The organism is Amycolatopsis ultiminotia (assembly GCF_039536925.1).
GTDB lineage: Bacteria > Actinomycetota > Actinomycetes > Mycobacteriales > Pseudonocardiaceae > Amycolatopsis > Amycolatopsis ultiminotia.
The window spans coordinates 1-55,566 of the sequence record NZ_BAAAZN010000012.1 but is presented as its reverse complement, the minus strand read 5'-3'; the positions used below and the strand labels follow the sequence as shown (position 1 = coordinate 55,566).

At 70.4% G+C, this 55,566-nt stretch carries 55 protein-coding genes, 1 tRNA gene and 3 pseudogenes (1 of these 59 only partly in view); 25 read left to right on the top strand and 34 right to left on the bottom strand.

The features are described from left to right. Window positions 1–121: the 3' end of a hypothetical protein gene (locus ABD793_RS25740; RefSeq protein WP_344864385.1), read on the top strand. 134 nt of this gene lie to the left of the window's left edge; only the last 121 of its 255 coding nucleotides appear in the window; its start codon lies off the left edge, out of view; the stop codon is at window positions 119–121. A gap of 21 nt (window positions 122–142) precedes the next feature. Here the strand turns inward: ABD793_RS25740 and ABD793_RS25735 are convergent, their stop codons facing one another. Both ABD793_RS25735 and ABD793_RS25730 read right to left on the bottom strand, forming a co-directional pair. Then, on the bottom strand, window positions 143–1,849 hold the full coding sequence (locus ABD793_RS25735; RefSeq protein WP_344864383.1) for an AMP-binding protein: 1,707 nt from the start codon (window positions 1,847–1,849) through the stop codon (window positions 143–145). A gap of 46 nt (window positions 1,850–1,895) precedes the next feature. After that, window positions 1,896–2,762 carry a crotonase/enoyl-CoA hydratase family protein gene (locus ABD793_RS25730; protein WP_425548774.1) on the bottom strand — a complete coding sequence of 289 codons (867 nt, stop codon included), beginning with the start codon at window positions 2,760–2,762 and terminating at the stop codon, window positions 1,896–1,898. Window positions 2,763–2,857: 95 nt separating this feature from the next. On the opposite strand from ABD793_RS25730, the gene ABD793_RS25725 reads away from it, so the two are divergent. Then, entirely contained in the window at window positions 2,858–3,742 is an 885-nt protein-coding gene (locus tag ABD793_RS25725) for an alpha/beta fold hydrolase (protein ID WP_344864379.1), read from the top strand. On the opposite strand, the gene cobA is transcribed toward ABD793_RS25725, so the two are convergent. From cobA to rpmB, 5 genes are all read right to left on the bottom strand, one after another. Further along, on the bottom strand, window positions 3,730–4,959 hold the full coding sequence (gene cobA, locus ABD793_RS25720) for a uroporphyrinogen-III C-methyltransferase (protein ID WP_344864377.1): 1,230 nt from the start codon (window positions 4,957–4,959) through the stop codon (window positions 3,730–3,732). The two genes, ABD793_RS25725 and cobA, sit on opposite strands and share 13 nt — an antisense overlap. Window positions 4,960–5,109: 150 nt before the next feature. Then, complete coding sequence (rpsR, locus tag ABD793_RS25715; protein WP_344864375.1) at window positions 5,110–5,361, bottom strand: 30S ribosomal protein S18; 252 nt, start codon at window positions 5,359–5,361, stop codon at window positions 5,110–5,112. Next, window positions 5,358–5,663, bottom strand: a complete 306-nt coding sequence (gene rpsN, locus ABD793_RS25710) for a 30S ribosomal protein S14 (protein WP_344864373.1) — start codon at window positions 5,661–5,663, stop codon at window positions 5,358–5,360. The genes rpsR and rpsN overlap by 4 nt, the downstream gene beginning before the upstream one ends. Then, window positions 5,663–5,830, bottom strand: a complete 168-nt coding sequence (gene rpmG / locus ABD793_RS25705) for a 50S ribosomal protein L33 (RefSeq protein WP_344864371.1) — start codon at window positions 5,828–5,830, stop codon at window positions 5,663–5,665. The genes rpsN and rpmG overlap by 1 nt, the downstream gene beginning before the upstream one ends. Then, the gene (rpmB, locus tag ABD793_RS25700) at window positions 5,831–6,067 is read right to left on the bottom strand and encodes a 50S ribosomal protein L28 (RefSeq protein ID WP_344864369.1); all 237 of its coding nucleotides are present in this window, start codon (window positions 6,065–6,067) and stop codon (window positions 5,831–5,833) included. A 77-nt stretch (window positions 6,068–6,144) separates the two neighbouring features. On the opposite strand from rpmB, the gene mrf reads away from it, so the two are divergent. The 4 genes and pseudogenes from mrf to ABD793_RS42820 all read left to right on the top strand — a co-directional run. After that, entirely contained in the window at window positions 6,145–7,404 is a 1,260-nt protein-coding gene (gene mrf, locus ABD793_RS25695; RefSeq protein ID WP_344864367.1) for a ribosome hibernation factor-recruiting GTPase MRF, read from the top strand. After that, complete coding sequence (locus ABD793_RS25690) at window positions 7,401–7,664, top strand: type B 50S ribosomal protein L31 (RefSeq protein WP_344864365.1); 264 nt, start codon at window positions 7,401–7,403, stop codon at window positions 7,662–7,664. The genes mrf and ABD793_RS25690 overlap by 4 nt, the downstream gene beginning before the upstream one ends. Then, complete coding sequence (gene rpmF / locus ABD793_RS25685) at window positions 7,664–7,819, top strand: 50S ribosomal protein L32 (RefSeq protein ID WP_344864363.1); 156 nt, start codon at window positions 7,664–7,666, stop codon at window positions 7,817–7,819. The genes ABD793_RS25690 and rpmF overlap by 1 nt, the downstream gene beginning before the upstream one ends. Next, window positions 7,816–8,036 (top strand): annotated as a pseudogene (locus ABD793_RS42820) (GTP-binding protein); the annotation flags it as partial. The gene rpmF and the pseudogene ABD793_RS42820, both read left to right, overlap by 4 nt. Window positions 8,037–8,247: 211 nt before the next feature. Here ABD793_RS42820 and ABD793_RS25670 read toward each other — a convergent pair. Continuing rightward, a complete protein-coding gene (locus tag ABD793_RS25670; RefSeq protein WP_344864357.1) occupies window positions 8,248–9,327 on the bottom strand; it encodes an alcohol dehydrogenase catalytic domain-containing protein in 1,080 nt (359 codons plus the stop codon). A 103-nt stretch (window positions 9,328–9,430) separates the two neighbouring features. Here ABD793_RS25670 and ABD793_RS25665 point away from each other — a divergent pair, with 103 nt between their 5' ends. The 4 genes and pseudogenes from ABD793_RS25665 to ABD793_RS42815 all read left to right on the top strand — a co-directional run bounded on the left by ABD793_RS25665 (window position 9,431) and on the right by ABD793_RS42815 (window position 13,353). Beyond that, the gene (locus ABD793_RS25665; RefSeq protein WP_344864355.1) at window positions 9,431–10,192 is read left to right on the top strand and encodes a helix-turn-helix transcriptional regulator; all 762 of its coding nucleotides are present in this window, start codon (window positions 9,431–9,433) and stop codon (window positions 10,190–10,192) included. A gap of 133 nt (window positions 10,193–10,325) precedes the next feature. Beyond that, window positions 10,326–12,011, top strand: a complete 1,686-nt coding sequence (locus ABD793_RS25660) for an MFS transporter (protein WP_344864828.1) — start codon at window positions 10,326–10,328, stop codon at window positions 12,009–12,011. A gap of 121 nt (window positions 12,012–12,132) precedes the next feature. Beyond that, window positions 12,133–12,315 carry a hypothetical protein gene (locus ABD793_RS25655; protein ID WP_344864353.1) on the top strand — a complete coding sequence of 61 codons (183 nt, stop codon included), beginning with the start codon at window positions 12,133–12,135 and terminating at the stop codon, window positions 12,313–12,315. Window position 12,316: 1 nt separating this feature from the next. Beyond that, window positions 12,317–13,353: pseudogene (locus ABD793_RS42815) on the top strand (methyltransferase). Here ABD793_RS42815 and ABD793_RS25640 read toward each other — a convergent pair. From ABD793_RS25640 to ABD793_RS25610, 7 genes are all read right to left on the bottom strand, one after another. Further along, window positions 13,341–14,519, bottom strand: coding sequence for a 4-hydroxybenzoate 3-monooxygenase (locus tag ABD793_RS25640; RefSeq protein ID WP_344864349.1), 1,179 nt, complete (start codon window positions 14,517–14,519; stop codon window positions 13,341–13,343). The pseudogene ABD793_RS42815 and the gene ABD793_RS25640 sit on opposite strands and share 13 nt — an antisense overlap. A gap of 2 nt (window positions 14,520–14,521) precedes the next feature. After that, entirely contained in the window at window positions 14,522–15,625 is a 1,104-nt protein-coding gene (locus ABD793_RS25635) for a 3-dehydroquinate synthase II family protein (protein WP_344864347.1), read from the bottom strand. Further along, window positions 15,625–16,500, bottom strand: coding sequence for a class I fructose-bisphosphate aldolase (locus ABD793_RS25630; RefSeq protein ID WP_344864345.1), 876 nt, complete (start codon window positions 16,498–16,500; stop codon window positions 15,625–15,627). The genes ABD793_RS25635 and ABD793_RS25630 overlap by 1 nt, the downstream gene beginning before the upstream one ends. A 136-nt stretch (window positions 16,501–16,636) precedes the next feature. After that, window positions 16,637–18,046: a pyridoxal phosphate-dependent decarboxylase family protein gene (locus ABD793_RS25625; RefSeq protein WP_344864343.1), complete on the bottom strand. Its 1,410-nt coding sequence runs from the start codon at window positions 18,044–18,046 to the stop codon at window positions 16,637–16,639. Then, a complete protein-coding gene (locus ABD793_RS25620) occupies window positions 18,043–19,347 on the bottom strand; it encodes an MFS transporter (RefSeq protein ID WP_344864341.1) in 1,305 nt (434 codons plus the stop codon). The genes ABD793_RS25625 and ABD793_RS25620 overlap by 4 nt, the downstream gene beginning before the upstream one ends. A gap of 124 nt (window positions 19,348–19,471) precedes the next feature. After that, window positions 19,472–20,497 (bottom strand): LLM class F420-dependent oxidoreductase, encoded by a 1,026-nt coding sequence (locus tag ABD793_RS25615; protein ID WP_344864339.1) that lies wholly within the window; start codon window positions 20,495–20,497, stop codon window positions 19,472–19,474. A 12-nt stretch (window positions 20,498–20,509) separates the two neighbouring features. Then, a complete protein-coding gene (locus ABD793_RS25610; RefSeq protein WP_344864337.1) occupies window positions 20,510–21,436 on the bottom strand; it encodes an oxygenase MpaB family protein in 927 nt (308 codons plus the stop codon). Window positions 21,437–21,539: 103 nt separating this feature from the next. Between ABD793_RS25610 and ABD793_RS25605 the strand changes: the two genes are divergently transcribed. Further along, window positions 21,540–22,163, top strand: a complete 624-nt coding sequence (locus tag ABD793_RS25605; protein WP_344864335.1) for a TetR/AcrR family transcriptional regulator — start codon at window positions 21,540–21,542, stop codon at window positions 22,161–22,163. On the opposite strand, the gene dmpG is transcribed toward ABD793_RS25605, so the two are convergent. Both dmpG and ABD793_RS25595 read right to left on the bottom strand, forming a co-directional pair. Beyond that, window positions 22,157–23,179, bottom strand: a complete 1,023-nt coding sequence (dmpG, locus tag ABD793_RS25600; RefSeq protein ID WP_344864332.1) for a 4-hydroxy-2-oxovalerate aldolase — start codon at window positions 23,177–23,179, stop codon at window positions 22,157–22,159. The two genes, ABD793_RS25605 and dmpG, sit on opposite strands and share 7 nt — an antisense overlap. Then, entirely contained in the window at window positions 23,176–24,078 is a 903-nt protein-coding gene (locus ABD793_RS25595; protein WP_344864330.1) for an acetaldehyde dehydrogenase (acetylating), read from the bottom strand. The genes dmpG and ABD793_RS25595 overlap by 4 nt, the downstream gene beginning before the upstream one ends. A 39-nt stretch (window positions 24,079–24,117) precedes the next feature. On the opposite strand from ABD793_RS25595, the gene ABD793_RS25590 reads away from it, so the two are divergent. Next, the gene (locus tag ABD793_RS25590; protein ID WP_344864327.1) at window positions 24,118–24,882 is read left to right on the top strand and encodes an IclR family transcriptional regulator; all 765 of its coding nucleotides are present in this window, start codon (window positions 24,118–24,120) and stop codon (window positions 24,880–24,882) included. A gap of 256 nt (window positions 24,883–25,138) precedes the next feature. Here ABD793_RS25590 and ABD793_RS25585 read toward each other — a convergent pair whose 3' ends face one another. The 6 genes from ABD793_RS25585 to ABD793_RS25560 all read right to left on the bottom strand — a co-directional run bounded on the left by ABD793_RS25585 (window position 25,139) and on the right by ABD793_RS25560 (window position 30,363). Then, window positions 25,139–26,299, bottom strand: a complete 1,161-nt coding sequence (locus ABD793_RS25585) for an LLM class flavin-dependent oxidoreductase (RefSeq protein WP_344864325.1) — start codon at window positions 26,297–26,299, stop codon at window positions 25,139–25,141. Then, window positions 26,296–27,333, bottom strand: coding sequence for an ABC transporter substrate-binding protein (locus ABD793_RS25580; protein ID WP_344864323.1), 1,038 nt, complete (start codon window positions 27,331–27,333; stop codon window positions 26,296–26,298). The genes ABD793_RS25585 and ABD793_RS25580 overlap by 4 nt, the downstream gene beginning before the upstream one ends. Further along, complete coding sequence (locus ABD793_RS25575; protein WP_344864321.1) at window positions 27,320–28,048, bottom strand: ABC transporter ATP-binding protein; 729 nt, start codon at window positions 28,046–28,048, stop codon at window positions 27,320–27,322. The genes ABD793_RS25580 and ABD793_RS25575 overlap by 14 nt, the downstream gene beginning before the upstream one ends. After that, entirely contained in the window at window positions 28,033–28,857 is an 825-nt protein-coding gene (locus ABD793_RS25570; protein WP_344864319.1) for an ABC transporter permease, read from the bottom strand. The genes ABD793_RS25575 and ABD793_RS25570 overlap by 16 nt, the downstream gene beginning before the upstream one ends. A 271-nt stretch (window positions 28,858–29,128) precedes the next feature. Next, window positions 29,129–29,839 carry an MBL fold metallo-hydrolase gene (locus ABD793_RS25565; protein ID WP_344864317.1) on the bottom strand — a complete coding sequence of 237 codons (711 nt, stop codon included), beginning with the start codon at window positions 29,837–29,839 and terminating at the stop codon, window positions 29,129–29,131. 23 nt (window positions 29,840–29,862) lie between these two features. Further along, complete coding sequence (locus tag ABD793_RS25560) at window positions 29,863–30,363, bottom strand: mycothiol transferase (RefSeq protein ID WP_344864315.1); 501 nt, start codon at window positions 30,361–30,363, stop codon at window positions 29,863–29,865. A 41-nt stretch (window positions 30,364–30,404) separates the two neighbouring features. Here ABD793_RS25560 and ABD793_RS25555 point away from each other — a divergent pair, with 41 nt between their 5' ends. Beyond that, window positions 30,405–31,250 carry a DMT family protein gene (locus ABD793_RS25555; protein ID WP_344864313.1) on the top strand — a complete coding sequence of 282 codons (846 nt, stop codon included), beginning with the start codon at window positions 30,405–30,407 and terminating at the stop codon, window positions 31,248–31,250. A 1-nt stretch (window position 31,251) separates the two neighbouring features. Here ABD793_RS25555 and ABD793_RS25550 read toward each other — a convergent pair whose 3' ends face one another. Both ABD793_RS25550 and ABD793_RS25545 read right to left on the bottom strand, forming a co-directional pair. Next, on the bottom strand, window positions 31,252–32,277 hold the full coding sequence (locus ABD793_RS25550) for a FecCD family ABC transporter permease (protein WP_344864311.1): 1,026 nt from the start codon (window positions 32,275–32,277) through the stop codon (window positions 31,252–31,254). Beyond that, window positions 32,274–33,314 carry a FecCD family ABC transporter permease gene (locus ABD793_RS25545; RefSeq protein WP_425548773.1) on the bottom strand — a complete coding sequence of 347 codons (1,041 nt, stop codon included), beginning with the start codon at window positions 33,312–33,314 and terminating at the stop codon, window positions 32,274–32,276. The genes ABD793_RS25550 and ABD793_RS25545 overlap by 4 nt, the downstream gene beginning before the upstream one ends. A gap of 86 nt (window positions 33,315–33,400) precedes the next feature. On the opposite strand from ABD793_RS25545, the gene ABD793_RS25540 reads away from it, so the two are divergent. Then, window positions 33,401–35,092, top strand: coding sequence for an ABC transporter ATP-binding protein (locus tag ABD793_RS25540; RefSeq protein ID WP_344864307.1), 1,692 nt, complete (start codon window positions 33,401–33,403; stop codon window positions 35,090–35,092). After that, window positions 35,089–36,858 carry an ABC transporter ATP-binding protein gene (locus ABD793_RS25535; RefSeq protein ID WP_344864305.1) on the top strand — a complete coding sequence of 590 codons (1,770 nt, stop codon included), beginning with the start codon at window positions 35,089–35,091 and terminating at the stop codon, window positions 36,856–36,858. The genes ABD793_RS25540 and ABD793_RS25535 overlap by 4 nt, the downstream gene beginning before the upstream one ends. Before the next feature lie 362 nt (window positions 36,859–37,220). On the opposite strand, the gene ABD793_RS25530 is transcribed toward ABD793_RS25535, so the two are convergent. Further along, window positions 37,221–38,558 carry a lysine N(6)-hydroxylase/L-ornithine N(5)-oxygenase family protein gene (locus tag ABD793_RS25530; RefSeq protein WP_344864303.1) on the bottom strand — a complete coding sequence of 446 codons (1,338 nt, stop codon included), beginning with the start codon at window positions 38,556–38,558 and terminating at the stop codon, window positions 37,221–37,223. A gap of 147 nt (window positions 38,559–38,705) precedes the next feature. Here ABD793_RS25530 and ABD793_RS25525 point away from each other — a divergent pair, with 147 nt between their 5' ends. Beyond that, window positions 38,706–39,653 carry a methionyl-tRNA formyltransferase gene (locus tag ABD793_RS25525; RefSeq protein ID WP_344864826.1) on the top strand — a complete coding sequence of 316 codons (948 nt, stop codon included), beginning with the start codon at window positions 38,706–38,708 and terminating at the stop codon, window positions 39,651–39,653. 72 nt (window positions 39,654–39,725) lie between these two features. Here ABD793_RS25525 and ABD793_RS25520 read toward each other — a convergent pair whose 3' ends face one another. Then, a complete protein-coding gene (locus ABD793_RS25520; RefSeq protein WP_344864301.1) occupies window positions 39,726–41,363 on the bottom strand; it encodes an ABC-F family ATP-binding cassette domain-containing protein in 1,638 nt (545 codons plus the stop codon). A 133-nt stretch (window positions 41,364–41,496) separates the two neighbouring features. On the opposite strand from ABD793_RS25520, the gene ABD793_RS25515 reads away from it, so the two are divergent. The 5 genes from ABD793_RS25515 to ABD793_RS25495 all read left to right on the top strand — a co-directional run bounded on the left by ABD793_RS25515 (window position 41,497) and on the right by ABD793_RS25495 (window position 44,476). Beyond that, entirely contained in the window at window positions 41,497–42,399 is a 903-nt protein-coding gene (locus tag ABD793_RS25515; protein ID WP_344864299.1) for a PaaX family transcriptional regulator, read from the top strand. Beyond that, the gene (locus ABD793_RS25510) at window positions 42,396–43,166 is read left to right on the top strand and encodes an enoyl-CoA hydratase/isomerase family protein (RefSeq protein ID WP_344864297.1); all 771 of its coding nucleotides are present in this window, start codon (window positions 42,396–42,398) and stop codon (window positions 43,164–43,166) included. Before ABD793_RS25515 ends, ABD793_RS25510 begins: the two co-directional genes overlap by 4 nt. 152 nt (window positions 43,167–43,318) lie before the next feature. Beyond that, a tRNA-Pro gene (locus ABD793_RS25505) sits at window positions 43,319–43,392 on the top strand. A 312-nt stretch (window positions 43,393–43,704) separates the two neighbouring features. Beyond that, complete coding sequence (locus ABD793_RS25500) at window positions 43,705–44,172, top strand: tyrosine-type recombinase/integrase (protein ID WP_344864295.1); 468 nt, start codon at window positions 43,705–43,707, stop codon at window positions 44,170–44,172. Next, complete coding sequence (locus tag ABD793_RS25495; protein WP_344864824.1) at window positions 44,054–44,476, top strand: tyrosine-type recombinase/integrase; 423 nt, start codon at window positions 44,054–44,056, stop codon at window positions 44,474–44,476. The genes ABD793_RS25500 and ABD793_RS25495 overlap by 119 nt, the downstream gene beginning before the upstream one ends. Before the next feature lie 1,563 nt (window positions 44,477–46,039). On the opposite strand, the pseudogene ABD793_RS25490 reads toward ABD793_RS25495, so the two are convergent. After that, window positions 46,040–46,508, bottom strand: a pseudogene (locus tag ABD793_RS25490) (transposase); the annotation flags it as partial. A 172-nt stretch (window positions 46,509–46,680) separates the two neighbouring features. On the opposite strand from ABD793_RS25490, the gene ABD793_RS25485 reads away from it, so the two are divergent. Continuing rightward, window positions 46,681–47,763: a DNA glycosylase AlkZ-like family protein gene (locus ABD793_RS25485; protein ID WP_344864293.1), complete on the top strand. Its 1,083-nt coding sequence runs from the start codon at window positions 46,681–46,683 to the stop codon at window positions 47,761–47,763. 67 nt (window positions 47,764–47,830) lie between these two features. On the opposite strand, the gene ABD793_RS25480 is transcribed toward ABD793_RS25485, so the two are convergent. From ABD793_RS25480 to ABD793_RS25470, 3 genes are all read right to left on the bottom strand, one after another. Beyond that, the gene (locus ABD793_RS25480; protein WP_344864291.1) at window positions 47,831–48,022 is read right to left on the bottom strand and encodes a hypothetical protein; all 192 of its coding nucleotides are present in this window, start codon (window positions 48,020–48,022) and stop codon (window positions 47,831–47,833) included. Between the two features lie 262 nt (window positions 48,023–48,284). Further along, window positions 48,285–49,052, bottom strand: a complete 768-nt coding sequence (locus tag ABD793_RS25475; RefSeq protein WP_344864289.1) for a hypothetical protein — start codon at window positions 49,050–49,052, stop codon at window positions 48,285–48,287. Continuing rightward, window positions 49,028–49,372, bottom strand: a complete 345-nt coding sequence (locus tag ABD793_RS25470; protein WP_425548772.1) for a hypothetical protein — start codon at window positions 49,370–49,372, stop codon at window positions 49,028–49,030. Before ABD793_RS25470 ends, ABD793_RS25475 begins: the two co-directional genes overlap by 25 nt. Window positions 49,373–49,592: 220 nt before the next feature. Here ABD793_RS25470 and ABD793_RS25465 point away from each other — a divergent pair, with 220 nt between their 5' ends. Further along, window positions 49,593–50,030 (top strand): PPOX class F420-dependent oxidoreductase, encoded by a 438-nt coding sequence (locus ABD793_RS25465; protein WP_344864287.1) that lies wholly within the window; start codon window positions 49,593–49,595, stop codon window positions 50,028–50,030. A 366-nt stretch (window positions 50,031–50,396) separates the two neighbouring features. Here the strand turns inward: ABD793_RS25465 and ABD793_RS25460 are convergent, their stop codons facing one another. Continuing rightward, window positions 50,397–50,723, bottom strand: coding sequence for a winged helix-turn-helix transcriptional regulator (locus ABD793_RS25460; protein ID WP_344864285.1), 327 nt, complete (start codon window positions 50,721–50,723; stop codon window positions 50,397–50,399). Window positions 50,724–50,781: 58 nt separating this feature from the next. Between ABD793_RS25460 and ABD793_RS25455 the strand changes: the two genes are divergently transcribed. Beyond that, window positions 50,782–51,459, top strand: a complete 678-nt coding sequence (locus tag ABD793_RS25455) for an NAD(P)H-binding protein (RefSeq protein WP_344864283.1) — start codon at window positions 50,782–50,784, stop codon at window positions 51,457–51,459. 157 nt (window positions 51,460–51,616) lie between these two features. Here the strand turns inward: ABD793_RS25455 and ABD793_RS25450 are convergent, their stop codons facing one another. Then, window positions 51,617–53,035, bottom strand: coding sequence for a DHA2 family efflux MFS transporter permease subunit (locus ABD793_RS25450; RefSeq protein WP_344864281.1), 1,419 nt, complete (start codon window positions 53,033–53,035; stop codon window positions 51,617–51,619). Continuing rightward, a complete protein-coding gene (locus ABD793_RS25445; protein ID WP_344864279.1) occupies window positions 53,032–53,934 on the bottom strand; it encodes a zinc-binding dehydrogenase in 903 nt (300 codons plus the stop codon). The genes ABD793_RS25450 and ABD793_RS25445 overlap by 4 nt, the downstream gene beginning before the upstream one ends. Window positions 53,935–54,092: 158 nt before the next feature. Between ABD793_RS25445 and ABD793_RS25440 the strand changes: the two genes are divergently transcribed. Then, a complete protein-coding gene (locus ABD793_RS25440) occupies window positions 54,093–54,755 on the top strand; it encodes a TetR/AcrR family transcriptional regulator (protein ID WP_344864277.1) in 663 nt (220 codons plus the stop codon). The last annotated feature ends 811 nt before the right edge of the window (window positions 54,756–55,566 follow it).

The following is a 55,566-nucleotide window of genomic DNA, read 5'->3' as shown; positions in this document are numbered from 1 at the left end:
CGCGGTCAACGAGACCGTGGACGGCTGGCTGTGCACCTCCGGCCCGCCCGCCGCGCAGGGCGGCACCACCTGCAGCAAGGGCGAGCAGACCGTGTTCGCCGCGGTGGTGCCGGCCGAATAGCCCGGAGCCGGCGGGTCGGGGTCAGGACTTCAGGTCGGGGAAGTCCTCCTCGCGGAACTCCCCTTCGGGCCGTTGCCCCTGCTGTTCCCTGCCGCGCAGCTCGACCCGGCGGATCTTGCCGGAGATGGTCTTCGGCAGCTCGGCGAACTGCAGCCTGCGGATCCGCTTGTACGGCGCGAGGTGCTCGCGCGCGTAGGCCAGGATCGCCCGCGCGGTGCCCGCGTCCGGCTCGTGGCCCGCGCTGAGCACCACGTACGCCTTGGGCACGGCGAGCCGGATCGGGTCCGGCGCCGGCACCACCGCCGCTTCGGCGACCGCCTCGTGCTCCAGCAGCACGCTCTCCAGTTCGAACGGCGAAATCCGGTAGTCCGAGGCCTTGAACACGTCGTCGGTGCGGCCGACGTAGGTGAGGTAGCCGCGCTCGTCGACCGAGCCGACGTCACCGGTGTGGTAGTAGCCGCCGGAGAACGCGGCCGAGGTGCGCTCGTCGTCGCCGGTGTAGCCGTCCATCAGGCCGACCGGCCGGTGTGCCAGATCGAGGCAGATCTCACCCTCGGCCGCGCGTTCGCCGGTGCCCGGGTCGACCAGCGCCACGACGAATCCCGGCAGCGGGCGGCCCATCGAACCGGGCCGCACGTGCTGTCCCGGGGTGTTGGCGATCTGCACGCTGCTCTCGGTCTGCCCGAAGCCGTCGCGGATGGTCACGCCCCAGTGCTGTTCGACCTGCTCGATCACCTCGGGGTTCAGCGGCTCGCCCGCGCCGACGACCTTCGCCGGCGGGGTGCGCAGTGCGCCGAGGTCGGCCTGGATCAGCATCCGCCACACCGTCGGCGGGGCACAGAAGCTGCTCACGCGGCAGCGGTCCATCTGCGCCATCAGCGCGGCCGCGTCGAACCGCGTGTAGTTGTACAGGAACACCGTCGCTTCGGCGTTCCACGGCGCGAACACGTTGCTCCAGGCGTGTTTGGCCCACCCCGGGGACGAGATGTTGAGGTGCACGTCCCCCGGTTCCAGCCCGATCCAGTACATTGTGGACAGATGGCCGACCGGGTAGGACACCTGCGTATGCTGCACCAGCTTGGGTTTGGCGGTGGTGCCGGAGGTGAAGTAGAGCAGCAGCGGGTCGGCCGAGGAGGTGGGGCCGTCCGGGGTGAACTCCGCGGGCCCGGCGTAGGCGTCTGCGTACGGATGCCATCCGGGCACCGGCTCGCCGACCGCGATCCGGGTGTAGTCGCCTTCGACGCCGGCGAACTTCTCCGCGTCCGCCGAACGCACCACGACGTGCCGCGCCCGGCCGCGTTCCACCCGGTCGGCCAGATCGGCCGGGCCGAGCAGCGTCGATGCCGGGATGATCACCGCGCCGAGCTTGATCGCGGCCAGGATCGTCTCCCACAGCTCGCCCTGGTTGCCGAGCATCAGGATCAGCCGGTCGCCGCGCGCCACGCCGAGCCCGCGCAGCCAGTTCGCGACCCGGTCGGAGCGGGTCGCCATCTCCGGGTAGGTCCACCGGTTCTCGGTGCCGTCCTCCTCGACGATCCACAGCGCGTACCGCTGCGCGTTCGCCGGATCGCGGGCCACCACGTCGAACCAGTCCAGCGCCCAGTTGAACTCGCCGGGACGGGGCCAGGCGAAGTCGCGGTAGGCGGTGTCGTAGTCCTCCCGGTGGGCCAGCAGGTAGTCGCGGGCCTCCCGGAACACCCGGTGGCTCTCCGAAGCGCCATTGCTCACGTCGTCCTCCTCCGTCCTGCGGGACACCAGCCCGGTCGTGCCTGTTCTACTCGCCCCGGAACTCCGGCGCGCGCCGCTCCACGAAGGCCTGCACCGCCTCCTGCAGGTCCTTGCTCGGAAGGAACGCGGAATTCCACGCCGCGACGTAACGCAGTCCCTCGGCGACCTGGCGTTCGGTGTTCACCGACAGCACCTGTTTGGTGCCCTGCACGACCAGCGGCGGGTTCGCGGCGATCTCCGCGGCCAGTTCCCGTGCCCGCGCCAGCACCGCGTCCTGGTCCGGATACACGTCGTTGACCAGGCCGATCCGCTCGGCCCGCGCGGCGTCCACGTCCTTGCCGGTCAGCGCCAGCTCGCGCACGTGCCCCTCGCCGACGATCGAGGCGAGCCGCTGCAGGCTGCCGATGTCCGCGACAATCGCGACCTTCACCTCCCGCACGCTGAACGTGGCCTCCGCGCTGGCCAGCCGGATGTCGGCGGCGGTGATCACGTCCACGCCGCCGCCGATGCACCAGCCGGACACCGCCGCGATCACCGGCTTGCGGCATTCCGCGATCGAGCTGACCGCCGCCTGCAGCCGCCGGACCTCACCGTGCAGTCCGGTGCGCGGCCCGGCCAGCGCGTCGCCACCCAGCAGCGGAGCCCAGGTGCCCATCATCGCGGGCAGGTCGAGGCCGTAGGAGAAGTGCTTGCCGCTGCCGGTCAGCACGACGGCACGCACCACGGGGTCCGCATCCAGCGTGGCGAACACCAGCGGCAGCTCCCGCCAGAAGTCGGGGCCCATCGCGTTGCCCTTGCCGGGGCCGAGCAGGGTCACCTCGGCGACCGGGCCGTCCAGGCGGACCTGCAGGGACTCCAGGCCGGTGAGCGCGGCGGCGGACGGGGCGGCATCAGGTTGGGTCATGCCGGTCATCTTGACTCATCGGGTTGACACTGTGCCAACGCGGCCGCGGGATGCTTTCCTGGAGATCCACCGAACAGGCCCGTACCGGCGAAAGGCAGGTGCCCATGACCCCCGCGACCCCGGCTCCCGCGCCCGGTGAAGAGCTGCTCGCCCCGGGATCCGGCACACCGAGGCGGACCCGCCCGATCGAGCTGGCCGGTTCGTTCCGGCACGAGGGCCACCGGCTCTGCTACACCGAGTTCGGCCGCGGCGACCGCGTCGTGGTGCTGATGCACGGGATCATGTTCACCCGGCGGATGCACGCCCCGCTGGCGCGCCGGCTGGCCGGCGCGGGATTCCGCGTGGTCACCCTCGACCTGCTCGGGCACGGCGATTCGGACCGGCCGACCCAGTCCTGGCGCTATTCGATGCCCGCCTTCGGCGAGCAGGCCGTGGCGCTGCTGGACCACCTGGAGATCCCGGACGCCGTCGTCGGCGGCACCTCGCTCGGCGCGAACGTGGCGCTGGAGGTCGGCGTCGCGGCCCCGGAGCGGGCACGCGGGCTGCTGGTCGAGATGCCGGTGCTGGACAACGCGATCGTCTCCGGGCTGCTCACCTTCGCACCGCTGCTGTTCGCCGCCCGGTTCCTGCCGGTGACCGTGCGCGGGGTGGCATTCGCGGCGAACCTCGTGCCCCGTGGCAGCCAGTGGGTGGACGTGCTCACCGACACGCTGGCCCAGCAACCCGAGCCGATGGCCGCGCTGCTGCACGGTGTGCTGTTCGGCCGGATCGCACCGCCGAAGTCCGTCCGGCGCGAGATCGGCACGCCGACGCTGGTGATCGGCCACGAGGGTGACCCGATCCACCCGTTCGGCGACGCCGGCTCGCTGGCCGAGGACATGCCGCGGGCGGAGTTCGTCCGTGCCCGCAGCCCGGTCGAGCTCCGGTTCGACCCGAAGCGGCTGAGCACGGCGATCCGCGACTTCGCGTTCCGCTGCTACCCGTCCTGACCGCGGGTCAGGCCCGCCACCGGGCCGAACACGATCACCGCGGGCGGGCGCACCCCCGCGGCCGCGGCGTCGCCGGCCACCTCGGACAGCGTGGACCGCAGCGCACGCTGGGTGCGCATGGTCCCGTCCTCCACGATCGCCACCGGGCTTTCCGCCGGGCGGCCGCCCTCCAGCAGCGCTTTCGCGAACAACGGCAGTCGCTCCACGCCCATCATCAGCACGATCGTGCCGCGCATCCGGGCGAGCAGGGACCAGTCGATGAGCGAACGGTCGTCGCCGGGAGCGACGTGCCCGGACACGACCACCACTTCGTGCGCGACCCCGCGGTGCGTCACCGGCACATCGGCCACCGCAGGCACCGCGAAGGCGCTGGTGATGCCCGGCACCATGGTCACCGGCACGCCGGCCTCGGCGCACGCCTGCACCTCTTCGAAACCGCGGCCGAACAGATACGGGTCGCCGCCCTTGAGCCGGACGACGAACTTCCCTTCGCGGGCCTTCTCGATCAGCGTGCGGTTGATCACATCCTGGCTCGCCGCGCGGCCGTACGGGATCTTCGCCGCGTCCACGACCTCGACCTCGGGCGGCAGCTCGTCCAGCAGCTCCCGCGGCGCGAGCCGGTCGGCCACCACCACGTCGGCGCGGGAAAGCAGCCGACGGGCCCGTACGGTGATCAGATCGGGATCACCCGGACCGCCACCGACCAGTGCGACACCAGGCAGTTCCTGTTCCGGCGCGCGCGGCGCGCGGCCGTCGTCGACAGTGCTCGCGTGGAGACCGTCGAGGATGCTGTCGCGCACCGCCGCGGACCGCAGAGGTTCGCCGCCGGACAGCACACCGAAGAGCAATCCTCCGTGCCGGCCGGTCGCCGGGGTCACTGCGCTTCCGGACTCCCCTTGGTCCGCGCGTACGCAGAACACCCGCTCCCGCTCGGCTTCCGCGCACACGGCGGCGTTCACCTCGGCGTCGTCGGTACAGGCCAGCGCGTACCAGGCCGCGGTGAGATCGCCGTCGGCGTAACGACGCCGGTGCCAGACGAGCTCCCCGGCGTCGGCCATTGCACCGACTGACGGCGTGGTGTGCGGCGAGACCAGCTCCACCCGCGCGCCCGCGCGCAGGAGCCGCGGCAGGCGCCGTTGCGCGACCGAGCCGCCGCCGACCACCACGACGCGGCGGCCGGCGAGCTGGAGTCCGGAGAGGTAGTGCGGGTCGTCCATGCCGGGAAGTCTGCCTTCCCGCCCCGTTCGGCGCTCGAGCAGGGCGAGCGGACGATCGCCGCCGAACTTCGGTCGCCGGCCGGGTTACGCCGCACGCGGGGTCTTCCCGTGGTGGACCGGGAAGGCCCCGCGTCGCGGCCGGGCCCGTGCTCAGCCGCGAGCAGACGACGGATAGGGCAGCAACGCCATTTCGCGGGCGTTCTTGATCGCGGTGGCGACCTGTTTCTGCTGCTGTGGCGTCAAACCGGTCACCCGGCGGGCGCGGATCTTGCCGCGGTCGGAGATGAACTTCCGCAGCAGGTCGGCGTCTTTCCAGTCGACAGTGGTGATGCCGGCCACGTACAACGGGTTCACGCGGCGGCGGGCAGGACGGTCGCGGTTCGGCTTCGGCATCGCGCTCACCAGCTCGACTTCGACACGCCGGGCAGTTCGCCCTGGTGCGCCATCTGCCGCATCCTGACCCGGGAGAGCCCGAACTTCCGGAGGTACCCGCGCGGACGGCCGTCGGCGGTGTCGCGGTTGCGGATCCGGGTCTGGCTCGCATCCCGCGGCATCCGCTGCAACGCCACCACCGCGTCGGCCTTCTCCTCCGGAGACGACGCGGGCGAGGCGATCACCGCTTTGAGCGCCCGGCGCCGTTCCAGGTACCGCGCGGCGATCACCTTGCGCTGCTCGTTCTTCGCGATCTTCGACTTCTTCGCCATCAGCGTTCTTCCTTGAATTCGACGTGCTTGCGCGCCACCGGGTCGTACTTGCGCAGGACCATCCGGTCCGGATCGTTGCGGCGGTTCTTCTTGGTCACGTAGGTGTAGCCGGTGCCCGCGGTCGACCGCAGCTTGATCACCGGCCGGATGTCGGTGCTCTTCGCCATCTAGAACTTCACCCCCTTCGCCACGAGGTCGGCCACCACGGCGTCGATACCGCGCTTGTCGATCGTCTTGATGCCCTTCGCGGACACCTTCAGCCGCACCGTGCGGCCGAGGCTCGGCACGTGGTAACGGCGAGTCTGCAGATTGGGCTCCCAGCGCCGCGAGCTCCGGCGGTGGGAATGCGAAACCTGCTTGCCGTAGCCCGGCTTGCGGCCGGTGACCTGGCAGACGGCGGACACGAACCCTCCCGAGTTGGTAGTGACATTCGTTTTCATCTAGACTCGGACTGTACCCCGATCCGTCACCTGGAGTCCCAGTGCCCCAACATCCGCGTGTGCCGCTCGTGCTCGTCAGCGGTCTCGCCCCGGCCCCGAACGACGAGCTGGCCGGCCTGCTGCACGCCGGCCCCGGCACCGCCGTCGTCCACCACGACCTGCGCCAGATCGGCTCCGGCGTCGTCCGCCGCAGGCTCCGGCTCGGTCCTCGCGACGAGCTGACCGCGCTGGAACTGGCGCACGGCTGTGTGAACTGCACCCTGCGCGAGGACCTGCTGCCGCTGCTGCGCCGGCTCGCCCGGATGCCGCAGGTGCACCGGATCGTCGTCCGGCTCGACGAGGCCATGGAGCCGGAACCGGTGAGCTGGGCGATCCGGAACGTGCTGGTCGGCGACCGGCCGGTGATCGAGGACGTGGCACCCGAGGCGGTGTTCACCGTGCTCGACTGCGCCACCTGGCTCGCCGACGCGACCGGCGACGAGCTGCTTGCCGAACGCGGCCTGCAGGGCAGCCCCGAAGACGAGCGCACGCTCGCCCAGGTCGCCCTCTCGCAGGTCGAATCCGCGGACGTGCTCGTGCTTTCCGGCTCCGCGCCGGACGCCTGGTGCGCGGCCAGGTCGTCCGCGGTGCTGGACCGGGTGGCGCCGTCGGTGCCGCGGGTCGAGATCGGCCGCACCGATGCCGAAGGGCTGCTGGCCGCGGTCCCCCCGGACGCCCGCCGCGGCGCCGTCACCGATCTGCACGGCGCACTGCTGCGGGGCGCGCCGCCGCTGCAGCCCGACTGCGGGATCGAACTGCACACCTTCACCGCGCAACGGCCGTTCCACCCGGAGCGCCTGCACGAGGCGATCGACGTACTGCTCGAAGGTGTGGTCCGCACCCGTGGCCGGGCCTGGGTGGCAAGCCAGCCGGACGTCGCGTTCTGGCTCGAGTCCGCGGGCGGCGGTCTCGGCATCGGGCACGCCGGCCCGTGGCTCGCTGCACCGGACGGCCCGGACTGGGCCGAGGTCTCCCCCGAACGCCGCACGCTGGCATCGCTGCGCTGGGACCCGGTGCACGGCGATCGCGCTCAGGAACTGGTGGTCGTCACCGACCAGGCCACGCCGGAGGAGATCGACGCCGTGCTGCGCGGGGCGCTGCTCACCGACGCCGAACTGGCCGAGGGCGAGGCCGCCTGGCGCGCATACCCCGACCCGTTCGGGGACTGGCACGAGGACCCGTGCGAAGAGACCGACGAACCGGACCGGCACGTCAATGCCGCCAACGGAAATGCCGCCAACCGAAAGGACGAAACCTCGTGAAACCCGGTATCCACCCCGATTACCACCCGGTGGTGTTCAGGGACTCGTCCACCGGCGACGCGTTCCTCACCCGGTCCACGGCGACCTCCGAGCGCACCGTGGAATGGCCGGACGGCCACACCTATCCGCTGGTGGTCGTGGACATCAGCGCATGGTCGCACCCGTTCTGGACGGGCAACCAGCGGATCGTGGACTCGGCGGGCCAGGTGGAGAAGTTCCACCGCCGCTACGGACAGCGCAAGGCCGGGGGTGCGCGCTGATGGCCGTGCCGAAGCGGAAGATGTCGCGCAGCAACACCCGCAGCCGGCGGGCACAGTGGAAGGCGGCGGTACCGGACCTGGTGCCGATCGTGGTCGACGGTGAGCGGAAACTGGTTCCCCGCAAGCTGATCAAGCACTTCCAGCGGCTGCGGTGACGCCCGTCCCGGTCACTGTCCCTTCCGGATTCCTCGGGGCCGGCAAGACGACGCTGCTCAACCACATCCCCGCCCAGCGCGAGGCCTGCGGGTTGCGGTGAACGTGGTCGCCGCCCTCGTCCCGCACCGAGGAGCGGCTCGTCGAGACGACGGACGGGGTATCTGCTGCACCCGGCCCGAGGACCTGCTCGACGAGGTGGCGCGGCTGGGCCGGTTCGTGCCCGCCGCGTTCGGCCGCACCCCGCTCGCGCAGGTCCTCGGTACCGGCTGCTACGACGTCGAGCGGGCGCAGCAGGCACCGGTGTTCATCGGCGGTGGCCTCGCTGCGATCGGCGCTGACGGAATGCCTCTGCAGCACACCCGCCACCGCCGATCCGTTCCCGGTGCGGGAACGGCGCTCCCGCACGTCCACTGAGGACGGTTCCGGCTCACGGCCGCAGCACGGCGAGCCGGAACCGTCCGCCGTCCTTGGCCGCGTGGTCCACCGCGGCGCCCGCTTCGGCCAGCGGGAACTCGCTGATCTCGAACCCGCCGAGGTCCAGCAGCCCGCAGCGGGTGAGCGCGGCCAGTGCCGGCACGGCCGTGCGCGGGTACATCCAGCGGCCCCGGACCGTGACGCTGTTGCGCATGAGCCACGGGTACGGCAGCGCCAGGTCCGCCCCGCCCAGCATGCCGACGCCACCCATCAGCACCACCCGGCCGAATTCCCGGACCGTCATCGCCGGCGCGCGCACCGCAGTCGCCGGAGCGGATGGCGGCAGCAGGTCGAGCACCACATCCACCGGACCGTCCGCGGCCTGCTGCATTGCTTCGCGGTCCTCATCCTCGGTTCCGGACAGCGCCACGGTGCGGACCCGGTCGCCGAATCGCCGTGCCAATTCGGCGAGCATCGCGCGATCCCGGCCGGGCGCCACGATCCGGGCGGCGCCCATCGCCAACGCCACCGCGACCGCAGCACTGCCGAGGGCACCGGTAGCGCCGCTGATCAGGACGGTCTCGCCCGGCCGCAGGTCCGCGTCGAGCAGACCACCGTACGGGATGAGACAGACGATCAGTGCCGTCCAGCGGCCCGCGTCGGCCGGGTCGATTTCGCCGAGCGGTATCGCATTCTCGGTGGGGACCATCGTCTGCTCCGCGAACCCGCCATCGCGGAAATGCCGTTGCAGACGCGTGCCGCCCGCACCGCGGGCGCTCCAACCCTGCAACGTGATGTCCGGGGTACGAGCGTCGTCGCGCGAGCGCACCGTCGGATCGACCAGCACCCAGTCGCCGGTGCGGAGCTTCGTGGCGTCCGGGCCCACCGAGCGGACCCGCCCGACCGCACCCACACCTGGCACCACCGGCAGTTCCAGCAGATAACGGCGAGCGCCGCTGAGCACCTCGCCGGTGTAGTGCACGACCGGCGCCGCGACCACGTCCACGACCACTTCTCCGGTACCGGGCACCGGATCCGGCACCTCTTCCACCGACAGCGGTTCCCCGAATGCCTTCAACACAGCTGCTTTCACGAGCTCCTCCTTCGTCTTCCCCGATCGTCCGTCCGGCCGCGAGCGGTGCCCAGGAGTGCGTTCGTCCTAGGATTCGGGCGTCCCACCCGCGAAAGGAGCCGCGATGCGTGCCGGGATCGGCGATTTCCTGCGTTCCCGCCGGGCGAGGCTGACGCCGGAGGCAGTCGGGCTCCCCGCGCACGGACCGCGCCGCACACCGGGGCTGCGCCGGGAGGAGGTGGCCGGGCTGGCCGGAATCGGCCTCGACTGGTACATCCGGCTCGAACAGGGCAGGGCGGGCACCCCGTCGGAGGCGACAATCGCCGCGCTCGCAGGCGCGCTCCGGCTCGACGAGACCGAACGGCGGCATCTGCACGCTCTTGCCCGCGGCGGACCGCGCGCACCGTTCGAGCGCGAACAGGTGCCGGACGCGATCCGCCGGATCGTCACCGACCTGGACCGCCCGGCATACCTGACCGGACAGCGCTGGGACCTGCTCGTCTGCAACCCCGCCGCGCTCCGGCTGTTCACCGGCATCGCGGAAACCCCACCGCAGGACCGCAACCTGCTGCGGTTCCTGCTGCTCGACCCGGCCGCCCGCGAGCTCTTCGGTGCGGCATGGGCCGGGCAGGCGCAGTACGTGGTGGCACAGTTCCGAGCCGCGCACGATTCGTGGACGCCCGATCCGGCGTTCACCGGACTGGCCGCGCAGCTGGCGGAACAGTGTCCGGAGTTCGCCGGATGGTGGGACCGGCACGATGTGGCACCCGGCGGGATCGGCCGGAAGGTCCTGCACCACCCGGGTGGCACGAGCGGATGGGACTACGCAACGTTCCAGGCCAGCACCGATCCGGCCCTGCGGCTCAGCGTCTACACCCCGGCCTGAACCGGCATTTCCGGCGGATTTGCCCGTTACGCGTGAGTTGATCGAGCCGAGTTTGCCAGTCTAGGTTGGCAATCATGACGGATCGGCTGTGCGCAGAACGCCCCCGGCAGGCCCCGCGCGGGACGGGTGGACGGTGACCGCGACCGCACCTGCCCAGACCGGGCGCTACAAGTGGGTCGCACTGTCGAACACCACGCTCGGCGTGCTCATGTCGGCGCTCGACGGGTCGATCGTGATCATCTCGCTGCCCGCGATCTTCCGCGGCATCGGGCTCGATCCGCTCGCCCCGGCCAACATCGGCTACCTGCTCTGGATGATCCTCGGCTACCTGCTGGTGTCCGCGGTGCTGGTGGTGACGCTGGGCCGGCTGGGCGACATGTTCGGCCGGGTCAAGATGTACAACGTCGGGTTCGTCATCTTCAGCGTCGCCTCGGTCGCGCTCTCGTTCGACCCGTTCCACGCCGGCGGGGGCGCGCTGTGGCTGATCGGCTGGCGCGTCGTACAGGCGGTCGGCGGGGCGATGCTCACCGCGAACTCCGCGGCCATCCTGACCGACGCGTTCCCCCGTGCGCAGCGCGGCATGGCACTGGGCATCAACCAGATCACCGCGCTGGCCGGGCAGTTCCTCGGACTGGTCGCGGGCGGGCTGCTCGCCGAGATCGACTGGCGCGCGGTGTTCTGGATCAGCGTGCCGTTCGGCGTCTTCGGTGCGGTGTGGTCGATCCGCAGCCTGCGGGAGGTCAGCAGGCCGAGGGCGGCGAGGATCGACTGGGGCGGCAACGTCACCTTCGCGCTCGGCACCGCACTGCTGCTCGCCGCGATCACCTACGGGATCCAGCCCTACCACGGTGCCGCCACCGGCTGGGGCAGCCCGTGGGTGCTCGGCGGGATCGGCGCCGGGGTGCTGCTGCTGGTGGCGTTCTGCGTGATCGAGACGAAGGTCGCGGCGCCGATGTTCCAGCTGTCGCTGTTCCGCATCCGCGCGTTCAGCGCGGGCAACCTCGCCGCACTGCTCACCGCCATCGCCCGCGGCGGGCTGCAGTTCATGCTGATCATCTGGCTGCAGGGCATCTGGCTTCCGCTGCACGGTTACGACTACGAGAAGACCCCGCTGTGGGCGGGTATCTACCTGCTGCCGCTCACCGTCGGGTTCCTGATCGCCGGGCCGATCTCGGGGTACCTGTCCGACCGCTTCGGCGCGCGGCTGTTCTCCACCGGCGGGCTGGTGCTCGTGGCCGGTGCGTTCCTCGGGCTGCTCGCGTTACCGGTCGACTTCAGCTATCCGGCGTTCGCGCTCCTGCTCGTGCTCAGCGGGCTCGGCCAGGGGATGTTCTCGGCACCGAACACCTCGGCGATCATGAGCAGCGTCCCCGACCACCAGCGCGGCGTGGCCTCCGGTATGCGCTCGACGTTCCAGAACTCCGGCACGTCGCTGTCCATCGGGGTGTTCTTCTCGCTGATGATCGCCGGGCTGGCCGGTTCACTGCCGGGCACCCTGACCGGCGGGCTGCAGGCGCACGGCGTGCCCGCCGACCTGGCCGCGCACGTCGCGCAGCTGCCGCCGGTGAGCACGCTGTTCGCGGCGTTCCTCGGCAGCAATCCGGTGGCCCACCTGCTCGGGCCCGGCGCGCTGGACCGGCTCTCCCCCGCCGACGCCTCCGCCCTCACCGGCAAGGAGTTCTTCCCGCAGCTGATCTCCGGCCCGTTCCACACCGGACTCGTCACGGTCTTCACCGCCGCCGCGGTGATGGCGCTGATCGCCGCGGTCGCCTCGGTCTCGCGCGGCAAGCGGTATTTCCACCAGGACAACGAAACCTGATTCGGCTGGGCACCGTCAGGCACTCTTGGCCGCCAGTCCGGCCGGCCGCCGGTGATCTCGTCGATGCTGGGCAGCAGAGGATTCCGCCCGCACCCCACGGATCCCGGGAGCACCGCCGCTCATGCCCTATCGCGTCGGTCACGTCGCCGGCAGCCTTTCCACGCACTCCGCCAACCGGTTGCCGGTGCACGCGCCGGTCAGGTTCGCGCCGGTGGAGCCGGCCTCCACCGAGATCCCGATCGCGGGTCTCCTGAGCGGCTTCCGCACCGCGCTGCGCGGGCATCCCAAAAAGCGGCCGGGCTGAGATGTCCGACAGCGGCGGGCACCAGCAGGCCGAGGCCGAACGGCACCTCATCGGGCTGCTGACCGGTGCCTGGCGGACGCAGGCCGTTTCGGTGGCCGCGCAGCTGGGAATCGCCGACCACATCGCCGCCGGGCACCACACCGCCGCTGCCCTCGCCGAACGGGTCGGCACCGACCGGGACCGGCTGCGCAGGCTGTTGCGGCTGCTGGTTTCACTGCAGGTGGTCACCGGCGACGACGTGGCCGGGTACCGGCTGACCGGCAGCGGGGAGCTGCTGCGCACCGGCGTGCCCGGTTCGATGCGCGACCTGTGCGACATCTACGGCCGCGAGTTCTACACGGCGTGGGGTTCCGCGCGGGACGCGATCGCCGAAGGGGTCCCGGGCTTCGAGCGGGCGCACGGCCGGCCGCTCGGCGAGCACCTGCGTGCCGACGAGGACGCCAGGTCCCGTTTCCAGCGGGCGATGAACGCCGGGCAGAGCTTTCTCGACGAGGTACCGGCCCGCTTCGACTTTTCGACGGCGCACACGGTGGTCGACGTGGCAGGCGGAGCGGGACCCTGCTGGCCGGGGTGCTGCGGCGCTGTCCGGGCGTGCGCGGGATCGTGTTCGACCTGCCGCACGTGCTCCCGCTGGCCGAGCAGAACCTCGCGCAGCGCTGCCCCGGCCGGGAGTGCGAGTTCGTGCCCGGCGACATGTTCGAGTCCGTTCCGGACACCGGGGACGTGTACCTGCTCTCCCGGGTGCTGCAGGACTGGCCGGACGAGGCGTGCCTGACGGTGCTGCGCAACTGCCGCGCGGCGATGCGCCCGGGTACCACCTTGCTGGTCGTGGACCGGGTCGTACCGGACGACGGGTCGTTCGACCTCGCGCTGCTGTGGGACCTGCACCTCATGATGATGATGGGCGGCGGGCAGCGGACCGCCGCCGAGTACCGCGCGCTGTTCGAGGCGGCCGGGCTGGTTCCGGGCGAGATGCTGCCGCTGCCGCTGGACACCTACCTGCTGACCGCCACCGCCGGGCCGGATCAGCCCACGTAGTCCCTCGCGAAACCGGCGGCGTCGGCCGGGGACTGCTGCCACTTCGCCAGCCGGGCGCACTGCACCCGGTGCCGGAACTCCCGGTCTTGTCCATCCGGCCGGCACAGCAGGTCGATCATGCCGTGCGAGAACTCCTGGGTGGCCCAGGTCCGCCGGCGCACGCCGGCCGGATACTCCGCAAGACCCGTCTCGTCGCCGGACCGGATCGCGGCCACCAGTGCCGCGGCCAGATCGGCCGCGTCGGCGATCGCCAGGTTCATTCCCTTGCCGCCGAACGGGGTGATGATGTGCGCGGCGTCGCCGACCAGGAACAGCCGGCCGTACCGGGGGTGTTCGGTCACCGCGGTGCGCATGGCCAGCAGGCCGGTCTCCAGGATCGGCCCGGGACGGGGCATCGGGCCGTCCGCGACCGCGAACCGGCCGCCCAGTTCGGCCCAGATCCGCTGCTCGCTCCAGTCCGCCGGGCGGTCCGCCCGATCCACCTGGAGGTAGTACCGGGACGTCTCGCTGGTGCGCAGGGCGTGGATCGCGCAGCCGTCCGGATGCAGCGCGTACACCATGTCGCGATCCAGCGGCCGGGTCGCGGAAAGCACGGCCAGCAGGTTCGTGCGGTAGTCCTTGGTGACCATCGGCAGTTTCTCCGCGGGCACCGCCTTCCGGCACGCCCCGAGATCGCCGTCGCACCCGGCCACGAACGAGGTCCGCACACTCCCGGCAGTGCCGTCGCGATCGACGAACCGCACCATCGCGTGGTCCCCGGTCAGCCCGGTGACCTCGGTGACCGGCGTTTCGAAGCGGACGTCGCCGCCCCGGTCCAGCAACCCGGTGAGCAGATCCCGGACGAGCAGCTGCTGGGGGTACACGTAGTGCATCCGCTCGCCGGTGAACCGGCCGTAGTCCAACGTGAAGCGCTCGCCCGCGTAGCGGAACTCGCAGCGGCGGTGCGTCGTCGCCGAACGCAGCAGGCCGTCGGCCAGCCCGTGCTCGCGCAACGTGCACACCGTGCGGTACTCGACCAGCCCGGCCCTGGCCCGCTGCTCGACGTGCTCCCGGCTCGCCCGTTCCAGCACCACCACCGGGATCCCGGCCTCGTGCAGGATGCTGGCCAGCACCAGACCGGACGGCCCGGCCCCGGCCACCACGACCGGAACCTCGACACCCGCCACGCTCACACCTCGACGCAGAACTCGTCGATCGGGTAGCCGACGTGCCGGTCGGCGGTCGGCAGGTGCCCGAGCACGGCGTCACCGGGCTTGAGCTCGGTCGAGTTCAGCACCGCCGCTCCCGGGCCGAGCACCCGCACGTGCCAGTCGTCCTGCAGCAGCAGGTTCACCTCGACCCCGGACGCGGACACCGCGTCCACGCTGATCAGCGGGCGGGATTCGATCTTCACCCGGCCGACCACCACCTCCCGGGTGTTCCCGTCGGTGTCCACCGCCAGCACCTTGCTGCCCGCGCGCAGTTCGCTCAGGTAGCTGGTCCGGCCGTTCCCGACGTGGGTGTAGGACATGATCGCGCCGGCGTTCACCCGGAACGGCCGGGTCGGCATGTACGGCAGCGGATGGGTTTCGCTGACGCACAGGATCAGCGCCTTCGAATACGAACCGACCAGGATTCCCTCGTTCTTGCGCAGGTACGACGAGGTGTCCACGCACGCCCGGTCCCCCATGCCGACGTGGGTCACCTTGGTGACCGTCAGCTCCTCCAGCGTGAGGTTGTCCGTTCCGCTCGTCGCGATCCGCTGCAGCTCGGTCGCGTCACCGACTTTGCCCGCGGCGAGCAGCACACCGTCGGAACCGTGCTCCAGCACGCCGAAGATGATCCCGGCTTCCTCGATGTCCGCCGCGACGGTGACAATGCTGCCCTTGGCCCCGTGCGCCGCGGCGAGCACGATCTCCAGCGGGATCTTGGTCGGGTCACGGAAGTAGATGACCGTCCGCTGCTCGGTGCGGGCCAGCCGGCAGGCCTGCTCGAGCGTGTCGTGGTCGGCCACCTCCACGTAGACCGCCAGCGACACGTCCGGATGCCGGGCCCGCAGTTCGCCGCAGTCCACCTTCTGCGGATCGACGAGCAGCACGTCCACCGCGGCCGCGTGCTCGGCGGCCTGCTCGGCGGAATCCACCCGCAGCACCCGCTGCACGGTCGGGGGCAGCCCGTCGAGGTCGGCAACGGTGCTCGTCACCACGGCCGCCACCCGCTGGTGCACCGCTTCCTCGAGAATCGCCCTCTTCGCCCCGGCCGCATCGTCGATGTCCAGCCATACCGAGCGCATCACGACCCCTTGAGCGATTCTTCGAAACGGTTTTCCCGGGAGACCGGCAGTGCGGGGGCGGGCATTTCCCGTTCCACCGCACCGGGATTCTCCATGACCGGATGCACCACCGGGACCAGCGCGCGGAACAGGCCCGCCGGCTCCGGGTCCTCGAACAGGTTGCGGCCCACCGCGATCCCCCGCACCCCGGACCGCAGCAGCGCCGCCGACCGGGCCACGAACTCGTCCCGGCTGCCGGTCTTCGGGCCACCGGCCATGATGATCGGCACCGGGCACGACGCGACGATGTCCGCGGTCTCCGCATCGGTGCGCGCGGGCACCGTTTTCACCACGTCCGCCCCGAGATCCACGGCGACGGCCGCGGCATGTGCGATCAGATCGGCGGACTGCGGATCGGCCAGCCGGGGGCCGCGCGGGTACATCATCGCCAGCAGCGGCATGTTCCACTGGTCGCAGGCATCCGCGACCGCGGCGAGATCGCCGAGCTGGGCGGCCTCTTCGGCGGAGCCGATGTTGATGTGCACGCTCACCGCGTCCGCACCGCGCCGCAACGCCTCCACGACACTGCTCACCAGCACCTTCGCGTCCGTGTCCGGCGCGTGCATGGTCGAGGCACTGAGGTGCACGATCAGCGACATACTGCGGAAGAGCCGGTGGTCGATCGCCCGGACCCGGCCCTTGTGCAGGATCGCCCCGTCGGCCCGGTGCGCGGCCCCGGTCGCCACCAGCCGGTTGAGCCCGGCGGCATCGGCGATCGGCCCGGCCGACACCGGATGGTCCAGGGCCAGCAGGAGCAGCCGGCCGTCCCCGTGACCGAACAGGCGGTCCATCCGGATCGCCTTGCCGGCCACGAGCAAGGGGACAGAACTGGACACCTCGGATGGCCTCCCTCGGCTGCGGCTGATCGAAACGCAGGGCCCAGGCTAATAGCCCACGAGCCGGGTGCGAGGAGCTCCTGGGGATACAGGCAACAAACCTGCCCCTACACCCGGGACCACCCGTGCGAGACCGTCAAGGGGTGTACAGCGCGCCCAGGAACTCGGTGAGAAGCCGTTCACGCAAGGGTTCCGAGGCGGTCGCGAGCAGTGCGTTGATCGGAGCCATCCGCTCGGGCAGGCCGGCACCGCCGGTCAGGCCCGCGACGGCAAGCAGTCCGCGGAACTGTTCGCCGGTCAGGGTTGCCGGGTCCAGCGAGGCCACGAAGGCTGCCACGTCGGGGTCGACCGGCACCGGGCCGGCAGCTGCTGCGGAGGCGACCGAAGCCGCCAGGTCCGTCAGGAATTCCGTTTCACTGCCCCGATTCGCCGCCGTGACGGTGAGGTGCAGGTTCATCGGCGAGCTCCGGTGCGCGAACTGCGGCTGCACGTACCACCCGCGCACCTTCATCTCGTCGGCGACCGTGAACAGATCGAACCGGGCGCCCTCGGCCGTGAAAGCGATCAACGTCGATTCCGGCTTCCCCAGCACCCGCAGCCCGTCGATCGCCGCGACGCCGGAACGGATGCGGGTCACGGCTTCCCGCGTGATTTCGGCCAGGCGCAGATAACCTTCCTCGCCCAGATGATGCACCACGGCCCAGGCAGCGGCGAGCGGTCCGCCCGAGCGAGTGCTCTGCAGTGTCGGGTTCAGCATCGTGTAGCCGGGCCACGCGGCGCTCGCGAAGTAGTGCGTCCGCCGCAGTTCGGCGTCCGCGTGCAACAGCACCGAAACACCTTTCGCGCAGTACGCGTATTTGTGCAGGTCCACCGAAATGCTCGTCACGCCCGGCACGCCGAAGTCGAACCGGGGAACCGCCGCGCCCAGCTTCGCGAAGTAGGGCAGCACCCACCCGCCGATGCACGCGTCCACGTGCATGCGCACCCCGGCCGACGCGGCGGCCGCGGCGATCTCCGGAATCGGATCCACCACGCCGTGCGCATACGAAGGCGCACTCGCCACTACGAGCACAGTGGACTCGTCGATCGCTTCGGCCATCGCCGAAGGCACGGCGCGGAAGGTCTCCGGATCGACCGGAACCACGATCTTGCGCACCCCGAACAAGTGCGTGGCTTTGTGGAAAGCTGCGTGCGCGGTTTCCGGCAGCACCACCGACGGCGAAGCCACCTCCGGCCGCGCGTCCCTGGCGGCCAGCACGGCAAGAAGGCACGATTCGGTTCCGCCCGAGGTGATCGCGCCTGCCGTCGCCGCGGTACCGCCGAGCAGTCCGGCCGCCCGCGCGACGAGGTCGTTCTCCATCCGCAGCAGGCTCGGGAACGCGGTCGGGTCGAGGCCGTTGGCCGAGCTCGCCAGTGCGTGCGCGGCGGCCGCTATTTCGTCCACTTCGGACACGCCGCTGTCGTAGACGTAGGCCAGCGTGCGCCCGCCGTGCGTGGGCAGGTCACCGGAGCGCAGTTCCCGCAGCCTGGCCAGTACGTCGTTCACGACCGGCGCTCCAGCACCGAACGCCGCAGCAGCGGGATGCCCAGCACGATCAGCACCGCGGGCAGTACCGAGGAGCCGATCAGGATCGCGGTGATCGCCGAATCCGGCTGTGCGGCGGCGGAGTCCGTGCTCGACGCGTAGTCCCCCGCCTGCAGCACCAGGCCGAACAGTCCGGGTCCGAGCGCGAGCCCGAGCGTCTCGGACGCGGTCCACACGCCGGCCGTGATCCCGGCGCGGGTCTGCCCGGTGCGGGTCTCCTCGTCGCTGATCAGGTCCGGCAGGATCGCCAGCGGGAACACCGAGATCCCGGCGTAGCCGACCCCGGCCAGTGCGACGAACACCAGGGTGGCCGCGAGCGGCAGATCCTTGGCGAAGAACATCGCGACGAGGCCGACGAAGAACGACGTGGTCGCGATCCGGAACCCGGCGAGCTTGCCCCAGCGCGCGCCCAGCCGCGGCCACAACGGCATGGTCAGCAGCGCCGGGCCGACGAACGCCACGAAGATCACCGTGCGGTAGCTGGGATCGCCCAGCACATGCTGTGCGAAGTACGGGATCGCGGCCAGCACCGTGCCGATGCCGAGCGCCTGGATGAAGTAGACCCCCAGCAGCCAGCGGAACGGCCGCCACTGCGCGATGGTCCTGGCCAGCTCCTTGATCCGGACCGTGTTCGGCCGCAGCGATCCGACCGGCGCACCGCGCAGGCCGAAGTAGACCCCGAGCGTGGCGAGCAGGATGATCACGCCCATCACGAGCCCCATCACCCGGTAACCCGCCACGCCTTCGAGCAGGTCGGTGATCGCCGGCGCGCCGCCGCCGGAAACCAGGATCGCGACCGCCAGCACCCCGATCCGCACGCTGGTGAGCCTCGTGCGGTCCTCCGCGGAGTCGGTCAGCTCGGCGGGCAGCGCGTTGAACGGAACCTGGAAGAACGCGTACGCGGTGGCACACAGGAAGAACACGACCACGACGTAGGCCGCGTCCAGCACCGGCTTGCCGAACCCGGGGTGCGCGAACAGCGCCGCGAACAGGATCGCCACCCCGATCCCGCCGCGCAGCAGGTACCGTCGCCGGCTGCCGGTGCGTACCAGATCGGCGTCCGAGAGCCTGCCTGCGATCGGGTTGAACACCACGTCCCAGGCCTTCGGCACGAACACGATGACCCCGGCCGCGGCGGCGGGCACGGCCATCGTGTCGGTCAGGTACGGCAGCAGGAGCAGCCCCGGCACGGTGCCGAACGCCCCGGTGACGAACGAGCCGAGCGAGTAGCGGGTGGTCGTCCGGCGGGACAGCGTCGCCAAGGGTCCTCCTCGAGGGCGGTCCGACGAACGCATGCCTGGTCGATCTTCGCCGGTGGCCGGTAGTGGTCCGGGGGAATCGTGCCACCGTCGCGGTGCACTCCCGGTACCGGGCCGCCCGGTCCGGTCAGGACAGTGCGGCGGCCGTCCTCGCCAGCGACCCGGCGTCACCGCGCAACAGCAACGTGGTCACCAGGGTGTCCTCCCACACCGCGAGTTCCTTGCGGATCTTCTCCGGCGGGCCGATCAGCGACGTGTCCTCCACCAGCGACGTCGGGATCGCGGCCACCGCGTCCTCCTTGCGGCCCGCGAGGTAGAGCTCCTGCACGTCGTCGGCCACCCCGCCGTAGCCGAGGCGGGCGAACACGTCGTGGTGGAAGTTCACCGACTTCGCGCCCATCCCGCCGATGTAGAGCGCCAGCGCGGGCTTGATCCAGCTCGCCGCTTCCTCGACGTCGTCGTGCACGATCACCGGGACTGACGCGGCCACCTCGAAATCGGCGAGACTGCGTCGTGCGCCTTCGCGGGCGAAGCCCTCCTCCAGCGCCGCGCGGTAGAAGCTGTCGGCCTTCGGCGAGAAGAACAACGGCAGCCAGCCGTCACAGATTTCGGCGGCGAGCGCGACGTTCTTCGGCCCCTCGGCAGCGAGGTAGATCGGCAGGTCCGCGCGCAGCGGGTGCACGGTGGGCTTCAGCGGTTTGCCGAGCCCGGCCCCGCCCTGCAGCGGCAGCTGGAAGAACTGCCCGTCGAAGGTCACCGGCCCCTCGCGGGCCAGCACCTTGCGGATCACCGTCACGTATTCCCGGGTACGTGCCAGTGGTTTCGGGTACGGCTGGCCGTACCAGCCCTCCACGACCTGCGGACCGGACGCGCCGAGCCCGAGCACGAACCGGCCACCGCTGAGGTGGTCCATAGTCAGCGCGCTCATCGCGGTCGCGGTCGGCGTACGCGCGGACATCTGCACGATGTTGGTGCCGAGCGTGATCCGGCTCGTCGACGCACCTGCCCAGGCCAGCGGCGTGAACGCGTCCGAACCGTACGCCTCGGCCGACCACACCGAGTCGAACCCGAGCCGTTCGGCCTCGAGCACCGCCTCCTGCGCACCCGGGATCGGCCCGCTCCCCCAGTAACCGAGGTGAAAGCCCAGCTTCATCCAGTTCTCCTGTCACACGTCCGGCGAATAGTGCTCGGGTTTGCCGCGCTCGGCGAGCGGCGGCAGGTTCCTGCGTGGAGTCTCGACCGGTGGCGCGTCCGCGGCCGCCGTGCCACGCTCCCGCCGCCACCCCGCCCTGGCCCGCGGGTGGTAGCGCCGATCACGCGGGACGAGCGTGAACAGCGCGTTGACCAGCTGCCCGGCCCGGCGGTGCCGCCGTTCGTCACGGGCCGACCAGCGGTAGCCCAGCAGTGCGCGCACTTCCGGATCGTAGAGACCCACGGTGAGCCACACGAAACCGCGGGCGATCAGCGCCGAGACCGGCCGCCACAACGGATCCGGCAGCCACGGCAGGAACGGCGGCTTCGCGATGCCGCGCAGGTCGAGCACGTCGCGGGTCGCCTTGTTGTCCTCCAGCACCTCGGCACACATGTGCTTCCAGTAGCGCTGGAAGTCCTCCCAGGACTGCGGGACCGGCCGCATCGTCATCCGGTACATCCGCCACCAGCGCACGTGCTCGTCGAACAGCGTGCGTTTCTCCGCCTCGCCGATCCCGCCCATGAAGTGGTCGGCGATCAGGATGGTGCTGACGAAGAACGTCGAATGCGCCCAGTAGAACGTGTCCGGGTCGAGCGCGTGGTACCGGCGGCCCTTCGCGTCGACGCCCTTGATCCGGTCGTGATAGCCGCGCACCTCCAGTGCGGTGCGCGGTGCGCGCGGGCCGTCGTAGACCACGCCGCCGATCGGGTACAGCGAGCGGAACAGCCGCTGCCAGCGTTCGGCGAAGAACCGGGAGTGCTGTTCGACGCCGGCACCGAGGCCGGGGTGCATGTTCTGCATCGAACCGGCCCACAGCGCGATCAGCAGTCCCCGCCAGTCGCCGAAGTACTTCCAGGTCAACGACTCCGGCCCCAGCGGCTCCGGCACGTCCCCGGTCATCGCACCTCCTCGTGCCGGTCGGCGAACTGACTACAGCTGTTGTCAGGTTAGGATGTGACAACGGGCGTGGTCAACCTCGCCCGGTCGACTCCGAGGAGCGGATATGCCGGGCCGCACATGGGCGGGTACGACGCTGGACGATCGCCGGGCGCAGCGGCGCGTCCGGCTCGTCGACGCCGGGCTCGACCTGCTCGGCACCGACGGCTCCGCGGCGGTGAGTGTCCGCGCGGTGTGCCGCCGCGCGAAGCTCACCGAGCGGTACTTCTACGAGAGCTTCACCGACCGCGAGGACCTTGTCGCCGCGATCTACGAACACGTCGGCGAACAAGCCCGCCAGGTCCTCGTCGACGCGGTGTGCGACGCGGCGGATCCGCGGCAGCGAGCCGAGCACGCGGTGACCGCGTTCGTGGAGCTGGTCCTCGACGATCCGCGTCTCGGCCGGGTGCTGCTGCTCGCGCCGATGACCGATCCGGCGCTCACCCGCCGGGGCCGGCACCTGCTCCCGGCGTTCGCCGCACTCGTCGGGCAGCAGCTTTCCCATGGCGACGAGACCGGCCGTCAGCTCGTGTCGATCGGTCTCGTCGGCGCGCTGAGCAACGTGTTCATCGCCTACCTCGACGGCACGCTGACGGTGTCCCGCGAGCGGCTGGTCGAACACTGCGTGCGGCTGGTGCTCGGCGCGGACGCCCTCGACTCCGGTCCGCACCTCGGCTCCCCTCGTCACTGAGCCACGGCTCGTTCCTCCCGCAGCCGCAGGGCGATATCGATGATCATGTCCTCCTGACCGCCGACGTAGCGCTCGGCACCCACCCGGTACAGGATTTCGTGCGCAGGCACGTCGTACCGCTCGGCCGCGCGCTCGGCGTGCAGCAGGAAACTCGAGTACACCCCGGCGAAGCCCTGCACGATCGACGACCGGTCCATCACCGGCAGCCGCGTGAGGTACTTCTTGACCACGTTCTCCGCGGCGTCCATCAGCACGTCCTTGTCCACGCCGGTGTGCACGCCGAGCCGTTCGAACGTCGCCGCGAGCACCTCGGTGGGCGAGTTCCCGGCGCCGGCCCCGAGCGCGGCGAGCGAACCGTCGATCTGGCGTGCGCCCGCGCGCTGGGCGAGTACCGAATTCGCGACGCCGAAGCTGAGGTTCTGGTGCCCGTGGTAGCCGACCTGCGCCTGGTCCCCGAATTCCGCGACCAGTGCGGCGACGCGATCGGCCGCCTCCTCCAATACCAGCGCACCGGCGGAATCCACCACGTACACGCACTGGCAGCCCGCGTCGACCATGATCCGGCCTTGTCCGGCCAGCTCCTCCGGCGTCGACATGTGTGACAGCATCAGGAAACCGACCGTCTCCAGGCCGAGTTCGCGGGCCGCGCCGAAGTGCTGGATGGACACGTCCGCTTCGGTGCAGTGCGTCGCGATCCGCACCGCGCCCGCGCCCAGGTCGGCCGCCGCACGCAGATCGGTGACCGTGCCGAGACCGGGCAGCAGCAGCACCGCGATCTTGGCGCGCTCCGCCTCGTCCACCGCGGCGGCGATCAGTTCTCGTTCGTCCACCAGGGAGAAGCCGTAGTTGAACGTGGAGCCGCCGAGCCCGTCGCCGTGCGTCACCTCGATCAAGGAGATCCCCGCGTCGTCGAGTGCGCGGACGGTGTCGCGTACCTGCCGTTCGGTGAACTGGTGTGCCATCGCGTGGCTGCCGTCGCGCAGTGTGGTGTCGACGAGCCGGACTTCGCTGGTCATGCGGCCACCTCCTGTGCGGCGAAGAGGTCGCCGACCCGCGCCGCGGCGGCGGTCATGATGTCCAGGTTGCCCGCGTAGGTGGGCAGGTAGTCACCGTTGCCCGCGACTTCGAGGAACACCCCGACGCGGGCACGGCCTCCCCATTCCGGCCGTGGCGGATCGAACTGCGGCTCCGCCTTGAGCCGGTACCCGGGGACGTAGTGCTGCACCTGCGCCACCATCCGCTCGATCGACGCGCTGACGGCGGCGAAGTCCGTCTCCGGGCCGACCGCGCAGAACACCGTGTCCCGCATGATCATCGGCGGGTCCATCGGGTTGATGATGATGATCGCGCGGCCCTTCTCCGCACCGCCGACCTGCTCGATCCCGCGCGCGGTGGTCACGGTGAACTCGTCGATGTTCGCGCGGGTGCCCGGCCCGGCGGAACGGGACGACACCGAGGCCACGATCTCCGCGTACGGCACCGGCGTCACCCTCGACACGGCGTGCACGATCGGGATGGTGGCCTGGCCGCCGCAGGTGATCAGGTTGACGTTGCGGGCGCCGAGGCGGTCCGGCGGGTTGACCGCGGGGCAGGTGAACGGGCCCACCGCGGCCGGCGTGAGGTCGATCGCCCGGATACCCGCCTGTTCGTAGCGGGGTGCGTTGGCCAGGTGCGCTTTCGCCGACGTCGCCTCGAACACCAGCTGTGGCGGCTCGGCACGCGAAAGCAGCCAGTCCACGCCCTCGGCCGACGTTTCGAGTCCGAGCGCCGCGGCGCGCGCGAGCCCGTCCGACGCCGGATCGACACCCACCATGTAACGCACTTCGACGTGCTCACTGCGCTGCAGTTTCGCGAGCAGGTCCGTACCGATGTTCCCCGGGCCGACGATCGCGGCCGTCACCTTGCGTTCCGCCATGAGTGCACAGTCCCGCGCCGGATGCGGCACACTCAACCCATGCGTACCACTGGGCGGAACAACCAGCCGGCCGACGGGCTCGTCGCGACCCGGATCGCCGCGCTGCTCGAAGCATTCCGGCCGGGCGACGACGCACTGGGCGTGTCGGAGCTGGCCCGGCGCACCGGACTGGCGAAGACGACCGTGCACCGGCTGGCCGGGCACCTCGCGGACACCGGTCTGCTGGAACGCGACGGGACCTCGGTGCGGCTCGGGCTCCGGCTGTTCGAAATCGGCCAGCTCGCCGTCCGGCGGCGCGGGCTGGTGGAGGCCGCCCGGCCGTACCTGGCGGACCTGCGGGAAGCCACGCGCAACACCGTGCACCTTGCGGTGCTGGAGGGCACCGAGGTGGTGTACCTGGACGTGCTGCGCGGTCCGGACGCGCCGGATCTGCCCTCCCGCACCGGCGGCCGCTTCCCCGCCCACGCGACCGGCGTCGGGAAGGCGATCCTGTCCCGCTCCCCCGACGAGGTGCTCACGCGGGTGATCGACGCGGGGCTGCCGAGGGTCAGCAGCCGCACCATCACCGCGCCCGGACTGCTGCGCCGCCAGCTGTCCCGCATCCGCGACGACGGCATCGCGTTCGAACGGGAGGAATCCGGGGTCGGCGTGGTGTGTGCGGCGAGCCCCCTCGTGGACGCGAGCGGGTTCGCCGTCGCCGCGGTGTCCATCTCCGGCTGGACCACCCGGATGCGCACGGAACGGGTCGCCCCCGCGGTGCGGACCGTCGCACTGGCACTGTCGCGCACGATCGCGGAACCCTGACCGGCTGGACGCGCCCCAGCCGGGCCAAACCAGCCGCCGAAAACGCACCGGCCACAGTGGACCGCCTCGGCGGATCGGCACCGTCCCGGCGGACTGGGACAACAGGACGCTGCCACCGCGGTGGACCGAGGCAGCCTGCCTCATCCGTCCACTCTGGACCGAGGAGGCTCGCCACCACGACCGGCCATGGCCGCGGCAACGGGCCCGCCGCCGTGGACCGGCCCCGTCGGATCGGCACAGTCCGTTGTGGACCATCCTACTGGGCCGCCGCTGCCCGTTCCGGAGCGGCGTCCACCGGTCGCAGCGACGGTGCCTCCGTCAGCAGCCCACGCCGGGCCAGCTCCGGCCGTACGCCTTCGCCGAACCAGTACGCCTCTTCCAGGTGCGGATACCCGGACAGCACGAACTCGCTCACCCCTGCCGCGTGGTACTCCTCGATCAGGTCCGCGATTTCCGCGTGGCTGCCGACCATCGCGGTGCCCGCACCGCCGCGGACCAGGCCGATGCCCGTCCACAGGTGGGGGTGCACCTCCAGCTCGCGGGCGGACCCGGCGCTGCGGCCGCCGTGCAGCGCGACCATCCGGCGCTGGCCCACCGACTCGCTCGCCGCCAGCGTGGCCTGTGCCTGGGTGATCTGTTCCGGGCTCAGCGCGTCCAGCAGCTTCTGCGCCTCCGCCCACGCGTCGGCCGAGGTGTCCCGCGCGATCGTGTGCAGCCGCACCCCGAAGCGCAGCGTGCGCCCGGCGGCCTCGGCCAGCTCCCGCACCTTCGCGATCTTCTCCGCGACCTGTGCCGGCGGTTCACCCCAGGTCAGGTACACGTCCGCATGCCGGGCGGCGACCGGAAGGGCGGCAGGCGACGAGCCGCCGAAGTACACCGGCGGCACCGGATCCGGAGCAGCCAGCGTCGTCGCGCCCTCGACCCGGAGGTGGTCCCCGTCGAAGTCGAACGGCTTGCCGGACCAGACGCCGCGCACGACGGACAGGAACTCGTCGGTCCGGGCGTAGCGTTCGTCGTGGTCGTGCCAGTCGCCGAAGCGGCGCTGTTCCACGGCGTCGCCGCCGGTCACGATGTTGAGCAGGACCCGCCCGGACGACAGCCGCTGGAACGTGCCCGCCATCTGCGCGGCCAGCGTCGGCGAGATCACCCCCGGCCGGAACGCGACGAGGAACTTCAGCCTCGACGTTTCCCTGATCAGCGCAGCGGTGCTCAGCCACGCGTCCTCACACCACGTCCCGGTCGGCGTGAGCACGCCCTCGAAACCCTGGTGCTCGGCCGCCCGCGCAACCTGTGCGAGGTAGTCCAGGTCGGCGGTCCGCTGCGCGCTCGGCCCCTGGGACTGCTTCGCGTGGAAGCGTTCCACGATCGTCCGCGCGTCCCCGCTGGTCGGCAGGAACCAGTGCAGTTTCAGGCTCATCCGCTCATCCTCGCGGCCTCGAGCTCGGGCCCGTATCGGCGATCGGCGAACGCCGCGAAGTCGACCTTCCCGGGCAGGGTGCCTGCGTCGGAGAACGCGTCCGCCAGCTGCTGTTCGGAAGCGATCACCCCGTCGTCCAGCGGCGTGGGCACGTCCCGTCCGGCGTCCACTGCCTTCTGCGCGACCGCGAGCTTCAGCCCGGTCTCGGCCGCCCACGCTCGCGCCCACTCGGTGTGGTGCGTGTTCGCCCACAGCTGTGCCTTCGCCACCCGTTGCACGAAGTCCTTGATCGCGGTGTTCTTGCCCGGGTCCGCGAGCGCGCCGGTGCTCGCGGTCTCGAACGCCAGGCCGTTCGAACTGCCCCGGCCGTCGGCGAGCACCCTGGCGTGCGCATCGAGTTGCGCTTGTGCCGTATACGGATCCCAGATCGCCCATGCGTCCACCTCGTGCTGGGTGAACGCCGCGTACGCCTCCGACGGCTGCAGGAACGACAGCTTTACATCCTTAGTGGACAAACCGGCCTTCTTCAGGGTGTTCAGCAGCTGGCCGTGCGCCGAACTGCCCTTCGACACCGCGATCGTCTTGCCCCGCAGGGATGCCACATCGCGCAGCGGTGAATTTCCCGGTACCAGTACGGTTTCCCGCTCGACATTGCTCTTCGCCACGCTCACCACGGCGATCTTCGCCTTCGCCGCGGCCGCGAAGATCGGCGGCGTGTTGCCCACGCGTCCGACGTCGACCGCCCCCGCGGACGCCGCTTCGAGCAGCGGCGGGCCCGAGGTGAACGTGGACCATTCGATCTTGTACGGCACGTCGCCCACCGCCTTGGCCGCGGTGAGCAGCGACTTCACGCCGCCTTTCTGATCACCCACCCGCAGCGTCACCTTCGCCAGCTCGGCAGGTGAAACCGCAGCGGGTACCGGAGCCGGACCGGTCGCGGTACCGGAGGACGAACAGGCGGCGAGCCCGGCAAGCACCAGAGTCGCGGCCAGCGCGGCCGTCGTCGTGCGAAGCACGGTCTTACGCAGATGCACCTTCGGTCACTCCCAGGTCGGCCAGCACGCGGGTGCGTACGTCGGCATGGTCGGCGGCAGTCCGCGGACGGGGGTGGCTCAGCACGTGCTCGGCCAGAATGCGGCCTTCACCCAGCACGAGGACCCGGTCCGCGAGCAGCAGCGCCTCGTCCACGTCGTGGGTCACGAGCAGCACACCCGGCCGGTGCGTGCGCCACAGATCCTCGACGAGACCGTGCATCGCGAGCCGGGTCAACGCGTCGAGCGCGCCGAACGGTTCGTCCAGCAACAGCAGATCGGGCTCGCGGACCAGCGCACGGGCGAGCGACACGCGCTGGGCTTCCCCACCGGAGAGGGTCAGCGGCCACGCGTCCGCGTGCCCGCTCAGCTGCACCTCCGCCAGCGCGCGTTCCGCCACGGCGCGGTTGCGTGATTGGCTTTCCCCGTCGCGGCGCAGGCCGAGCACGACGTTGCGCCAGACCTTCCGCCACGGCAGCAACCGCGGCTGCTGGAAGGCGACCGAGACGGTGCCGGGCACGCGGGCGGTGCCTTCGATCTCGGCGTCCAGTCCGGCCAGCACCCGCAGCAGGGTCGACTTGCCCGATCCGCTGCGGCCCAGCAGTGCCACGAACTCCCCGCGCTCGATCGTCAGGTCCAGTCCACTCAGGACAGCGCGGTCGCCGAACCGCTTGGTCAGGCCGCGCACCGCGGCCGCAGGATTCACCGTGCCCGCCATCGCAGCGCCCTCCGTTCCAGTAGCCGCACCAGCGCGTCGGTGACCAGGCCCAGCACCGCGTAGACCACGAGCCCGACCACCACCACGTCGGTCCGCAGGAAGTCCCGCGCATTGGTGATCAGGTAGCCGATCCCGGCGTCGGCGTTCACCGTCTCGCCGACGATCAGCGCGAGCCAGGCGACCCCGAGCGACTGCCGCAGCCCCACCAGCGCAGGCGGCAGCGCGCCCGGCAGGACCACATGCCACAGCCGTTCCCCACGGCTGAACCCGAGCGCCCGCGCGGCGTCCACCAGCCGCTCGTCCGTGCCGCGGATGCCGGAGTGGACGTTGAGGTAGAGCGGGAACGCCACGCCGAGCGCGACGAGCAGGATCTTCGTCTCCTCGCCGATCCCGAACCACAGGATGAACAACGGGATCAGCCCGAGGAACGGCAGCGTGCGCAGCATCTGCACGGGCGGGTCGACCAGCGCCTCGCCCCAGCGGAACAGGCCGGAGACCACTCCGAGCAGGATCCCCACCGCGGCACCGAGTGCGAACCCCGCACCCACCCGGCCGAGTGAGATCACGAATGCGTCGCCGAGCTCGCCACTGCGCGCGACCTCGACGCCCGCCTGCAGGACGGTCCACGGCGAGCTGAGTTTTTCCGGTGGCAGCAGACCGGTCGAGCTGGCGATCTGCCACAGCGCGATCAGCCCGACCGGGCTGATCCAGCGGCGCAGCGACGGCCGCCGCCGCCGCGCCGGGCGGGGCACCTGCGCGGGCGCGGCCGGATCGGCGCGCGACAGCACGCCCGTGGTGGAAATCGACACGGATTTCTCCCGGGTACGGTTTTCGTTCAGGGAAAAGGAAAAACGTCGTTCAGAAAGGCCGACAGGCCGCGTTCGCCCGCCGGCCGAGATCGATGTGCCGTCGGCACACGAGGGAAACGCTCGGACACATGATGACGAGCTTCGGGCCACGGCCGGGTGAAGTCAATGCGCGTCCACCGGTTCCCGCGCAGTGGAACCCGGGCCGCCGGTGTTCGGGTCCGCGAACAGGGGCGGCCGTGCCGCCGCCCGGTATCCGGGACAGCCGAGCCGATCAGCCGCCGAACAACCGGTGCCACTGATCGAGCGAACGCGGCCGGAACACGAAGTTGGCCGCCTTCACCCGCGACAACGCGGCGGACGGCTCGGGAGAGTACTGGTGCCCGGGGTAGACCACCGGATCACCGGGCAGCGCGGCGAGCCACTGCAGGCTGCGGAAGATCGCGTCCGCGTCGCCGCCGGGGAAATCGGTGCGGCCACAGCCTTCCAGGAACAGCGTGTCGCCGGAGACGAGCCGGTCGCCGACCAGCAGGCACTGGCTGCCGGGGGTGTGCCCAGGGGTGTGCAGCAGCCGGATGCCGATCGAGCCGACGGTCACGACGTCGTCGTGGTCGTGCCCGCGCAGGTCGGTCTCCGACACCCCGGTGACCCGGCGGACCCATTCGCGTTCCTCGGCGTTGACGTGGATCGGCACCGGTGCCACCGCGAGCAGTTCGGCGATCCCGGGCAGCGCGACCCCCATCAGGTCGCCGCCGACGTGATCGGCGTGGTGGTGCGTGGCCAGCACCCCGCTCAGCCGCATACCGTCCGCTTCGAGCAGGTCCAGCAGGTCCCGTACCGCGTAGGCCGGGTCCACCACCACCGCGTCGCCGGTTTCGCGATCGCCGATGAGATAGGCGAAGTTCACCATCTGGGTCGCGACCGGATCGCCCACGGCGAAGTCCCTGCCTGCGAGCAACTGGCGGAAGTACAGCTGGTCTGCCATGCCCGCAGCCTAACCGGCGATGCTCACTCGCCGACCGCGCCGTCGGCGAGTTCGCGCAGTGCGTCCAAGTGCCCGACGTGCCGTGCGGTCTCCTGCACCACGTGCGCGAGCACCCAGCGCACGGTGAACTCACCCGATCGTCGGGTCCGCTCCTCCGGCACCAGTTCCGCGAGCGCATTCGCCGAATGCACCCACTCCGCGCGGTACGCCGTGATCACCGACTCCGGATCGTCCTGCGGAGTCACGTCCCAGCTCGGATCCGGCGATCCCGGCCACAGCGAAGGCAGCGCCGCGCCGCCGGCTTCGATCGACAGCCACCACCGTTCGACCGCCGTCAGGTGTTTCAGCACCCCCAGCGCGCTGGTCCGTGGCGAGCTCGGCAGCGGCGCCGCGACGGCCTGTTCCCTGTTCAGTCCCGCGAGCTTGCCCACTGCGGTCGCTCGCAGGAAGCCGAGGAACCGGGTCTGCACGGTCAGCTCGTCGCCGTCCAGCCGATCGGGCCACTCGCGTTCCACCTCGGACATGGTGCGGAGCGTACCGGCGGGGCGGGGCATAGGGTTGCCGCATGGTGTGGGGTTTCCTGTGTGCGGCGCTTTCCGCGGTGGCCTACGGTGTCGGCTCCGTTCTGCAGGCGATCGCGGCGAAGGCAACCCCGGACGCGGGAGCGGGTGTCGATCCCCGGCTGCTGCTGCGGGTGCTGCGGCAGTGGAAGTACGTGCTCGGGCTCGGGCTCGACGTGCTCGGGTTCGTCTCGCAGGTCGCCGCACTGCAAGTGTTGCCGCTGTTCGTCGTCCAGGCCACGCAGGCGGCCAGCCTCGCGGTGACCGCGGTCGCCGCACGCGTGCTCGGGGCACGACTGGGCGCGCGGGAATGGGCCGCCGTGGTGGTGCTCTGCGCCGGGCTGGCCCTGCTCGGTTCGTCGGCCGAGAGCGAGGGCTCCGACCAGGTGGGCCTCGGCTTCCGGCTCGCGCTGGTCGGCACGGTCGTGGTGCTCGGCCTCGCCGGACTTGCCGCCGGACGCGCCGGTCACCGCGTCCGGACGCCGGCGCTGGGCTTGGTCGCCGGGCTGTGCTTCGGGGTGGTCGCGGTCGCCGGCCGGGTCATCCCGAGCCTGACGCCGCTGGACCTGGTGCGCGATCCGGCGCTGTACGTGGTGGCCGCCGCCGGGGGGCTGGCAATGCTGTTCTACGCAACCGCACTGCAGCGCGGCAGCGTGACCACCGCCACCGCGATGAACGTGCTCGGCGAGACCGTACTGCCGTCGCTGGTCGGTGTCCTGCTCCTGGGCGACCGCACCCGTCCCGGTTTCGTGGCCGTGGCGCTGGCCGGGTTCGTGCTCGCGGTCGCCGCGGCGCTGACGCTGGCCCGGTTCGGCGAGCCGGCGCCGGTCGAACAACCCGCCGCCCGGTGACTCAGCCCCGGTTGCGCCGCCACTGGCTCGACAGCAGCCACATCAGGTAGAGGCCGCCGATCGCACCGGTCGCGATGCCCACCGGGAGCCCCTCCTCGCCGAACGCCAGCCGGGTCACCAGGTCGCTCACGACCAGCAGCACCGCGCCCATCAGCGCGGAGCACACCAGTACCGGCTGGGCCGAGCGGACCAGCCGCTTCGCCAGCTGCGGTGCCGCCAGCGCGACGAAGGTGATCGGCCCGGCCGCCGCGGTCGCGACCGCGCACAGCACCACCGCGACCGCGATCAGCACGGTGCGGCTGCGCTCCACCGGCACGCCGAGGCCCTTGGCCGAATCGTCGCCCATCTCCAGCAGCGCCAGCCGCCTGCCGTAGCCGAACGCGACCGGCAGCAGCACCACCACGGCCGCCGCGACCGGGCCGACCTCTTCCCATCCGCGGCCGTTCAGCCCGCCGACCAGCCAGGCCTGCGCGGAATACGCGTCCTGCATGGACGCACGGGTGATCAGGTAGGAGTTCGCCGCGGTCAGCATCGCGGCCACCCCGATCCCGACCAGGATCAGCCGGAACCCCTGCACGCCACGGCGGAACGCCAGCACGCCCACGACCAGCGCGGTGACCACTCCGCCCAGCAGCGCGCCGAGCGCGACCTCGCCGGATCCGCCGTGCGCCAGCACGATGACCAGCAACGCACCGGTCGCCGAACCCTGGGTGAAGCCGATCACGTCCGGGCTGCCCAGCGGGTTGCCGGACAGGCTCTGCAACGTCCCGCCGCTGACCGCGAGCGCGGCGCCGACCAGCACCGCGAGCAGCAGCCGCGGCAACCGCAGCGTGGTCACGATGAATTCGGTGCCGGTGTCGCCGAACCCGAGCAGCGTCTTCACCACGTCGAGCACCGAGAGGGGGTAGTCCCCGGTGGTCATGCTCACCGCGCTCAGTACGAACAACGCCACGAACAGCACGATCGCGGTCACCAGCGCCCGCGGCCGGATCCGCACGGCCGCGGGCCGTTCCCGCACCGCGGTCACAGCCGCGCCAGCTTCCGCCGCCGGCACATCGCCACGAACACCGGCGCGCCGAGGAACGCGGTGACGATGCCGACCTGCAGTTCCTCCGGCGGGTTGAGCACCCGGCCCACCACGTCGGAGCCGATCAGCAGCATCGGCGAAAGCACCATCGAGTAGGGCAGCACCCACCGCTGGTCCGGGCCGACCAGGATGCGCACGATCTGCGGCACGGCCAGCCCGATGAACGTGATCGGCCCGATCGCCGCGGTCGAGGCACCGCACAGCAGCGTGACCGCGAGCCCGCCGAGCACCCGGGTGCGGCCCGGCCGCGCGCCGAGCGCCCGGCCGGTCTGCTCGCCCAGCGCGAGCACGTTGAGCGGCCGGGCGAGCAGCAGCGCGAGCACGATCCCGATCGCCACGAACGGCGAGATCTGCAGCAGCACGTCCGCGCCGCGGCCGCTGAGCGAACCGACGTTCCAGAACCGGAACTGGTTGAAGGTGGTCGGGTCGATCAGCAGGACCGCCCCGATGTAGGCCTGCAGCACCGCGGTCAGCGCGGCACCGGACATCACCAGCCGGTCCGGCGTCGCCCCGGCGCGCCCGGCGGTGCCGAGCAGGTACACCACCACCGAAGCGACGGCCGCGCCGAGAAAGGCGAACCACACGTACCCCAGCACGCCGGTGATGCCGAAGAACGCGATCGCCGACACCACCGCGGCGGCCGCGCCGGTGTTCACCCCGAGCAGTCCCGGATCGGCCAGCGGGTTGCGGGTCAGCGCCTGCAGCACCGCGCCGCCGAGACCGAGCGCCGCCCCGACGAGTGCACCCAGCAGGGTGCGCGGGATGCGCTGGTCGTGGATGATCACCGCGTCGGTCGTGCCGTCGTCGTGCCAGAGCACCGACCAGATCGAGCCGAACGGGATGCTCTTCGAGCCGATCCACACACTCACCAGCATGACCAGGACCAGCACCGCGAGCGCGACCACCAGTCCGGCGGCGCGTACGGTACGGGCCCGGCCGCGGCGAGCCGGTGGGTCCGCCTGGACCGGCGGGCTCACACTGACGACCACAACACCTCCCGGGGACACGGCAGCGGTTCTTAGACTAGCCTTACCTTTCTCTATGGTGTGACACGGAGGTGCCGGTGACCACGGCTGGGGCGACGACCGGGCGGCAAGTCCTGCGGAACTCGATCGCCGGACAACGGAAACCGCTCCTGCTCGCCGCCCTGCTCGCGGCGAGCCACCAGGGTGGCGAGGCACTGGTGCCGGTCGTGATCGGGGTGGTGCTCGACCGCGCGATCGCGGACAGTTCGGCACTCACCCTGCTCGGCTGGCTGGCCGTGCTCGCGCTGGTCTTCCTGGTGCTCTCGTTCAGTTACCGGTTCGGTGCGCGGGCCGCGGAGCGGGCCTCGGTGCGGGCCGCGCACGAGATCCGGCTGGCGCTGAGCCGCCGGGTGCTCGACCCCCGCGGTGGCGCGGAAACCGGCGCGCTCGCGGGGGAACTGGCCAACGTGGGCGTTTCCGACGCACGCCGGGTGGGCCGGGTCAACGCGGCGCTGCCGTTCGGCATGGCCGGGCTCTCCGGGCTCGTGGTCAGCGCGGTGGTGCTGCTGCGGATGTCCGTCCCGCTCGGGTTGCTGGTGCTGCTCGGCACGCCCCCGCTGCTGTTCCTCGCGCACCTGATCGGCAAGCCGCTGGAGAAACGCAGTGCGGTCGAACAGGAACGCGCCGCGCACGCGTCCGGGGTCGCCACCGATCTGGTGTCCGGACTGCGCGTGCTCAAGGGCATCGGTGCCGAACCCACCGCGGTCGCCCGCTATCGCCGCACGAGCCGGGACTCGCTGTTCGCGACCGTCCGCGCGGCCCGCGCCCAGGCGTGGCACAACGGTGCACTGCTGGCGCTCACCGGGATCTTCATCGCGCTGGTGGCGCTGGTCGGCGGTTCCCTGGCGGCGGGAGGGGACATCTCGGTCGGCGATCTGGTCGCCGCGGTCGGGCTCGCGCAATACCTGCAGACGCCGTTCCTGATCTTCTCCGGCGTGAACGGCCAGCTCGCACAGGGCCGCGCGTCGGCGGCCAGGGTCGCCGCGGTGCTCAGCGCGCCGCTCGCGGTACCGGACGGGAATGCCGAGCTGCCCGCGCCGGCCGGCGGGCGGGTGGAGCTGTCCGGGGTGTCACGCGGGAAACTGCGCGGCCTGGACCTCACCGTGCCCGCCGGAGAGCTGCTGGGCGTGGTGACCACCGATCCGGCCGCGGCGACCGATCTGCTCGACTGCCTCGGCCGGTTCGCCGACCCCGAACACGGCACCGTGCGGGTCGACGCGGTCGATCTGTCCACTGTGGATCCAGCCGGGGTGCGGGAGGTGGTGCTCGTCGCGGCGCACGACGCGGACCTGTTCGAGGGCACGCTGGAGGACAACGTGCGGGGTGGCATGCCGGCTGTGCCGGCCGGTGCACTCGCCGCCGCGGCCGCCGACGAGGTGGCCGAGACCCTGCCCGAGGGCACCGCAACCGCGGTCACCGAACGCGGGCATTCCCTTTCCGGCGGCCAACGCCAGCGGGTCGCACTGGCCCGTGCGCTCGCGACCGAAGCGCCGGTGCTCGTGCTGCACGATCCGACCACCGCCGTGGACACCGTCACCGAGGCCCGGATCGCGGAGGGAATCGCGCAGCTGCGCCGCGGGCGGACCACGGTGATCGTCACGACCAGCCCGGCGCTGCTCGCCGCCACGGACCGCGTGGCACTGCTGGGAGACGGCAAGGTGGTCGCCGAGGGCAGCCACCGCGACCTGGTACGCGAGCGCGCCGACTACCGTGCGACGGTGCTCTCGTGACCGCCCGCGAATTGCTGCCCACCGCGAGCGGCAAGCGGATCCGCGCAGTGCTCGGCGACCTGCTGCGCCGGTCCAAGGCACGTGCGGCGGGTGCGTTCGTGTTCATCGTCGGGGCGACCGCGATCGGCCTGCTCACCGCTCCCCTGCTCGGCCGGGTCGTCGACCTCGTCGCCACCCGGCGGCCCGCGGTCGAACTGGTGACGCCGGTGGTCGAACTGGTGCTCGTGGCCATCGCGTCCGCGATCGCCACTGCGATCGGCGTGGCGATGCTCGCGCGGCTCGGCGAGACGATGCTGGCCGAACTGCGCGAGCGGTTCGTCGACCGGGCACTCGGCCTTCCGCTGGAACAGGTCGAGCAGGCCGGTGCCGGGGACCTCACCACGCGCGTCACCAACGACGTGTCGGTGGTCGCCGAAGCCGTCCGCGAGGCGCTGCCCGAACTGGGCCGTTCGGTGCTCACGATCGTGCTGACCCTGGCGGCGATGGCCGTGCTCGACTGGCGGTTCCTGCTCGCCGCGCTGCTGGCCGTGCCGATCCAGCTGCACACCGTGCGCTGGTACGTGCGAGCGGCGAAACCGCTCTACGCCGCCCAACGGGCCGCAGTCGGTGCGCAGCAACAGCAACTGCTCGACACGATCGGCGGAGCCAAGACCGTGCGCGCCTTCCGGCTCGCCGACGCACACGTGGAGCGCGTGCGCCGGCGTTCGGAAGGCGCCGTCGAGCTTGCCCTGCGCGGGATCCGGCTGATGACCCGGTTCTTCGGACGGCTCAACCTTGCCGAGTTCGTCGGGCTCTCCGCGGTGCTGGCGGCCGGCTTCCTGCTGGTCGGCGCACAGCTGGCCACGGTCGGGGTGGCGACCGCGGCCGCGCTGTACTTCCACAGCCTGTTCGGCCCGATCAACACCGCGCTCGCGCTGGTGGACGACGCACAGGCGGCGGCAGCAAGCCTCGCCCGGCTGGTCGGCGTCGCCGATCTGCCGGTGCCCGCCGAACCGGCCCGCCGGACCCGGCCGGTCGACGCCTCGGTGAAGGCCACCGCCGTCGGTCACTCCTATGTGGACGGTCACCCGGTACTGCGGGACGTCGACCTCGAGGTGGCCCCCGGCGAACGGGTCGCACTCGTCGGCGCCAGCGGCGCGGGCAAGACCACGCTGGCCCGGCTCGTCGCCGGCATCCACCACACGAGCACCGGCACGGTCGCGCTCGGCGGGGTACCGCTGGACGAGCTCGGTCCGTCCGCCACCCGCCGCACGGTGGCCCTGATCAGCCAGGAGGTGCACGTCTTCAGCGGCCCCCTGTCCGCCGACCTCCGGCTCGCCGCCCCCGAGGCGACCGACGACGACCTGCGGGCCGGGCTCGCCGCGGTCGGCGCGCTGGACTGGGCCGAGAACCTCCCGGACGGGCTCGCCACCGTGGTCGGCGAAGGCGGGCACCAGCTGACCGTCACGCAGGCGCAGCAGCTGGCCCTGGCCCGGCTCGTACTGGCCGATCCCCCGGTGGCGATCCTCGACGAGGCAACTGCCGAGGCGGGCAGTGCCGGCGCCCGCACGCTGGAGGCCGCGGCCGCCGCCGCACTCGAAGGCCGGACCGGGCTGATCGTGGCGCACCGCCTCACCCAGGCCGCCGCCTCCGACCGGATCGTGGTGCTGGATGCCGGTGCGGTGGTCGAAGCCGGCACCCACGACGAACTGGTCGCCGCCGGCGGCCGGTACGCCACGCTGTGGTCCGCGTGGTCGGGAACCCGCGATACGAACGGCCACACGTAAACCGTCCGCCGGCCCGGGAGCGTTCCCGGGCCGCATCGAGCACAAGTACGGCTCGAGCACGATCGAGAAAGCGCCGCAGCGGATCACCACGGTCGGGCTGACCGAACCGGACGCGCTGCTGCCGACCGTGCTCGAAAATACCCACGGGCAGCCGGGATCCGCGTTCGCGGGTGCTGGCCTCCCTCGGCTTCCGGACTGGACCAGACCACCGGCGACCAGTTCGGCGCGACCGTCGGCGCCGAGCTGCTCGACCTCGTTCGTGACCGCGCTCGGCCTGTCCTGTCAACTGCAGCGGCTGGTCCCCCAGCTCGCCGGCGCCGCAGACGGAATCGAGCCCGCGTCCCGACCGCAGGAGCGGGCTGTCAGCGAGTGCCGCTGACCGCGTACTCCACGCGGTCCGCCGCCACCTCCTGGCGCTCCACAATGGACTGCAGGATCTCGCCGACGCGCACCGCGGTGTTCGACAGCAGCGAGGACGTGATGCCGTGTGTGTGCTCGGTCCCGCCCTGCAGGTAGAGCCCGCCGCGCACGGCGGGATCGGTGGTGATCCGGTAGTCCCGCTCGACCTGCAGCCTGCCGTCGGAATCCCGTCGGCAGCGCTCGGCCAGCGTTCCCAGCAACGGCGTCGGATCCGCGGGCAGGTAACCGGTCGCGTACACGACGGCGTCCGCGTCGAGCACCGCACGCTCGCCGGTGGCCAGCGACTCGACCGTCGCCCGCACGTACGTGCCCTGGTCGGCGATTTCCACCGGTTGCGACACATTGAACAACCGCAGCCGCTCCACGCCGAGCACCTTCTCCCGGTACCGTCGGCGGTACAGCTCGTCGATCAGATCGAGGTCGACCGCCGAGTAGTTGGTCGCGCCGTGGTAGCGCATCAGCCGGTCTTTCACCGGATCACTCGCCGCGTAGAACTGGTCCACCGCCTCCGGATCGAAGATGCGGTTGGCGAACGAGCTGTCGTCGGCAGGGCTGTAGCCGTACCGCGCGAACACCGCACACACTTCGGCACTCGGGAATTCGTCGTGCAGCAACGCGGCCACCTCCGCCGCACTCTGCCCGGCGCCGACCACCACGAACCGGCGCGCCGAGCGCTCGCGCATCGAGGCCACGCGGTGCAGCAGCTCGCTGTTGTGCCAGATCCGTTCGCCTGCGGCCACCCCTTCCGGCAAGCTCGGACGCAACCCGGTGCCGAGCACGAGATTCCGCGCGCGCAGCTCGGTCACCTCGTCGCCACAGCGGGCCCGTACGTCGAAGTAGCGCACCTCGCCGTCCGCCAGCACGGGTTCGACGGCCACCACCTCACTGCCGTAGGACACCACGTCGTCGACCTTGTCCGCAGCCCACGCGAAGTAGTCGTGGAACTCCACCCGCAGCGGGAAGAGCGTCTTGTGGTTGATGAAGTCGACGAGCCGGCCGCGGGCATGCAGGTAGTTCAGGAAGCTGAACTCGCTGGTCGGATTCCGCAGGGTGACCAGGTCCTTGAGGAAGGACACCTGCATCGTCGCGGTGTCGATCAGCATCCCGCGGTGCCAGCCGAACCGGGGCTGCCGCTCGAGGAAGTGCGCGGTGACCGGCGGCTGCCCGGACGAGGCGTTGTGCTCGGCGAGGGCGATCGCCAGTGCGAGGTTGGACGGGCCGAAGCCCACTCCGACCACGTCGTAGACCGGTACCTGGCGATCGACCACTGCTCGTGACATGAAGGTCCCCTAGCGCGGCACTGCCGCATCGTGGTTCCGACGGTTGCGACACTTCCAACGATTCAGGAAACCCTAACCTAACTTAGGACAGCCTCAGCTAGTACCGTGTGGGTGATGTTCGCCTCGACCACGAAAGGTGCACTGCCGATGCGCGTGGCCATGTTCGGTTACCAGACCTGGGGGCACCGCACCCTCAAGGCCCTGCTCGACGCGGGACACGACGTCGCACTCGTGGTCACCCATCCGCCGAGCGAGAACGCCTACGAGCGGATCTGGAGCGATTCCGTCGCCGACCTGGCGCAGGAGAACGGCATCCGGACCCTGCTGCGGACCCGCCCGGACGACGCGGAGCTGCAGACCGAGCTGAAGGCGGCCGAACTCGACCTGATCGTGGCGAACAACTGGCGGACCTGGCTGCCGCCGGAGATCTTCGAGCTGCCCCGGCACGGCACCCTCAACGTGCACGATTCGCTGCTGCCCGCCTACGCCGGGTTCTCCCCGCTGATCTGGGCGCTGATCAACGGGGAACCGGAGGTCGGCGTCACCGCGCACATGATGAACGCCGAACTCGACGCGGGTGGCATCGTCGCCCAGCGCGCGGTCGCGGTCGGCCCGCGGGACACCGCGACGGATCTGTTCCACCGCACCGTGGAACTGATCGAACCGCTCACCACCGAGGCGATCCGGCTGATCGAATCCGGCACCGCCGTACCGCTGCCCCAGGACCGCACCAAGGCGAGTTTCTTCCACAAGCGGGCCCGGCGGGACAGCCTGATCGACTGGACCTGGCCTGCCGAGGACATCGACCGGCTCGTGCGCGCGCAGTCCGACCCTTACCCGAACGCGTTCGCCTACCACCGCGGGCAGGAACTGCGGATCGTGCGCGCGTCGGTGTCCGAGGGCCACTACGGCGGCACCCCCGGCCGGATCTTCATCCGCGAAGGCGACGGCGTGGTGATCGTGGCAGGTCCGGAATCCCGCCGCGGGCACTCACCGGGACTGCTGGTGGACCGCGTCCGCACCGCGGACGGCACCGAACTGGCCGCCGCGGACTACTTCACCACGATGGGCGGATACCTGACCGACCGGCCGTGAAACGACCGGTACCGCCGGGTACTCCGTTGCTGCTGCCGCCGGGGAGTGCAGTGGCGGACTGCTCCGTTCGGCTCAGTGCTCGGTGACCTTGCCGCCTGCCACGTCCAGGCGGCGGGTCACCGAGACCGCCTCCAGCATCCGGCGATCGTGGGTGACCAGCAGCAGCGTGCCGGGGTAACCGTCCACAGCGGACTCCAGCTGCTCGATCGCGGGCAGGTCGAGGTGGTTCGTCGGCTCGTCGAGCACGAGCAGGTTGACCCCGCGCGCCTGCAGCAGCGCGAGCGCGGCACGGGTGCGTTCGCCGGGCGAGAGCGTGCCTGCCGAGCGCAGCACGTGCGCCGCTTTCAGCCCGAACTTCGCCAGCAGGGTGCGCACCTCCGCGTCGGCCAGCGCGGGCACCTCGCGCGCGAATGCGTCGGCGAGCGGCGCGTCGCCGAGAAACAGCCTGCGTGCCTGGTCGACCTCGCCCACGACCACGCCGGGGCCGAGTGCGGCACTGCCCTCGGCGAGCGGCAGCCGTCCGAGCAACGCCGCCAGCAACGTGGTCTTGCCCGCGCCGTTCGCGCCGGTGATGGCGACCTTGTCCGCCCAGTCCACCTGCAGGTCGAGCGGTCCCAGCGTGAACCCGCCGCGGCGTACCACCGCACCCCGCAGCGTGGCGACCACCGCACCCGCCCGCGGCGCGGCGGCGATCTCCATCCGCAGTTCCCATTCCTTGCGCGGTTCCTCGACGACGTCGAGCCGTTCGATCATCCGATCGGTCTGCCGTGCCTTCGCCGCCTGCTTTTCCGTGGCCTCACTGCGGAACTTGCGGCCGACCTTGTCGTTGTCGGTGGCCTTGCGGCGGGCGTTCTTCACACCTTTTTCCATCCACGCGCGCTGGGTGCTCGCCCGCGCTTGCAGTGCCGATCGGGTGGCCGCGTACTCCTCGTACTCCTCCCGCGCGTGCCGCCGCGCGAGTGCGCGTTCCTCCAAATAGGACTCGTAGCCGCCGCCGTATGCCCGCACCCGCTGCTGCGCCAGATCCAGTTCGAGCACCCGGTTCACCGTGCGGGCCAGGAACTCCCGGTCGTGGCTCACCAGCACGGTGCCCGCCCGCAGGCCGGTGACGAACCGCTCCAGCCGGGCCAGCCCGTCCAGATCGAGATCGTTCGTCGGCTCGTCGAGCAGGAAGACGTCGTAGCGGCTGAGCAGGAGCGAGGCCAGTCCGGCGCGCGCGGCCTGTCCACCGGACAGCGCCGTCATCGGCTGGTCCAGGTCCACGGTGAGACCGAGTTCGGCGGCGACCTCGGCCGCGCGATCGTCGAGATCGGCGCCGCCGAGCGCGAGCCAGCGCTCGAGCGCCCCGCCGTAGGCGTCGTCGGCCCCGCCCGCGCCCGCGGCGAGTGCCTCGGTGGCGGCGTCGAGCGCGGCCTGTGCGGCGGCCACCCCGGTACGCCGGGCGAGGAACGCGTGCACCGTCTCCCCCGGCCGCCGTTCCGGCTCCTGCGGGAGGTGACCGAGCGTGCCGGTGGGCGGGTTGAGCCGGATTTCGCCGGATTCCGGGCGGACCAGCCCGGCCAGGGTGCGCAGCAGCGTGGACTTGCCCGCACCGTTGACGCCGACCAGCCCGATCACGTCACCGGGGGCGACGACCAGCTCCAGGCCGGAGAAGAGGACGCGGTCACCGTGGCCGGCGGCCAGGTCCTTCGCGACGAGTGTGGCGCTCATGTCGCGGCCGAGTCTACGGGGACCGGCCGCGTCGTGTGTCGGGTGTCGTGCCGGTCACTGCGGGTGGGTACCCTGGGCGGGTTCGTCGGGGTCGTATGCAGTCCTGTGCAGAGCAGTGAGGTCGGTGAAAGCGATGGCGGAACCCGCCACCCCGGTCACCCTCGGCCACCGCGCGAAGCCATCCGGCGCGGAACCCCGGCCGAAGGTCAGCAGACGGCGCGAGGTGAGCCATGCCAGCGCCCGGTCGTTGCTGATGACCGTACTGGGCGAGTACGTGCTGCCCCGCGACCGTCCGGTGTGGACATCGATCCTGGTCGAGGTGCTCGGCATGCTCGACATCGAGGAGAAGTCGGCCCGCCAGTCGCTGGCCCGGTCCTCGGCCGAGGGCTGGCTGGTCTCGGATCGGGTGGGCCGCCGGGTGCGCTGGTCGCTGACCCCGCCGGGGCGCCGGTTGCTCACCGAGGGTGCGGACCGGATCTACCAGTTCGGCCGCGACGCACGCGGCTGGCAGGGCCGGTGGCTGATGCTGATCGTCTCGGTGCCGGAAGCGAAACGGGACCTGCGGCATCGCCTGCGCACCCGGCTCACCTGGGCGGGATTCGGGTCGCCGGTGGCCGGGGTGTGGGTCAGCCCGGACCCGCGCCGGGAGGCCGAAGCCCAGCAGATCGTCGCGGAACTGGGCCTCGACGCGCAGGCGATGTCGTTCACCGCGGCCTACGGCGAGGTCGGCGACCAGGAGAGCATGGTCGCGCGGTCGTGGGACCTGTCGGACCTGACCGACCGCTACGAGGATTTCATCGACCGGTTCACCGGCCTGCGCCCGGCAGGCGGGCAGGCCGTGCTGCGCGCGCAGACCGAACTGGTGCACGAATGGCGCCGTTTTCCGTTCCTGGACCCGCAACTGCCCGGCGAACTGCTGCCGTCCGGCTGGAGCGGGACGAAAGCCGCCGAGCTCTTCCACCGCAAGCACGTCGAATGGCGCCCGGCCGCACAGGACTACTGGGACGAACTCACCGCGAACGAGGAGCGTGCATGACCCGCCTGGAGCGCGAAGCAGGACTCGCCGTCCTGACCATCGACTCCCCGCCGCTCAACCTGTACACCACCGCACTGCAGGATCAGCTGCACACCGCGCTCGAGTCGCTGGAGGCGGACCCTGCGCGTGCACTGCTGATCCGCGCCGAGGGCCGCGTGGTCAGCGGCGGGGTCGACGTGGCACTGTTCGACGCCCAGGATTCGGTCGCCGCGGCCAAGACCCTGTTCGACGAGCTGCTGACCGTCACCGACCGGATTGCCGCGCTGCCCTGTCCCACCGTGTTCGCCGCGCACAGACTGTGCCTGACCTGGGCGTTCGAGGTGGCCCTTGCGTGCGATCTGTTGCTGGCCACGACCCACGCGAAGTTCGGCCTGGTGGAGAAGGTCGTCGGCCTGACCCCGACGATGGGCGGCACCCAGCGGTTGGCCGCCCGCGCGGGAGTCGCCAGGGCGAAGGAGTTCGTCTACACCGGGGACACCTACGACGCGACCACCCTGGAACGGTGGCACGTGGTCAACCGGATCCTCCCGGATTCCGGCTTCGACACCGCGGCCCGCGCGTTCGCCGCCGACCTGGCGTCCGGCCCCACCCGCGCACACGCCGCCACGAAGAAAGTACTGGCCCACTTCGAACACGGCGGCGTCCCGGAAGCGAACGCCCACGTGACGACCATCGCCGCCACCCTGTTCGCCACCGAAGACCTCCGCGGCGCAGTGCACTCCTTCCTCACCGACGGCCCAGGCAAAGCCACCTTCACCGGCCGCTGACCCGTGACGGTGCGTCGCCAACGGATTTCCGCAGGTGAGAGCAGAGCCGATCGGAAGGGAGCCCTCCCTGCAACCAAGCGGAGGGGACCCGCTAGAGTAGCTTCCAACGCACTCCCCGGAACCCAGGTTCGGGCCCCGAGGAGTCTTGAGTCCGGGCTGTGGCGCAGTTTGGTAGCGCACTTGACTGGGGGTCAAGGGGTCGCAGGTTCAAATCCTGTCAGCCCGACCGGACGGCGGGTTCCCGCAGCTCAGAGGCTGTGGGAACCCGTTTTTCATGTGGTCGTAGGTGTCTTTCCGGTCTAGTACGGCGCTCGGTGACACCTTGGCTGGAGGCTCTCCTCATGCCGGCCAATTTGACCGAACAGGGTCTGCCCCGCCCGGCCGATCCCGCGTGGCGCTCCCACGTCGAGGAGCGGGACCGTTCCCTCCGCGCCGTCAACCGAACCCACACGACCCGCTACAACGATGAGCCGGCCCCCGCCAGTTCGGGAACTTCATCGGCGGCACCGACCTGCCCCGGTTCCTCGCCGACGCGAACATGGACGCCACCGGCGACCCTGCGGGCGTCGGCCGCGAGCACGCCGAGTGGTTCACCGCCTGGGTGATCCAGACCCGCTCGACCTCGACCGCTCTCCGCAAGTACAAGGCGCTCCAGCAGTTCTTCAACTATCTTGTCGACTCCGACGAGATGGACCGGCGCCCCATGGCCAAGCTCAGCCAGCCGAGCACCACGGAGCGACTCGTCCCCATCGTCACCGACGACAAACTCGCCGACCTGCTGGGCACGTGCAACGGCAAGACCTTCCGAGACCGCCGGGACACCATCATCCGGCTGCTCATCGACACCGGCGCCCGGCTCGCCGAGATCGCGAACCTCGCGCTCGACGATCTCGACCTCTCCCGCGACGGCGTCATCGTCCACGGCAAAGGCGACCGTATCCGCTTCATCCCCTTCGGCGACCGTTGCGCACAAGCCATCAGCAGATACCTGCCCCCGCGCGCGTGATACCACCGACGAGAACAACCAACACCTGTTCCTGACCGAGCGAGGCGCCAGGCAGCTCAAGCCAAACGGCATCAAGATCATGCTGCGCCGACGCGGCAACGACTCCGAGATCCCGCACATGCACGCCCACCGTCTCCGTCACACCCTGTCCCACAACTGGCAACTCGAACAGGGCAACGAGAGCGACCTGATGGCCCTCATGGGCTGGAAGTCCACCGACATGCTCCGCTGCTACGGCAACAGCGCCACCGCCGAACGCGCCCAGAGCACCCACCGCGTCCTCGAACTCGGCGACCGCGTCTGATCGACGTCCTCGCCTGAGCCCGCGACCCTCCGCTTTGGGAGCGGAGGGTCGCAGGTTCACATCCTGTCATCCCGACGTGCTGGGGCTGAACCTGCGGGTTCAGCCCCTTTTCGTGCCGCCGGACGCGGCAGGCCGGCGGACACAGCCCAGTGCCACTCCCATGTGAAGGTTTGCCCATACGCAACCGAGCCGTGCCCCTCGCTCCGCCGGCGTGGCAGGCACTCATCACCGAGTCGGCCATCACCCTCGAGTCCGAGAACAAGAGCCCCCGGACGATCCGCGACCACACCGACGCTGTGCGCTCCTTCCCCCCTGGCTCGCGAACCCCGGACGCCGACGCGTCCGCGTGGCTCACGGACGTCCCACCCGCGCCGAACGAGCCGTCCCAGTACCAGCCACGGCACGTCAAATGCTGGATCGCCTACCAGCCGGCTACGACCAGCCCGGGTAACGCCAACCACAACTACCGAGCCCTGCACACCTGGCTCCTCCAGGAAGACGAGATCGGCACCAATCCGATGACGCGAATGAAGCCCCCGCACATTCCAACCCAGCCGGTCACCTTTCGGAAATCGCCAATCTCGACTTCAAGCACCTCGACCCCACCCGCCACACCATCGACGTCCTCGCGACGGGCAACAAATGGCGAAGCCTCCCGTTCAGCCCTGCCACCGGCAAAGCGACCTGCCGCTATCTCCGCGTACGCAGCCGACACCCAGCCGCCGAACTCACCAACCGTCCTTGACTCTCCGACTCAGCCGAAGAATTAGACAGAAATCTACACGCCCACCCCGGCCGACACTTCTCACCACACCACTTCATGAAGGCCGGCGACAGCAAGCGCGACCTCATGCTGCTCAACAGTTGGTCAACCGCAAGGCAGCACATGATCACGGTGTGACGGATAGCAGCCCGGCTACCCGCCACCCGCGGGCGGGCCCCGTGTCGCCCCGGAAGGGCCAACCCCTGGCGGTACGGCGGATCTTGAGCAGCCCCGTTGGGCCGGTCTGCTGATCAGGTGGGGGACGCTGTCCGACCCAGTCGTTCGACGGGCCACCGATGCCAGCGGCCATTACGAACCCATCCCTGCTGATTACCGTGATCGGCACCCACAGCCTCACCATGCCCGTCTGCGCCCGCGGGCTTGATCTTTCCCCGCCATTTCCGGGAAGCAGGCGCACAGGCCTGCCGCTTACGTGCCGAACGGCTGATCTCCTAAGCGGTCGTCCCGCTTGGCCCGGTGCGCCTCGAGCGCGTCTTCAGGACAGTGCCGCGATGGCAATGCGCCACCTGCATGCCGTCCATTCCGAGCGGAGCCGTGCCACCCCTGACGCTCACACACCAGGCGGCGGTGGCTGGTTCGCGATGTTCTTGACTTCCATCTCGCAGGTCTCCAGGACCGGCTGCCACACCTCTTCCGGCTGCGCCGTCGGGACTTGCGCTGGGTTGGTGCACAGTCACGGCTGCGATCCGCATCGGCCCCGGGGCCGATGCCACCGAGCCCGGGAGGGGGCTCCAAGACGAGGCGCTCTGGACCGGATCCGCTTGTCGCACTGGGTGGTGTTAGCCGAGCAGGATGCGGTGGCGTAGGAGCGGGAATCCGGCGCGGCCGCAAATCTGCCGCTTGATCGTCTTGGTTTTCGTGTTCACTCCTTCGATCCATCCACTGTGGAATGGCTGGGTGCGGGCAGCATTGACGGTCTCGCGGTCGAATTGGAGTCCGCGAGTGTAGGCGTGCAGACGGGGTAGGTCCTCGGCCCTGGCGCGGTCGATCCAGTCGCTGAGACGGGCATCGTTACCGGCGGTCGGGGTGCGCAGCGCCGCGAGACTGCCGACGAGGATGGCCAGTGCGGTCATCTCTGGACAGGCGCCCACGGAAGTAGCCGCGGAACGGGCCGACGAGAGTGGGCCGGTACTGTGGTGCGCGGACAAGCCGGTCGGGTTCATTTGTGCGGGCGTATCGCTTCACGGTGTTCAGTGCCAGGTTCAGCCTGCGTGCGATCTCGAGCAGACCGACGCCGTGATCGAGCAAACGGGCCGAGACCGGACGACCGGCGCGCGTCCGTTCCCCATTTCCCCTGCGTCTCCTCGACCGCAGGACTACCTCCCGCACCGCAACGCTGCCCGCGCACCGTGCCGGAACCCACGCGTGTTCCAGACGTTTCGCCGAGCCGTGCGAGGTCCCGTGATCTAGGCTGATCTAGATGTCCACGCTGGAATGGTTGCGGCACAATGCGATCGGGTGGGCCCTGCCCCGCTCCCCCGGCACACTCGCCGACGTACTGGCGGAGGTGGAGTTCGTGCAGGCGGATCCGATCCAGGCGCCGGCGCGCGCACAGGATCTGATCCTGCGCCACCGCGTGCGGGGTTACCGCGCCGGTGACCTCGACCGGCGCTACCCGGAGCTCGATGTCGACGAGGACGTGCTGTATGCCTACGGGTTCGTCGCCCGGCGCCTGCGTCCGTACCTGCATCCGCGCCGGGACCGCACCAGCGCCGACGGCCGGTTCGAGCTGGACCCGCTGTCCGCCGAGGTGCTGGACTTCGCGCGCGAATGCGGCGTGGTGCACCCGCGTGACGTCCAAGAGCGCTTCGGCCGCGAGCGGGCAGTCAACGACTGGGGCGGGACATCGTCCGCGACGACGATGCTCTTGGAGCGGCTGCACCGTTTCGGCCGCCTACGGGTGGCCCACCGCGTCGCGGGAGTGCGCTGCTACGAGGTCGCTCCCGCCCTAAGGGAGTCCCTGGACCTTGCCGAGCGGCGCCGTGCCGTGGTGCTGCGGGTCGCCCGCATCCTCGCGCCGGTGACGCAGAAGACCCTCGCCACGGCGGTGGGCAAGCTCGTGTTCTGGCTCAACACCCCGGACGGGCGGCCCGGCGGCGGCTGGGTCGTGCGGGAGCTGCTTTCCCGTGGCGAACTGACACGAGCGACGATCGACGGCGAGCGCTACGTGTGGCCCGCTGATCTCGAACCGGCCGACGACCCGCCCGCGAACGTGCGGTTCCTCGCACCGTTCGACCCGCTGGTGTGGGACCGCAGGCGGTTCGGCAGGCTGTGGGGCTGGGACTACCGGTTCGAGGCGTACACCCCGGCTGCCAAGCGGAAACTGGGCTACTACGCGATGCCGCTGCTCTGGCGCGACCGGGTGATCGGCTGGGCCTGCTGTGCCGGGGCCGACAGCGAGGTCGAGGTCGGTTACGTCGACGGCGCACCCGCCGGCCGGGGTTTCCGCCGGGCCCTCGATGCCGAGATCGCCCGGCTCCGGGCCTTCCTCAGCCCCCGCTGACCACCTCTGTGGGCTGCAGCCTGGCGACCAGCTCCGCCACCCCGGCCCCGGGCCGCGCCACGACGGTTCACAGCAGCGCGCAGTACTGCGCCGGCAGCGTGCGCGTGGTTCCTGGATCGAATAGGTCGGTGTTGTACTCCAGCAACACCGTGATACGCCCCGCCTCGGTACCCTCGCCGAACCGGCGGTCGGCATCCGGGATGATCACGATGTCCAGGTCGAACTTCGCCGAGCCGTTGTGCGCGTTCGGCACCTCCAAGCCGAGGCCCCGGCAGGCGCAACCGCGGCATCGGCGTGTCCAGCCGAGCCCGCTGGCCCCACCGGTGACCACCGCGCTCCGACTATGCAGATCAATCCGGTTCATGTTCGCTCGTATCCGTTATGTCCCAAGAAGACTTGACGCTGTCGCACCGACCAGCACAACACCCGCACGACCGGCTGACCAAGACCTCAATCGGATCAAGCGATTGCCAATACCTATAATTGCAGCTGAGGATACACATGACGAGGACGGCCTTTACTCAGTACTGGATCTGGCTGCATAACAGAGCTGCTGCGGTACCGGATCCTGATGGGCATTCTTGGCTTCCTGCTCGGCGCCCGTCTGCCGGTACACGTCGAACCCGATGAACGACATGAACCGGTAGACGATGTACGGGGCGAACGCGGCGATGCGCCTGAGGACCATGCCGGTGATCGCGGTGATGTCGGCGTCGATGGGTGGCGATCTGTGTGATCGCCAGCAGGAAGATCACGACCGGGACGAGCACCACGCCGACCGGCAGCAGTGCTTTGCGGATCAGCAGGGAGAACCACATGATGGCGACGGCGGCGATCATCAGCCCGGCCAGCACGATCGCCCCGACACCGGGTGCGGCGATATTGATCCCGGTCAGCCCCGCCGCAAGCAGGATGACCTTGTCGCCCGTCGTGCCGATGGTCTCCCCGGCGGCCCGCACGATCCCGATGCAGAGCTGATCCACGATTTCCAGGGCCAGCGCGGGCAACGTGACGACTACGAACGCGCCGAGCACCGCCCGAGACAGGGCGGTGGGGTCGCGGCGGATCAGCCCGGTGATGAGTTGCAGGCGGAAGAAGATCAGCACAAGGAAGACCGCCATGCCGAAGACCAGGTTGTAGACACTGGTAAACCCTGCGGTGGCGACATCGACCAGGGTGGTGGTGTCGAACACCTTCCCCATGGCCTCGATCAGCCACCCGGCGCCCCCGCCGAGGGCTTCGGCGAGCCAGTCGAACCGGGCCGCTACCACGGCGGCTTCGCCGGCCAATGTCGCAGACGATGGAGATGATCGGCACGTCGCAGACACCCATCGCGAACCTCCGATGGAGATGAACCGCTCACACGCTCTGGCCGACGGCCCAGAAGAACCAGAAGAAGTTGACCAGCGCGACCGCTGCGCCGCAGATCACCGTGGCGCCGCCGAAGATCAGGACGCCGATCTTCCCTCTCCCGGCACGATGCGGGATTCGCGCTGTAAGCCCAGACGGTCGCGGACAGGATCAGGCCGACCGTCAGCACGGCGCCGACGATGGTGCGGAGCTGTTCGATGCCGGGCAGGTCGTTGCTGTTGGGGTCGATGTCGATCACGGCGTTCTCCTTCACGCGGATGGGTTCTGCTGGCAGGTGCACCCCGCGCCCCGATGGCGACCAGGAGCATGAAGGAGGCCCGCCCCGGAAACCGGAGCGGGCCAGAACCGGGTCAACCTCAGCCGAGTCGGCGGGCGTCTTCGTGCTGTTTGTCGGCGAACAGAAGACTTGACCGGCTCCTCTGATGCGGATCGCCTGGCAGGGAAGCTACGTTGACCCAATGACCTCTGCTGCTGAAAGTCCTGCCGCTGACCAAGCCACCGACACCGGCGTGATCCCCGACCGGCTCAGCGACCTTCTCACTCGGCCACTGTTCGCCAACGTCGCGACCGTCCGTGAGGACGGCACCCCGCAGGTCAATCCGATGTGGTTTGCCTGGGACGGTCAGTTCCTGCGCTTCACCCACACCAACTTCCGCCGCAAGTTCCGGAACATCTCCGCCAATCCCGCGGTGGCCGTCTCGATCGTCGATCCCGATGATCCGTACCGCTACATCGAGGTACGTGGAGTCGTCGAGCGTATCGACCCAGACCCGACCGGTTCGCTCTTCACCGAACTCAACAAGCGATATGACGGCCCGTTCGGACCAGACGACCCGACTGATCGCGCAGACCGGGTGATCTTCGTAGTGCGACCCACAGCAGTCGGCAGACGCTAAGCCCCCACTGAGCCGCACAGGGTCCTGTCCCGTCGACGGCACATCTCTTTGTCTCAACCGATCGCCTACGAGGAGAAAGAACATATTGCATCTCGGCGAGTTCGTGGTCTGCCGCCATTGAAACGTCTGGCTCCGCATTCTCCTTCTTCAACGCCTTCGGCTGGGCCGACGCCTCGCTGGCCGCCCCCCGGCCCGCTGACCGGCGTCGACCTGGGCCCTGCGCGTATACCAGCCTGACCGAGCGTCGCGAACACGCCCGACCCGTTTTATGATCATCCACGACCTGCCAGAGGCGCCGCCGAGAACCCATCCCGGCGGCGCCCCACCCTGCCACTTGACAAATCATCACTACATATCAGATGTGGCTCAGGCATCGGGTAGGTGAGCGTCGGCCCATGCTCGTGCTGAGTGGATCATCGGAATCAGTGATCGGCCGTGGTCGGTGAGTCGGTAGGTCGTCGTGCCGGTGGTTTCCACGGTCCGGGTGAGGTAGTTCTCGTTCTCCATCGACCGCAAGGTTTCACTGAGAACCTTTGCGCTGATCGGAGTCAAGTGGCGACGGAGTTCACCAAATCGGCAGGGGCGTTGCTCTAGGCACCGCACGATCATTGCCGTCCAACGGCCACCGATCTGGATCGGAAATCTGCTCATCGGACAGCGGGGATCAAATGTTGGTAGCTCGTCGGAACTCATCGCACCTACTATGTGGTCACGTTGCGGTTACCAGGGGTGTTATTCGTACTATTCCAGCATGACCGAACAGAGCGAAGAGACTCTCCCGGTGGTTGTGCTCGGCGGGACCGGCCGTGTCGGATCCGCTGTCATCAACGAGCTTACGGCTCGGCGGCGGCCAGTCGTGGCTGTGTCGCGGCATCGGGCCACAGCTCAGGACATGCCCCTGGTCACATCCCGTGCCGGCGACGTTCACGATCTTCGAGAAGCCCTGCGCGGCATCCAGGCTGCGGCGGTGGTCATCGCCGTCACACCGTTCACCGCGCCGCCGGAATCTTTCGCCTCTTTCGACACAGACTTCTACACGCACATCGTGAACCAGCTCCAGGTACTTCTGCCGGCAGGTACGCGTGTGATCGATGTGGCGGTCACGGCTATCGCGTATCTTGAGGACGGCTCGACAGTCAGCGACCACGAGGAGCTATTTCCGGCCCGGCTACGGCCTTTCAGCCGTGCTCACGCACGCGGCGCCGACCGGCTGGGCATCTCACCCCTGAACGGCACGGTGTTGATACCTGCTGCTGGATTGGGAGTCCAGGACTCAACGACCGTGTCACAGCCGACGCTGTTGTCTGAGCCAGTCTCTGTCGAGGACGTGACGGCCGCAGTGGACCACGCAGCTCTAGCCAGGGCTGTCGCGGATCAACTTGCCGTCACCACCCCGGGTGCGCCACGGCTGCTGGTCCGTACCGCGTAGACACGGCTCGCGATGTGCCTGCAGCTGTTCGCAAGCCGGTAGGACTGGGCGCCGGTTTCGATGATGGGTGCCTTGGCAGCAACGGCGGTCCACCATTGCCGTACACGGGCGTGGGTCTGTCGTTATCGGCCGGAGCGATGACGTGGCGGTCGCTCCCTCATGTGTGTGATCCGGGACTGGGTGTCCGTCGGAGGGTGAGGGCGGGCACGAGGGTCAGTGCGATGAAGGCAAGGCTGTAGGCGAATACTGCGCCGTACGCGCCTCCTGCGGACGTCGGGTCGGTGGTTCCAGCCAGGTGAAGGGTGAGCAGGAGGGCGGTGGCAGTGGTGCCGAGGGAGGCGCCGAGGCGTTGGGAGACGGCGACGATGGTGGCGGCGTCGGGCATGGCCGTGGCCGGGATGTCGCGGTAGGCGGCGCTGATGACGGAAACGCCGATAGTGCCGAGACCGAGCCCGCGTGCCAGCAGCGTTGCGGCGAGCAACGGCTCGGGTGGCGTGGTGGACAGGAACACGAAGGGCGCGGTCCCGGCGGCGACGGCGAGGGTACCGACGATGGTGGGGAGCCGGGCACTGTACCGGTCAGTGATGATGCCGGCGAGAGGCAGGGCGATCATGGTGCCGAGTCCTTGGGGGACGAGCAGCCAGCCGATGGTCGCGGGGTCAGCGCCGCGGACTTGGGCGTAGTACAGGGGCAGCAGCAGGAGCGGTCCGTAGATGGCGACGCCTTGGGCGAAGATCAGCATGGCGGCGGCTCCGAAGGGCGGGGAGCCCAGGAGCCGGATGCGCAGTAGCGGGTGTGGCACGCGCCGGGCGTGGATGACGAAGGCACCGATGAGCAGTAGGCCGGCGAGCAGGGTTGTGAGGGTGACCGGGCCGAGCGGTCCGGCCGTGGTGCTGGTGCGAGACAATCCGTAGCTGAGCGCGACGAGTCCGACAGGTAGCAGCAGGATGCCGGTTCGGTCGATGGGTGTTCGGGGCTGCTCGTTGTGGTGAGGCAGCGCACGGGCCGCGAGGGGGATCGCGGCGGCGAGGATGGGGAGGTTGATGAGAAACAGCCACCGCCACCCAGCGGCGGCGACGAGTCCGCCTCCGGCGATGGGGCCGAGAACGGGGGCGAGCTGGGCAGGGATGGCGATGATGCTGGAGACCCGGCCGAGCCGGTCGGGACCGGCGGCCTGGCCGAGCATGGCCTGGGACAGCGGCAGGATCAGCGCACCGCCGGCGCCCTGCACAATGCGGGAGACAATCAATGCGGGCAGCGACCAGGCCAGCGCGCACAGCACCGATCCGCTACCGAACGCGATCAAGGAGACGATCCATACGGTTCGGGGGCCGAACCGGTTCGCCGCGAACCCGGTCAGCGGGGTGAGCAGGGCAAGGGTGAGCAGATAGGCGCTGCTGACCCAGCCCAGGTCCGCGGCGTCGGCGTCGAGGTCGCGGCCGATCGCGCCCAGGCCGACGGCGACGATCGTGGTGTCCAGCAGCACGGGCACCGCGCCCAGTAGCAGCGTGACTGCGATCGTGAGCAGCCGCCGGTCCAGCCGACCCGGACTCGGCTCGTCCTGCAGGTGGGTCATCCGGGCAGCAGGAGTGTCTTGCCGGTGGTGGCACGTGCCTCGATCGCGGCGTGCGCGTCCGCGGCATCGTCGAGGGGGAAGGTCTGGCCGATGGTGGGGTGCAGCCGACCCTGCGCGGCGAGGTCGATCGCGTCGGTGGCGAGCTGGTACGGCGTCTCCGGTGCCGGCGGGGTGCCAAACCCGATGGTGTGGATGCCTCGCTCGTGGGCAGTCTCGTCGAGTTCGGTGAGGGTTCCCGCGGCCATCCCGTAGGTCGCGATCCGGCCATCGTCGCGCAGCACGGTGACGGCCTGCTGCCCGATGCGTCCGCCGATGCCGTCGAAGGCGAGGTCCACACCTGCGCCGCCGGTGGAGTCCAAGACGTGCCGGGTCCAGTCGGCCGCGGTGTAGTCGAGGGCCGCCTCGGCGCCCAGCGCGACGGCCTTCTCCCGCTTTGCGGACGAGCCTGCCGCGCCGATCACCCGGGCGCCGGCATCGTGGAGCAGTTGCACCAGAAGGCCGCCGACCCCGCCTGCGGCGGCTTCCACCAGCGCCCACTCGCCCGGCTGCGGCTGCGCGGCGCGGACCAGGCCGAGCGCGGTGCGGCCATCGCTCAGCAGCGCCGTGGCCTCGGCTATGCCGAGCGGTTCTGGCACCCGGATCAGCTCGGTCACGTCCGCGACCGCGAGCTCGGCGTATCCCCCGTTGCCGCCCAGTGCGGTCACCACCCGCGCCCCCAGCCACGAAGGATCGACGTTCTCGCCGACGGTAACGACCATCCCGCCGACACCGTTACCGAGCACCACCGGCAACGGCGGACGGTGTGCCGGGATCGTGCCGTTTCCGGCACGGACCTGAGTCTCGACGAACGTCACGCCCGACGTTTCGACCTGTACCAGCGCCTGCCCCTCACCGGGCACCGGGTCGGGCCTCTCCTCAAGGACCAACGCCTCCGGTGGACCGAACTCGTGTAACACCGCTGCGCGCATCGTCTGCATCCCTCTCGGTTATTCGGAATGATTTGCTCCGAGTAACGGTAATTCGGAGCGTTGCGCTCCGCAAGAGGTAGGCTCACGGCATGATCGATGAGCCGATGCCGCGTAAGCGCGGTCCTCAGCGTCGGGCGGCACGCAACGACCGCGCGCTGCTGGACGCGGCGCGCGAGGTGTTCGCCGAACAGGGATTCGACGCGCCCGTCTCAGCCGTGGCAGAGCGCGCCGGGGTGGGAATCGGCAGTCTCTACCGCCGGTACCGGACCAAGGACGAGCTCTTGCAACGGCTGTGCACCGACTCCTTGGACCGGCTCGCTGTCGCTGCCAAGGAAGGACTCGACAACCCAGACCCGTGGGACGGCTTGGTGCACTACATCCGCCGCAGCGTCGCCGATGGGTTCGGGCTACTCGGCCCCCTGGCCGGCGCCATCGAACCCACCCCGGAAATGAACGAGGCCGGCGCCAGAGCCGACACGCACACGGAGGCAGTCGTCGCACGCGCCCACGCAGCCGACGCACTCCGGCCCGACGTCACCACTATGGACCTGTTCCTGCTCATCGGACAGCTCAGCCATCTGCCCCCCGGGCCACCCCAGGACGCTCCCCAGATGCGTGACCGACTCCTTGTCATCGCCGTCGATGGCCTGCATCCCGACGTCAGCACACTCCCCGGCCCCGCTCCCGACCCGCGCCGCTACCGCGAGCTCTGGGAACATCGACGCCAAGACCCACCCGCCGGCTCATCGTGATGACGCCGCTTCGCGCCCGGACACCCAGACCCGCGCGCGAAGCACTTCTGGAAATCCGATTCGCGCAGCGACCTTTTACTCAAGGCTGCGTTGGTCCTTCTCGGATAGCGTCGACAGTCAACGTGTGGTGAATGCGAAGACGTCTCCGGCGCCCGGTAACCCGAACGCCGCTCGAGCGTCCGAGCAACAACCGGGCGCTCGATTCTGTTGCGCACCAACTAGAACACCGTGTCCAGCACCCGCCCGCACGTTACGCGCCATCGGCCGACTGGTCGCCTGACGCAGTTCTGTCCTCACCTGCTCAGCGTGCGGGCGCAGCACCTCCCAGTGGACATCGGTCAGATCCGGGACAGGAGCGACACGGTCACGACACCAGCAACCCTGCGCGCCACATTTGATGTTCGACGCGGTGACAGGGTCACAGACAACAGCGGGCTCTTGGTGAGCAACGGCTAGGTGTAGGAGGCCATGACGTTGGTTACGGACGTCGGTGCACGCGAGGCGGGTGGTTGGCCACCACCGTTGCCGTGAGGTCGGTGGTAGCTCTTCTCTGTCAAGCTGCCTCTGGTGTTGCGGCCCGATGGTCGACACCTCGATGGGCGCGGTGCCGCAGTAGGACGCAAGGTGGCGGGAGCTGGGGACCGGTCGAGCGATCCGACACGCGGCGCTCTGGGGCGGCGATCCTCTTGTCGGGATGACGGACTTCGGCGACCAGGTCGACTGCGTGGGCACGGCGGGTAGCACGCTCGGCGGGTCCGGCCGGGCAGCGTGGCGGCGCGATCGGCGGTCAACGACGCTGGGGCTCCGCCGT

Bases quoted from the DNA above. Each gene is read 5' to 3' on its own strand.
- ABD793_RS25730 (WP_425548774.1), bottom strand. From the start codon at position 2,762: ATGACCGGCATGACCCAACCTGATGCCGCCCCGTCCGCCGCCGCGCTC.
- ABD793_RS25725 (WP_344864379.1), top strand. From the start codon at position 2,858: ATGACCCCCGCGACCCCGGCTCCCGCGCCCGGTGAAGAGCTGCTCGCC.
- cobA (WP_344864377.1), bottom strand. From the start codon at position 4,959: ATGGACGACCCGCACTACCTCTCCGGACTCCAGCTCGCCGGCCGCCGC.
- rpsN (WP_344864373.1), bottom strand. From the start codon at position 5,663: ATGGCGAAGAAGTCGAAGATCGCGAAGAACGAGCAGCGCAAGGTGATC.
- rpmG (WP_344864371.1), bottom strand. From the start codon at position 5,830: ATGGCGAAGAGCACCGACATCCGGCCGGTGATCAAGCTGCGGTCGACC.
- rpmF (WP_344864363.1), top strand. From the start codon at position 7,664: ATGGCCGTGCCGAAGCGGAAGATGTCGCGCAGCAACACCCGCAGCCGG.
- ABD793_RS25665 (WP_344864355.1), top strand. From the start codon at position 9,431: ATGCGTGCCGGGATCGGCGATTTCCTGCGTTCCCGCCGGGCGAGGCTG.
- ABD793_RS25655 (WP_344864353.1), top strand. From the start codon at position 12,133: ATGCCCTATCGCGTCGGTCACGTCGCCGGCAGCCTTTCCACGCACTCC.
- ABD793_RS25635 (WP_344864347.1), bottom strand. From the start codon at position 15,625: ATGCGCTCGGTATGGCTGGACATCGACGATGCGGCCGGGGCGAAGAGG.
- ABD793_RS25615 (WP_344864339.1), bottom strand. From the start codon at position 20,497: ATGAAGCTGGGCTTTCACCTCGGTTACTGGGGGAGCGGGCCGATCCCG.
- ABD793_RS25610 (WP_344864337.1), bottom strand. From the start codon at position 21,436: ATGACCGGGGACGTGCCGGAGCCGCTGGGGCCGGAGTCGTTGACCTGG.
- ABD793_RS25605 (WP_344864335.1), top strand. From the start codon at position 21,540: ATGCCGGGCCGCACATGGGCGGGTACGACGCTGGACGATCGCCGGGCG.
- dmpG (WP_344864332.1), bottom strand. From the start codon at position 23,179: ATGACCAGCGAAGTCCGGCTCGTCGACACCACACTGCGCGACGGCAGC.
- ABD793_RS25595 (WP_344864330.1), bottom strand. From the start codon at position 24,078: ATGGCGGAACGCAAGGTGACGGCCGCGATCGTCGGCCCGGGGAACATC.
- ABD793_RS25590 (WP_344864327.1), top strand. From the start codon at position 24,118: ATGCGTACCACTGGGCGGAACAACCAGCCGGCCGACGGGCTCGTCGCG.
- ABD793_RS25585 (WP_344864325.1), bottom strand. From the start codon at position 26,299: ATGAGCCTGAAACTGCACTGGTTCCTGCCGACCAGCGGGGACGCGCGG.
- ABD793_RS25575 (WP_344864321.1), bottom strand. From the start codon at position 28,048: ATGGCGGGCACGGTGAATCCTGCGGCCGCGGTGCGCGGCCTGACCAAG.
- ABD793_RS25565 (WP_344864317.1), bottom strand. From the start codon at position 29,839: ATGGCAGACCAGCTGTACTTCCGCCAGTTGCTCGCAGGCAGGGACTTC.
- ABD793_RS25560 (WP_344864315.1), bottom strand. From the start codon at position 30,363: ATGTCCGAGGTGGAACGCGAGTGGCCCGATCGGCTGGACGGCGACGAG.
- ABD793_RS25555 (WP_344864313.1), top strand. From the start codon at position 30,405: ATGGTGTGGGGTTTCCTGTGTGCGGCGCTTTCCGCGGTGGCCTACGGT.
- ABD793_RS25530 (WP_344864303.1), bottom strand. From the start codon at position 38,558: ATGTCACGAGCAGTGGTCGATCGCCAGGTACCGGTCTACGACGTGGTC.
- ABD793_RS25525 (WP_344864826.1), top strand. From the start codon at position 38,706: ATGCGCGTGGCCATGTTCGGTTACCAGACCTGGGGGCACCGCACCCTC.
- ABD793_RS25520 (WP_344864301.1), bottom strand. From the start codon at position 41,363: ATGAGCGCCACACTCGTCGCGAAGGACCTGGCCGCCGGCCACGGTGAC.
- ABD793_RS25515 (WP_344864299.1), top strand. From the start codon at position 41,497: ATGGCGGAACCCGCCACCCCGGTCACCCTCGGCCACCGCGCGAAGCCA.
- ABD793_RS25510 (WP_344864297.1), top strand. From the start codon at position 42,396: ATGACCCGCCTGGAGCGCGAAGCAGGACTCGCCGTCCTGACCATCGAC.
- ABD793_RS25500 (WP_344864295.1), top strand. From the start codon at position 43,705: ATGGACGCCACCGGCGACCCTGCGGGCGTCGGCCGCGAGCACGCCGAG.
- ABD793_RS25485 (WP_344864293.1), top strand. From the start codon at position 46,681: ATGTCCACGCTGGAATGGTTGCGGCACAATGCGATCGGGTGGGCCCTG.
- ABD793_RS25465 (WP_344864287.1), top strand. From the start codon at position 49,593: ATGACCTCTGCTGCTGAAAGTCCTGCCGCTGACCAAGCCACCGACACC.
- ABD793_RS25460 (WP_344864285.1), bottom strand. From the start codon at position 50,723: ATGAGTTCCGACGAGCTACCAACATTTGATCCCCGCTGTCCGATGAGC.
- ABD793_RS25455 (WP_344864283.1), top strand. From the start codon at position 50,782: ATGACCGAACAGAGCGAAGAGACTCTCCCGGTGGTTGTGCTCGGCGGG.
- ABD793_RS25450 (WP_344864281.1), bottom strand. From the start codon at position 53,035: ATGACCCACCTGCAGGACGAGCCGAGTCCGGGTCGGCTGGACCGGCGG.
- ABD793_RS25440 (WP_344864277.1), top strand. From the start codon at position 54,093: ATGATCGATGAGCCGATGCCGCGTAAGCGCGGTCCTCAGCGTCGGGCG.